Genomic DNA, 52,991 nt, shown 5'->3' on the forward strand with positions numbered 1-52,991 from the left:
CGCGAACTACCGTCCGCAGTTCTACTTCCGCACCACCGACGTGACCGGCACCGTGACCCTGCCGGAAGGCACCGAGATGGTGATGCCGGGCGACAACCTGAAGTTCGGTGTTGAGCTGATCGCTCCGATCGCGATGGAAGACGGTCTGCGTTTCGCCATCCGTGAAGGCGGCCGCACCGTCGGCGCCGGCGTCGTGTCCAAAATCATCGAGTAATCAGGTCTCCTGATACTGGATGGAAAGGGCCTCCCTCGGGAGGCCCTTTTTCTGTGCGTGGCAGAGGGCAGGGGCAGGTGACACCAGCGGCCCCAACATTTGCGCCTGGCTGCACGGCCCGGATGCCTCCGGCAAGGCGCGTGCGTGCGAATTCCTTTTGTTTCGCGGCGCACCCCCTTGCCAGACCGGGCCATAGCGCGTATAGGGCGCGAGTTCACCGAGTGTGATCAGGGGCGGGATGATTCCCGCCTTTTGGGTTCGATGAGGGATTGCGGTGAGCGCAGGCCCTCCTCTCAACCCCAACGCCTAGAATAAGGCTGTACGATGCAAAGCCAAAACATCCGTATCCGGCTGAAGGCATTTGACTACCGCGTGCTGGATGCCAGCACCCAGGAAATCGTCAACACTGCCAAGCGGACCGGCGCCCAAGTGCGCGGCCCGATCCCGCTGCCGAACAAGATTGAGAAGTTCACCGTTCTGCGTGGCCCTCACATCGACAAGAAATCCCGCGATCAGTTCGAGATCCGTACGCACAAGCGTCTTCTCGACATCGTCGACCCGACCCCGCAGACCGTGGACGCGCTGATGAAGCTCGACCTGGCCGCTGGCGTTGACGTCGAAATCAAGCTGCAATCGTAAGATCGGAGGGTATAGATTATGCGTTCCGGTATTATCGCAAAGAAAGTCGGCATGACCCGACTGTTCATGGAAGACGGCAAGCAGATCCCTGTGACCGTTCTGTCCCTGGACGGCCTGCAGGTTGTTGCTCAGCGCACCGAGGAAAAGGACGGCTACACCGCTGTTCAGCTGGGTGCCGGTACCGCCAAGGCAAAGCGCACCAGCAAAGCCATGCGCGGTCACTTCGCAGCAGCCAAGGTTGAGCCCAAGCGCAAGCTGGCCGAGTTCCGCGTTCCCGCGGAAGGCCTGATCGAAGTCGGTGCCGAAATCTCGGCCGAACATTTCCTGGCTGGCCAGAAAGTGGACGTGACCGGTACCTCGATCGGTAAAGGTTTCGCAGGTGCCATGAAGCGTCACAACTTCGGTGGTCTGCGCGCCTCGCACGGTGTGTCGATCTCGCACCGTTCGCACGGTTCGACCGGTCAGTGTCAGGACCCCGGCCGCGTCTTCAAAGGCAAGAAGATGGCGGGCCACATGGGTGCTGCCCGTGTGACCACCCAGAACCTGGAAGTGGTGAAAACCGATGCCGAGCGCGGCCTGGTCTTCATCAAGGGCGCCGTTCCGGGCCCGAAATCCGGCTGGGTTACCGTCAAGGATGCCGTGAAGAAGAAAGCCCCCGAGGGTCTGCCTTTCCCGGCCGCTCTGAAAACTGCGGAAGCTCCCGCGGAAGGTGGTGAAGCATGAAACTTGACGTGATCAAACTGGACGGCGGCAAAGCGGGCGACATTGAACTGTCCGAAGAGCTGTTCGGCCTGGAGCCGCGTGCGGACATCCTGCACCGTGTGGTTCGCTGGCAGCGCAACAACGCGCAGCAGGGCACCCACAAGGTGAAGACCCGCTCCGAGACCTCCTACTCGACCAAGAAGATCTATCGCCAGAAGGGCACCGGCGGCGCACGCCACGGTGACCGCAACGCGCCGATCTTCCGCAAGGGTGGTATCTACAAGGGTCCGACCCCGCGGTCGCACGGCCACGAGCTGACCAAGAAGTTCCGCAAGCTGGGCCTGCGCCACGCGCTGTCCGCCAAGGCGAAAGCGGGCGAGCTGGTCATCATCGAGGACGCGAGCGCCGAGGGCAAGACCTCCGCTCTGGCCAAGCAGGTGAAGAACCTGGGCTGGAAACGCGCTCTGGTCATCGACGGCGCTGCCGTGAACGAGGGTTTTGCCCGCGCCGCCAAGAACATCGAAGGTCTGGACGTACTGCCGACCATCGGTGCCAACGTCTATGACATCCTGAAGCGTGACACCCTGGTGATCACCAAAGCAGGTGTCGAAGCACTGGAGGCTCGCCTGAAATGAGCGCGAAGGCAGAACACTACGACGTGATCCGCAAGCCGATCATCACCGAGAAATCCACCCTGGCGTCCGAAAACGGCGCCGTGGTGTTCGAAGTGGCGATCGACAGCAACAAGCCGATGATCAAGGAAGCTGTTGAAGCTCTCTTTGGCGTCAAGGTCAAAGCGGTCAACACCACCGTCACCAAGGGTAAGGTCAAACGTTTCCGCGGCCAGCTGGGCCGTCGCAAGGACGTCAAGAAGGCCTATGTGACCCTGGAAGAAGGCAACACCATCGACGTGACCACCGGTCTCTGAGATCTGTCTTCTTGGAAAAATGAAAGGCCCTCGCGAAAGCGAGGGCCTTTTTACTTGCGCCTACGAGGCAGGCACGGGGAGGGAGCAGCCCCGCGTCGACCGGGTCACAGGCGTGCGATCCACTGATCGATTTCGCGTTCGGCTTCTTCTTTTTCGCGGCCGTAGCGCTCCTGGATCTTGCCGGCCAGTTCTTCACGGCGGCCGTTGATCCGGTCCCAATCGTCGTCGGTGATGTCACCCCAGGTTTGCTGGGCTGCGCCCTTCAGCTGCTTCCATTGGCCCTTCACTTGATTCCAGTCCATGGCTTCGTCCTTTCCTGTGGTTGGTGAGCCTGTCTCGACAACGTCTGGAGCGCGGATAGGTTCCGCCTTCCAGGGCCGCGCAGCGCACCGGAACCGGGCAGGGGGCCATGGCGTTTCACGTTCAGCAACCCACACAGGAGGACGCCATGAAAGCCAAGTCGAAGGCGCAGCAGAAGGCCGCAGGGGCCGCCTTGTCGGCCAAGCGCGGTGACACCAAGGTGTCCGAGCTCACCGGGGCGTCGAAGGACATGTACGAATCGATGAGCGAGGACGAGCTGGAGGAGCTGGCGTCGACCGACCATGATGGCCTGCCGCGCAAGAAGTCGTGAGCGCGGCGCCGTGGTGGCCGGTCGGTTCCGCCGCATATAACGCGTAATTCAGGGTGACTGGCCTGACAAAGCCAATGATCCGCTCCCCCGGTTTGCGGATCGGCGGGTGGTTCGGCAAACACCCCATTGCCAGCCCGCGCGGCATCTGTTAAGCCGCACCAATCCTGAAGACCCCGGATTCGTTCCGGGGTCGTTACGTTTGTCGGGATGTTCGAACTGGGGACCTTCGGGGCCCTATAACTCAGGCACCTACGGGGGCCTTAAACATAGCTGGGCCAAAGACAACAACCGAAGGCCCGGCACGCTAAACGGAAGACAGAAAGCATGGCACTTAAGTCGTATAAGCCGACGACGCCGGGCCAGCGTGGGCTGGTTCTGATCGACCGTTCGGAGCTTTGGAAAGGGCGTCCGGTCAAGTCTCTCACTGAGGGTCTGACCAAATCGGGCGGCCGGAACAACACCGGACGGATTACTTCCCGCCGCCGTGGCGGCGGCGCAAAGCGTCTCTACCGGATCGTTGACTTCAAACGGAATAAATTTGATGTCGCCGCAACCGTCGAGCGCATCGAATATGACCCCAACCGTACTGCCTTCATCGCCCTGGTGAAGTACGACGACGGCGAGCAGGCCTACATCCTGGCTCCGCAGCGTCTGGCAGTTGGTGACAAGGTCATCGCCTCCGCAAAGGCAGACATCAAACCGGGCAACGCAATGCCGTTCTCGGGCATGCCGATCGGTACCATCGTTCACAACATCGAAATGAAGCCCGGCAAAGGCGGCCAGATCGCCCGTGCAGCCGGTACCTACGCTCAGTTCGTTGGTCGTGATGGTGGCTACGCTCAGATCCGCCTGTCCTCGGGCGAACTGCGCCTGGTCCGTCAGGAATGCATGGCCACCGTTGGTGCCGTGTCGAACCCCGACAACTCCAACCAGAACTACGGTAAAGCCGGCCGTATGCGCCACAAGGGCAAGCGTCCTTCCGTGCGTGGTGTCGTGATGAACCCGATCGATCACCCCCACGGCGGTGGTGAAGGCCGGACCTCCGGTGGTCGTCACCCGGTGACACCCTGGGGTAAGCCGACCAAGGGTAAGCGTACCCGCAACACAAACAAGGCGTCGCAGAAGCTCATCATCCGCTCGCGCCACGCCAAGAAGAAAGGCCGCTAATCCATGGCACGTTCCGTATGGAAGGGCCCCTTCGTTGATGCTTACGTCCTGAAAAAGGCCGAAGCAGCGCGTGAATCGGGCCGCAATGAAGTGATCAAGATCTGGTCGCGTCGCTCCACCATCCTGCCGCAGTTCGTTGGTCTGACCTTTGGTGTCTACAACGGCAAGAAGCACATCCCCGTCAACGTCTCGGAAGACATGATCGGTCAGAAGTTCGGTGAATATTCGCCGACCCGTACCTATTATGGCCATGCCGCCGACAAAAAAGCGAAGCGGAAGTAAGTCATGGGTAAGGAAAAGAATCCCCGCCGCGTGGCAGACAACGAAGCAATGGCAAAACTGCGCATGCTCCGTACCTCGCCGCAGAAACTGAACCTGGTGGCTCAGATGATCCGTGGCAAGAAGGTTGAAAAGGCTCTGACCGATCTCACCTTCTCCAACAAGCGGGTCGCACAGGACGTGAAGAAATGCCTTCAGTCCGCCATCGCGAATGCTGAGAACAACCACAACCTGGACGTCGATGAGCTGATCGTCGCCGAGGCTTGGGTTGGCAAGAACCTGACCATGAAGCGCGGTCGCCCGCGTGCCCGTGGCCGGTTCGGCAAAATCCTGAAGCCGTTCGCGGAGATCACCATCAAGGTGCGTCAAGTTGAGGAGCAAGCCTAATGGGTCAGAAAGTCAATCCGATCGGCATGCGCCTTCAGGTCAACCGCACCTGGGACAGCCGCTGGTACGCCGACACCAAGGACTATGGTGATCTGCTGCTCGAGGATCTGAAGATCCGTGAGTTCATCAAGACCGAGTGCAAGCAAGCCGGCGTTGCGCGCGTCATCATCGAGCGTCCGCACAAGAAGTGCCGTGTGACCATTCACACCGCACGTCCGGGCGTCATCATCGGCAAGAAAGGTGCAGACATCGAAGTTCTGCGCAAGAAGCTGGCGAAGATGACCGACTCCGAGCTGCACCTCAACATCGTTGAAGTGCGCAAGCCGGAACTCGACGCGCAGCTGGTCGGTGAGTCCATCGCTCAGCAGCTGGAGCGCCGTGTCTCCTTCCGTCGCGCGATGAAGCGTGCCGTGCAGAACGCCATGCGCATGGGCGCCCTGGGTATCCGGGTGAACGTCGCTGGTCGTCTGGGCGGTGCCGAAATCGCACGTACCGAATGGTACCGCGAAGGTCGCGTGCCTCTGCACACCCTGCGTGCCGACATCGATTACGCACATTCCGAAGCGATGACCCCCTACGGGATCATCGGGATCAAGGTCTGGATCTTCAAAGGTGAGATCATGGAGCACGATCCGTCGGCGCGTGACCGTAAAGCACAAGAAATCCAGGACGGCCCTGCACCCCGTGGTGCTGGTGGCGGCCGTCGCTAAGGAGGATTTGAGATGCTTCAGCCAAAGCGCACTAAATTCCGCAAGATGCACAAGGGCCGGATTCACGGCCTGGCAAAAGGCGGTTCCGACCTGAACTTCGGCACCTATGGCCTGAAGGCAACCACCCCTGAGCGTGTGACTGCACGCCAGATCGAGGCTGCCCGTCGTGCCATGACCCGCCACATGAAACGTCAGGGTCGTGTCTGGATCCGTATCTTCCCGGACACTCCGGTGACCTCCAAGCCCGTCGAAGTTCGTATGGGTAAGGGTAAAGGTTCCGTGGATTATTGGGCATGCAAGGTCAAACCTGGCCGCGTGATGTTCGAAATCGACGGCGTCAGCGATGAAGTCGCTCGCGAGGCTCTGCGCCTTGCCGCGATGAAGCTGCCGGTCAAGACCCGCGTCGTGGTCCGCGAAGACTGGTAATACACGACCCCACCGGCAGGTTGCTGACAGCAGCGCCCGGGCCGGTGGACCGTGAACGAGACTAAAAAGCCCCCGCCGAGATTTCGGCGGGGGCTTTTTGCATGGTTTCCGTGTCTTTGATTGTGGGGAGCGTGGTCTCCGACGCCAGACACCGCAACGTGCGGCATCGCATCGCTTTGTTTGCGGGGGGATACATGGTGGGGGAGCGGATGGTGGCCGCGGAACCCGGCGGGTGACGTCCGCGGGCCGACCGATTGGCGGCCCGCGGGTCAGGCTCAGGCAGCGCGGTCGATGAAGTCGTCCGCTGCGGCGGTGACATCGTTGCCAGCGGTCCGGGGCACGCTGTCGTGATCCAGCCGGAAGCCCGAGATGGCTTGCGCCAGCCGCGCCGCCTCGTCACGCAGCATCTGGCCGGAGGCCGCGGTTTCTTCCAGCATGGCGGCACTGTGCTGCGAATCCCGGTCCAGCACCTCGAGCGCCACGTTCACTTCGGAGATCCCGTTCGCCTGCTCGTGGGTGTTCTCGGCGATCTCGTTCACCTTATCCGCAGCCTGGCTGACCATTTGGTGGATCGTGGCAAGGGCGGCCCCGGTTTCATCAGCCAGTTTCACGCCGCTGGTCACCTCGATCTGGCTGCTGCTGATCAGGGCGCTGATTTCCTGCGCCGCCGCAGAGGAGCGTTGCGCCAGTGCCCGCACCTCCGAGGCCACCACCGCGAAGCCGCGACCGGCTTCGCCCGCGCGGGCGGCCTCGACCCCGGCATTCAGGGCCAGAAGGTTGGTTTGGAAAGCGACGTCGTCGATCATGCCGGTGATCTTGGAAATCGCATCGGAGGATTCCTTGATGCGCTGCATGGCGGCGATGGTCTGCTCCCCCACTTTGCGGGTGGTTTCGGCTGTGGACTGGGCGTCGTTCACGAAGCTGCGGGCGCCCTGCGCGCTCTCGGCGGTGTCACGCACCGTATCACTGACGGTCTGCAGGGCAGCCGATGTTTCCTCCAGCGAGGCGGCCGAGGCTTCACCGCGGCGCGAGGCATCCGCCACCGCTCCGGCGATTTCGTTGGAGGTGTTGTTCAGCATCTCGCTGCTGCCCGCCAGCTGCCGCACGATGGTTTCCAGGTTTCCGGTCAGGTTGTCGATGGCGTCAGCGATGTCCTTGAACACGCCTTTCTGCCCCGAGGGCATCCGCTGGGTCAGGTCGCCATCCGCAATCGCGGCGAGCACTTTCAGCACGTCTCCCAAGCCTTTCTGGGCGACTTCGCCGATCGTGTTGACACCCCGGCTGAGGCCGCTGTCTTCGCCGTCGCCGCACTGGATGCGGCGGGAGAAGTCGCCGACGCCACAGGCGTTGATGACTTCTGAAATCTCGGCGTTCAATTGCTGCTTGGCAACCTCGGCCTGACGGAAGTCTCCGACCGCGCCGCCGATGGCGGCAATTTCGCGGATACGGGTGGTCGGAAGCTTGGCGGTAAAGTCGTTCCGGATCATCTGCTTCAGAACCTGGTCGATCTGCTTCAGCGGCCGCGCGATGCCGCGGGCCAGCAACAGTGCGACGGCGATGAACAGCAGGGAGCCGGCGATGCCCGCACGCAGGGCGTTTGTCTGCGCGGCGGAGCTGACGGCCTCGCCTTCGCGGCGCACGGAGTCCAGCTCACTGCGCACCTCGGCTTGCAGCGCGGCCAGCAGCGGCTCCGCGGTGGCGAAGTGCTGCGAGACCTCCTTGCGCAGCTCACTTTCGGCAAGCTTCTCGCTCACGTAGTCGGCAAAGCTTTTCTGGTAGGCGGTCATCAGCGCCAGAACCTCTTTTTGCTGGGCGCTGCTGCTGTAATAGCTGGCCGGGAAGGCGGCGAATTCCTCGACCCGGGCATTCAGCCGGTCCAGGTACTTGGGCGCCTGGCGCATGATGAAGTCCTTCTCATGCCGCCGCATCATCAGCATCTTCACTTCCATTTCCGGGCGGCCGAGGTCCTTCAGAGTGGCTTCGGCGCTTTTGACCGCGCTCCGCAGCTGGCCTTCCAGACCGCTGTTCTCATCAAGGCCAAGGCGCAGGTTGCTGGCGGTCAGCGCATGAAAGCTGGCTTCATAGGCGGCGATCACCTCTCCAAGGGTCGCCAGTTCGCGGCGTTTCTCCGCGAGTTCCGGAATGTTCGGAACCTTTTGCTCCAACGCGCCGTAGGCGTCCTTGATCCGCGCCATGGTGGCGGCGTGTCGTTCGACATGCGTGTCGTCCCGACGCAGCAGGAAATCCTTTTCGGCGCGGCGCGCCATCAGCATTTCCAGCTCGACCGTGTCGAGGTTGCGATAGGCGGATTCGATGACCGCCACCCGGTTCTGCATGTCGTCACGCACCCCGTGCGAGTACAGAAGAAGGCTGACCAGAACGGCCATCAGCCCCCCGGCAAGAACGATGATCGACAGGATTGCCGAACCAACAGTGACTTTGAGTTTCATGTGACTGGGACCATTTTCACGAGAGAGATTGTTGTCGTTTCTTGTTTTTCGTCAGCCTAGCCGCCAATGGTTAAATCCCTGTTGGAATCCGATAGAGATTTTATTTTGTCTTGATGATATCCGCCGGTTGCGCCGGTTGTTCAGCGGCGCTGCCAGCCTCTCGCGTTTGTTTGGCGTATGGAGTAGGAGGGGCGCATGGCTCAGATTGAATCGCTCTTCGTGACCCGACTTTACCGCGCGCCGCTGTCCGAACACGGACCGGCAATCGACGCGCAGGAACTGGAAAACTCATGCTTGGTCATCGCCGGTGATGATGACGCAGGCCAGGATTGGTGCGAGGAAAACGGGTATCCCGGGTATACCTCCTATGCATCCCTGACCGATCTGCCGTGGCGCTTCCCGATCTTTGCGGATCTGGTGAAATCGCTGGATCTGCATGTGGCGGCCTTTGCCGAGGATCTCGAGCTGGATCTTGATGGTCGCAAGCTGGTGCTGGAAGATCTGTGGATCAACATCCTGCCCGAGGGTGGCACCCACGCCAGCCACATTCACCCGCATTCGGTGATTTCCGGCACCACCTACGTGTCGATGCCCGAAGGGGCCAGTGCGCTCAAGCTGGAGGACCCGCGCCACGCGATGATGATGGCGCATCCGCCGCGCGTGAAAACCTGCCGCCAGGAGCTGAAGACCTTCGTCTACCAGTCGCCAAAGGTGGGCGACGTGCTGCTGTGGGAAAGCTTCATCCGCCACGAGGTGCCGATGAACATGGCCGAGGAAGAGCGGATTTCCGTCAGTTTCAACTACCGCTGGGAGTAGGGCATCGCATCGGCGCGATTGCCAAAGCCTCGAATCCTGCTAAGGCTTCTGCAGTTCGTCCTTGAGAGGCTCTTGCCATGTCGCGCCGTCCTGACTTCGAGATCGGTGGCTTCTGCATTCCTGCGGGCACCCGCCGCACGGTGGATCTGCCGGTCAGCGTACTGTCGGACCACACGCCGGTCACCATGTCCGCCCATGTGATCCACGGCGCGGAGGCGGGGCCGACCATGTTTGTCTCCGCCGCCATTCACGGCGACGAGGTGATTGGGGTCGAGATCGCGCGCCGACTGCTGCGCAGCCGCAAGTTCTCGCGGCTGAAGGGCACGCTGATCGTGGTGCCGATCGTCAACACCTTCGGCTTTCTGAACCATTCGCGCTACTTGCCGGACCGGCGCGATCTGAACCGCTGCTTTCCGGGCAGCGAAGGCGGCTCGCTGGCCAGCCGCCTCGCGCATTTGTTCATGACCGAGGTGGTGGCGCGCTGCGACCTGGGCATCGATCTGCACTCGGCGGCCATCCACCGCACCAACATGCCGCAGATCCGGGTGTCACCAAAGGCCAAGGATACTCTGGCCTATGCCGATGCCTTCGGAGCGCCGGTGGTGATCCGATCCGGCCTGCGCGAAGGATCGCTGCGCCAGGCCGCGCAGAACGTCGGCGTCGATATCCTGTTGTACGAGGCGGGCGAGGGGTTGCGCTTCGACGAATACTCGGCCCGGGTCGGGGTCGCCGGCATCCTGCGCGTGATGCACGCGCTTGGGATGATCCCGGAGGATGGCGTGCCGCTGGCCGAAACCGTCCCGGTCCGCGCGGGCAGCAGCAGCTGGGAGCGCGCCCCCGCGGGCGGCTTGTTGCGGGCCTTCAAGACGACCGGCGACATGGTCGAGCAGGGCGAGATCCTTGGCGTGGTTTCCGACCCCTTCGGCGAAACCGAGGCGGAGCTAGCGGCCGGCGCTGCCGGGCTGATCATCGGTCGCGCCAACATGCCGATCGTCAACGAAGGCGATGCGCTGTTTCACATCGCCCGGGTGGTGAATGCCGCCGAGGCGGAGCAGCGGATCGAGGATCTGAGCGCCCAACTCGACGGTGCGGCGATGTTCGATGAAGATGAAATCATCTGAACCGCGGCGCGGCAGGGACGGTGGCCAACCTTTCCCTTGCCCCTGCGCCCGGTCTCCTCTATAGGAACCCATCGCTTGGCCCCAATCCATGCCGGATCCGGGGTAAGTGATTCTTTTTTGCCGCGCTTTTGGCGCGGTTGACATAACCCACCAGGTTCAAGGTTACCCTCGGGGCCTTCTGGTGCTTTGGACAAGGAACAAAGGCGATGAACGCCAATGATCTGCGCGAGAAAACCGTGGATGAACTCCGCGATATCCTCGCATCCCTGAAAAAAGAGAGCTTCAACCTGCGCTTTCAGCAGGCAACCGGTCAGCTGGAATCGACTGCAGGCATCAAGGCGGCGCGCCGCAATGCCGCCCGCGTCAAGACCATCCTGAACGAAAAAGCTGCAGCAGCAGCCGAATAAGGAGCGACACAATGCCCAAACGTATCCTGCAAGGCGTTGTGACCAGCGACGCAAACGCCCAGACCGTAACTGTCTCGGTTGAACGCCGCTTCACGCACCCGGTTCTGAAGAAAACCATCCGTAAGTCCAAGAAATACCGGGCTCACGATGAAAAGAACGCTTTCAAGGTCGGCGACACCGTACGCATCATCGAATGCGCGCCGAAATCGAAAACGAAACGCTGGGAAGTTCTGGAAGCCTAAGAGTCTCGTCTCGAGACTCCTGGCGACTAGACTTTACAGTCAGTCGAAACCCTGGGGGATACCAGCACGCATCGCTGCCCCATAGGTCGGGAGAAACCACATGATCCAGATGCAAACAAATCTGGATGTTGCTGACAACTCCGGCGCTCGCCGAGTTCAGTGCATCAAGGTTCTGGGTGGCTCCAAGCGTAAATACGCATCCGTTGGCGACATCATCGTCGTCTCGGTAAAGGAAGCCATCCCGCGCGGCCGCGTGAAAAAAGGCGACGTCCGTAAGGCCGTTGTCGTGCGCACCGCCAAAGAAGTCCGTCGCGAAGACGGCACCGCGATCCGTTTTGACCGGAACGCAGCCGTTATCCTGAACAACAACAACGAGCCGGTCGGTACCCGTATCTTTGGCCCGGTTGTTCGTGAACTGCGCGCGAAGAACTTCATGAAGATCATCTCGCTGGCTCCGGAGGTGCTGTAATCATGGCTGCTAAACTCCGCAAAGGCGACAAGGTCGTCGTGCTGGCCGGCAAGGACAAGGGCAAGGAAGGCACCATCGCCTCCGTCGACCCCAAGGCCGGTAAAGCCGTTGTCGAAGGCGTGAACATGGCGATCCGCCACACCCGCCAGACCCAAAACAGCCAGGGCGGCCGTCTGCCCAAGGCACTGCCGATCGACCTGTCGAACCTGGCACTGCTGGACAGCAACGGCAAGGCAACCCGCGTCGGCTTCCGTGAGGAAGACGGCAAGAAGGTGCGCTTCGCCAAGACCACCGGGGAGACTGTCTGATGCTTGACGCTGCAACCTACACCCCGCGCCTGAAGGCCCTCTACAAGGAAACCATCCGTGGTGCCCTGAAAGAGGAATTCGCCTACAAGAACGATATGATGATCCCCAAGTTGGAGAAGATCGTTCTGAACATCGGCTGTGGCCGCGCTGCTGTCAAAGACAGCAAGAAAGCCAAATCCGCACAGGCAGACCTGACCGCGATCGCGGGCCAGAAGGCTCTGACCACCGTTGCCAAGAACTCCATCGCCGGCTTCCGCGTTCGCGAAGGCATGCCGATGGGCGCCAAGGTGACCCTGCGCGGCGACCGGATGTATGAATTCCTGGATCGTCTGATCACCATCGCAATGCCCCGTATCCGCGACTTCCGCGGTGTTTCGGGTACCTCCTTTGACGGCCGCGGCAACTACGCCATGGGTCTGAAAGAGCACATCGTGTTCCCGGAAATCGATTTCGACAAGATCGACGAAGCCTGGGGCATGGACATTGTGATTGCCACCACCGCGAAAACCGACGCGGAAGCAAAGGCGCTGTTGAAAGCTTTCAACATGCCCTTCAACAGCTAAGCGCGGGAGAGAAGAGACCATGGCTAAGAAAAGCATGATCGAACGCGAGAAGAAGCGCGAGCGCCTGGTGGCCAAATATGCCGCAAAGCGTGCCGAGCTGAAAGAAATCGCAAACGACGAAAGCCGTCCGATGGAAGAGCGCTTCAAAGCGCGCCTGAAGTTGGCCAAGCTGCCGCGCAACTCGTCGGCAACCCGTCTGCACAACCGCTGCCAGCTGACCGGCCGTCCTCACGCTTACTACCGTAAGCTGAAGATCAGCCGGATCGCGCTGCGGGAACTGGGCTCCAATGGCCAGATCCCCGGCATGGTGAAATCGAGCTGGTAAGGGAGAGACTGATATGAACGATCCTATCGGCGATATGCTCACCCGTATCCGTAACTCTCAGATGCGCGGCAAATCCACCGTCATGACCCCGGCTTCCAAGCTTCGGGCGTGGGTGCTGGACGTGCTGGCGGACGAGGGCTACATCCGCGGTTATGAGAAAGTGACTGGTGAAAATGGCCATCCCGCCATCGAAATCAGCCTGAAATACTTCGACGGCGAACCTGTCATTCGCGAGCTCAAGCGGGTCTCCAAGCCCGGCCGCCGCGTTTACATGGGCGTCAATGACATTCCGCAGGTCCGCCAGGGCCTGGGCGTGTCGATTGTCTCCACCCCCAAGGGTGTGATGTCGGACGCAAACGCACGCGCAGCCAACGTCGGCGGCGAAGTGCTTTGCACCGTCTTCTAAGGAGGCCTTAACGATGTCCCGTATTGGTAAGAAACCGGTCGAACTGCCCAGCGGTGTCACCGCCAGCGTGTCCGGCCAGACCATCGAAGTCAAAGGCCCGAAAGGCGCCCGTACCTTCACTGCCACCGACGACGTGACCCTCACCGTTGAGGACAACATCGTCAAGGTCGAGCCGCGCGGCAAGTCCAAGCGTGCTCGCCAGCAGTGGGGCATGTCCCGCACCCAGGTTGCAAACCTGGTGGCCGGCGTGACCCAAGGCTTCAAGAAAGAGCTGGAGATCCAGGGTGTGGGTTACCGCGCTCAGATGCAGGGCAATGTCCTGAAGCTGAACCTGGGCTACAGCCACGATGTCGACTTCGTTGCGCCTGATGGCATCACCATCACCGCGCCGAAGCAGACTGAAATCGTTGTGGAAGGTATCGACCAGCAGCAGGTGGGCGAAGTGGCGGCGAAAATCCGCGACTGGCGCCGTCCCGAGCCCTACAAAGGCAAAGGCATCCGCTACAAGGGCGAATTCATCTTCCGCAAGGAAGGCAAGAAGAAGTAAGGACCAGCAAAATGGCAAACAGCAAACGTACCCTGTTTCTGAAGCGCCGGCTGCGCGTCCGGAACAAGCTTCGCAAAGTGAACGCAGGCCGCCTGCGTCTCTCCGTGCACCGTTCGAACAAGAACATTTCTGTTCAGCTGATCGACGACCTGCGCGGTGTGACCCTGGCTTCGGCGTCCACCCTGGAAAAGGATCTGGGTGTTGTCGGCAAGAACAACATCGAGGCCTCCGCCAAGGTTGGTGCCGCGATCGCCGAGCGTGCCAAGGCCGCAGGCGTGACCGAAGCCTATTTCGATCGTGGCGGCTTCCTGTATCACGGCAAGGTGAAGGCTCTGGCCGACGCTGCGCGTGAAGGCGGTCTGAAGATCTAAGTCCCAAGCGGGCAGCCCTCCGGGGCTGCCCCGATGATCCGGGAGAGGGCGCAGGCTGCGCCCATCTCACCAAGGATTGGAGAAAACCGGCGCCCCGTGCTTTGTGCAGTGCGCCATTCTGAAAGGAATGCCTGATGGCAGAACGTGAAAACCGCCGCGGCAACCGCCGCGACCGTGAAGAGACACCGGAATTTGCAGATCGCCTGGTTGCGATCAACCGCGTGTCCAAAACCGTAAAAGGCGGTAAGCGCTTTGGCTTTGCTGCACTGGTTGTTGTTGGCGACCAGAAAGGCCGTGTCGGCTTTGGCAAGGGCAAGGCAAAAGAAGTGCCTGAGGCGATCCGCAAGGCGACCGAACAGGCCAAGCGCCAGATGGTCCGCGTGCCGCTGAAAGAGGGTCGTACCCTGCACCACGACATCAGCGGTCGCCACGGCGCCGGCAAGGTGGTCATGCGTACCGCTCCGGAAGGTACCGGGATCATCGCAGGTGGTCCGATGCGTGCCGTCTTCGAAATGCTGGGCGTCAAGGACGTTGTGTCCAAGTCGATCGGCTCGCAGAACCCCTACAACATGATCCGCGCCACTCTGAACGGCCTGACCAAAGAACAGAGCCCGCGCTCTGTGGCTCAGCGTCGTGGCAAGAAGGTTGCCGACATCCTGCCCAAGCGGGACGAAGCACCTGCGGAAGCAGAAGCGTAAGGAGACGGATCCATGGCAAAAACCATCGTCGTCAAGCAGATCGGCTCGCCGATCCGCCGCCCCGCCAAACAGCGCGCAACCCTGGTTGGCCTGGGCCTGAACAAGATGCACAAGACCCGCGAGCTGGAGGACACCCCCTCCGTACGCGGTATGGTCAACTCGATCCCGCATCTGGTTCAGATCATCGAAGAGCGCGGCTAAGACGCCCCTCTTTCGCGACTGATCTAGGAAAACGCCCCCGGTTCTGCCGGGGGCGTTTTTCGTTGCGCCGCCCTGAGCGGCGGACGAGGGGAGGGGAAGCGGGGACTTAACTGTCTGGCAAGGGCCCTTGCATCCGCCGCATAGCGGACAGACCGAACCGGCAATTGTTATCGCCAACGGTATTTCCTATCTCGGTGTCACAAGAAAAGACCAACACAAGCACCGCCGGGAATAGGCCCGGCTCAGACACAAGGATCTTAATGATGGCACATGTTCTTTCTTCCACCCCCGCCCTGTCCTTGACCGCCCGTATTCGTCACGCCTTTGAGGCCGTGAAGACCGGCTGGGAAAAGGCGCGCGAGTACCAGCGCACCTACAACGAGCTGGACGGCCTGAGCGACCGCGAACTGTCCGACATCGGCGTGCGCCGTGGCGACATCGCAGACATCGCCCGCCAGCACGTCTACGGCCACTGAATTCCCCTTCCCGGACCTTTCTTCTCCTCCCTCAGGTCCGGACCAAGACGCCTCTGCCCGACGCCGGGCAGGGGCGTTTTCTTTTGGCTGGTGACAGCGCCCGGATTTCAATGGCCCTAGCCATGCATTCCGGGCATGGCGGCCAGACCAAAGCGGCGGTTGAAGGCAGCCGGTCGCGTCCCTATTTCCGCTGCACGACAAGCGAACAGATCATCAGCTGCGACCGGAAACCGTTTCCGGCTCCGATGCAAAGGAAACAAGAACAATGGCTTATTCAACTGTTTCGGCACCTGCTTCCTCGGGCATTCTGGCTCGTGTGGGCGGTTTTGCCGCTGCCGCCCTGCGCGCATGGAAACTGCGCCGCGAATACCGCCTCACCGTCGACGCGCTGCGGTCCATGTCGGACCGTGAGCTGGATGACATCGGTCTGACCCGCTGCGCCATCCCCGGCGCTGCGCGGGAACATGTCTACGGCAAGTAATCCCTTTCGCCGCCCCTGGATCCTCCTCCCTCTCCGGGAACCGGCGCAAAAGCGCCCCTGCCAATCGGCAGGGGCGTTTTTGTTTTCTGCAGTGTCCGTCCAGGGGCTGTTGCGTGGGTCGCGTACGCCGCTCCCACGCGGTGTTAACCCAGGTCTGGCAGTCTCAAACCCGATCATGGTCACCCGCCGGGCCTGACACACCCGGCACCTGGAATTGGGCTCCGGCATGGCACCCGGAGCGCGGCTGACGCGTTATTCGCATGGGGTTACGCCCCTTCCCATCTCCACCCGGCGGCGCCGCCACCCTTTAACGGTCGACAATCAGCGACACAGAAGCGGAAGCACAGCAAAAAGGGATCTATCGCCAGCGCAGGGCGCTTTGGCGCAGCACGGGCGCATCAGCTGGCGGCCGCGGGGCTTGATCCCGTGGCGCAACAGGTCTATACGCCCCCGGTGGCATCATGCGCCACGGAATCACCAATCAAGAAACGCCGTGTTTGGCCCATCACGCTTCGGGGGTCACATCCGGCAAGGAGAAGCGACATGAAACTGCACGAACTGCGCGACAATCCCGGCGCATCCAAGAAACGCACCCGCGTTGGCCGTGGCCCCGGCTCCGGCAAAGGTAAAATGGGTGGCCGTGGTATCAAAGGTCAGAAATCCCGTTCGGGCGTTTCGATCAACGGCTACGAAGGCGGCCAGATGCCCCTCTACCAGCGTCTGCCCAAGCGCGGCTTCAACAAGCCGAACCGCAAGGAATACGCTGTCGTCAACCTGGGCCTGATCCAGAAGTTCATCGACGCAGGCAAGCTGGACGCCGGCTCGATCACCGAGGATTCGCTGGTTGCATCCGGCCTGGTGCGTCGCAAGCTGGACGGCGTCCGCGTGCTGGCCAAGGGTGAAATCACTGCCAAGGCAACCATCGCGGTCACCGGCGCCTCCAAGGCCGCCGTTGAGGCCGTGGCCAAGGCGGGCGGCACCCTCACCGCGGCAAACGCAGCCGCCGCCGAGTAAGCGCTTGTGAGCGGCGCCAATGCCGCTTACATAGGCCTACGAGTTTTCCCATTACGCCGCCCGAGCCGGAAAACGGTTCCGGGCGGCGTTTTCGCTAAAGAAGAGACCTTTTCATGGTATCAGCAGCAGAACAAATGGCGGCAAACACCAGCTGGGCTGCCCTGGGCAAGGCCACGGATCTGCGCAACCGCATCCTGTTCACCATCGGCCTTTTGATTGTCTATCGCCTGGGCACCTTCATTCCGGTTCCGGGAATCGACGCGGCGGCGCTGCGTCAGTTCATGGAGCAGGCGGGTCAGGGCATCGGCGGCATGGTGTCGATGTTCACCGGTGGCGCGCTTGGCCGGATGGGCATTTTTGCCCTTGGCATCATGCCCTATATTTCCGCCTCCATTATCGTTCAGCTTCTGACTTCGATGGTGCCTTCGCTTGAACAGCTCAAGAAAGAGGGCGAGCAGGGCCGCAAGAAGATCAACCAGTATACCCGCTACGGCACCGTACTGCTGGCGACCGCGCAGTCCTACGGTCTCGCGGTGTCGCTGGAATCCGGTGATCTGGCGACCGATCCGGGCATGTATTTCCGCATGGCCTGCATGATCACCCTGGTCGGCGGCACCATGTTCCTGATGTGGCTGGGCGAGCAGATCACCCAGCGCGGCATCGGCAACGGTATCTCGCTGATCATCTTCGTCGGCATCATCGCCGAGGTTCCGGCCGCGATTGCCCAGTTCTTTGCCTCCGGCCGCTCCGGCGCGATCAGCCCCGCGGTGATCATCGGCGTGATCCTGATGGTGATCGCGATCATCATGTTCGTGGTCTTCATGGAACGCGCCCTGCGCAAGATCCACATCCAGTACCCGCGTCGCCAGGTCGGCATGAAGGTCTATGACGGCGGTTCCTCGCATCTGCCGGTCAAGGTGAACCCGGCGGGCGTGATTCCGGCGATCTTTGCCTCCTCGCTGCTGTTGCTGCCGACCACGATCTCGACCTTTTCCTCCGGCACGACCTCCGGTCCGGTGATGTCCTGGCTGTTGGCCAACTTTGGCCCCGGTCAGCCGCTGTACCTGTTGTTCTTCGTGGCGATGATCGTCTTCTTTGCTTATTTCTATACTTTCAACGTCGCCTTCAAACCGGATGACGTTGCAAACAACCTCAAGAACCAGAACGGTTTTGTTCCCGGCATCCGTCCGGGCAAGAAGACCGCGGAATACATCGAATACGTTGTGAACCGCATTCTGGTCCTGGGGTCGGCCTATCTGGCGCTGGTCTGCCTGTTGCCGGAAGTGCTCCGCGGCCAATTCGCCATCCCGGTCTATTTTGGCGGTACCTCGGTCCTGATTGTGGTATCGGTCACCATGGACACCATTCAGCAGGCCCAAAGCCATCTTCTGGCCCATCAGTACGAAGGGCTGATCGAGAAGAGCCAGCTGCGCGGCCGCAATAAGAAACGTACGAAACGGGGACCGTCTCGCCGATGACCAATATTATTCTGCTGGGCCCGCCGGGCGCAGGCAAAGGAACGCAGGCCAGCCACCTGGTCGAAACCCGCAACATGACCCAGCTTTCCACCGGCGACATGCTGCGCGCAGCACAGTCTTCGGGCACCGAGATGGGCAAGAAGGTTGCCGCCATCATGGCCGAGGGCAAGCTGGTCACCGACCAGATCGTGATCGGCCTGATCCGCGAGCGCCTGCAGGAAGGCTCCGACGGCGGTTTCATCTTCGACGGTTTCCCGCGCACCCTGCCGCAGGCGGACGCGTTGGAGAAGCTGCTGGCAGAGATGGACCTCAAGCTGGACGCGGTGATCGAAATGCAGGTGGATGACGAGGTGCTGGTGCAGCGCATCGTCAACCGCGCCGCCGAAGCCCGCGCCGCCGGCAAGGAGGCGCGCGCCGACGACACCGAAGAGGCCGTGCGTATCCGGCTGATGGAATACTACAAAAAGACCTCGCCGCTGATCGGCTACTACTGGGCCAAGGGCAACCTGCAGCGCCTGGACGGCATGGCCTCGATCGACGAGGTGCAGAAATCCATCGCCTGGATCCTGGGCGAGTAAGCGCGGCCAGCGCCGGACATCGAACACCCTGTGCCATCGCGGTGCGGGGTGTTTTGCTTTTCAGCTTCGCCGCGTCGGCGGCTGAGGGCAGATCGCGGGTTGACCTTGCTGCAATTTCCAAATACCCAGCCCCATCCCTTCTGGGAATGATTCCCGGCGGGCAGATTCGTTTGCCTGCCATACTACCTCGAAATGCTGGACCCTCTGGCGCCCTGCTACGGTCAAGTGTTGTGAAAAAAGGTTCCGGCATTACGGAACCGCAACCAAAAGGAAAGTGACACGTGGCACGTATTGCCGGCGTTAACATCCCGACTGCAAAGCGGGTTCCCATCGCCCTCACCTACATCACCGGTATCGGTACAACCTCGGCCAAAGCGATCTGCGAAGCCGTGGGCATCGACGAAACCCGTCGTGTGAACGAACTGTCCGACGCTGAAGTTCTGGCCGTGCGCGAGCACATCGACGCCAACTACACCGTCGAAGGCGACCTGCGCCGTGAAGTGACCATGAACATCAAGCGCCTGATGGACCTGGGCTGCTACCGTGGCCTGCGCCACCGTCGCAACCTGCCGGTCCGCGGTCAGCGTACCCACACCAACGCCCGTACCCGCAAGGGCCCGGCCAAGCCGATCGCCGGCAAGAAGAAGTAAGGGGGGCATTGATCAATGGCACGTGATAAGACTCGCATTAAGCGTAAAGAGCGCAAGAACATCGCTTCCGGCGTTGCTCATGTGAACTCGTCGTTCAACAACACCAAAATCCTGATCTCCGACGTGCAGGGCAACGCGATCTCCTGGTCGTCCGCCGGCACCATGGGCTTCAAAGGCTCGCGGAAATCCACGCCTTACGCGGCCCAGATGGCTGCCGAGGACGCGGGCAAGAAAGCCCAGGATCACGGTGTGAAAACCCTGGAAGTCGAAGTTCAGGGCCCCGGTTCGGGCCGTGAATCGGCTCTGCGCGCGCTGGCCGCCATCGGTTTCAACATCACCTCGATCCGTGATGTGACCCCGATCGCACACAACGGCTGCCGCCCGCCGAAGCGCCGTCGCGTCTAAGAACAATATTTTTGCTGGGGCCCCGCTTGATTCGCAGGGCCCCAGTGCGTCATTTAAACCTCGGGCGTCCTTGGCCTTTTGGACATGGGGCAAGGACAGGAATGGAGGGTACGCATGATCCACAAGAACTGGGCAGAGCTGATCAAACCGGCACAGCTGGAAGTGAAGCCGGGCAACGATCCTGCACGTCAGGCCACCGTTGTAGCAGAGCCGCTGGAGCGCGGTTTCGGCCTGACCCTGGGCAACGCGCTGCGCCGCGTTCTGATGAGCTCGCTGCAAGGCGCCGCCATCACCAGCGTGCAGATCGACAATGTACTGCATGAATTTTCCAGCGTTGCCGGTGTCCGTGAAGACGTCACCGACATCATCCTGAACCTCAAGGGCGTGTCCCTGCGCATGGAAGTCGAAGGCCCCAAGCGCCTGTCGATCAATGCCAAGGGGCCGGCTGTCGTCACCGCCGGTGACATCGCCGAAACCGCCGGCATCGAGGTTCTGAACCGCGACCACGTGATTTGCCACCTGGACGACGGTGCCGACCTGTTCATGGAACTGACCGTGAACACCGGCAAGGGCTATGTCTCTGCCGACAAGAACAAGCCGGAAGACGCTCCGATCGGCCTGATCCCGATCGACGCGATCTACTCGCCGGTCAAGAAGGTCTCCTATGACGTGCAGCCCACCCGTGAGGGCCAGGTGCTGGACTATGACAAGCTGACCATGAAGGTGGAAACCGACGGTTCCATCACCCCGGATGATGCCGTGGCTTTCGCCGCCCGCATCCTGCAGGATCAGCTGTCGATCTTCGTCAACTTCGACGAGCCGGAATCGGCTGGCCGCCAGGACGAGGACGACGGTCTCGAGTTCAACCCGCTTCTGCTGAAGAAAGTGGACGAGCTGGAACTGTCCGTGCGTTCGGCAAACTGCCTGAAGAACGACAACATCGTCTACATCGGCGACCTGATCCAGAAGACCGAAGCCGAGATGCTGCGCACCCCGAACTTCGGCCGCAAGTCGCTGAACGAGATCAAAGAGGTTCTGTCGGGCATGGGCCTGCACCTCGGCATGGACGTCGAGGACTGGCCGCCGGACAACATCGAAGATCTGGCCAAGAAGTTCGAAGACAGCTTCTAAACCGTTTTGAGGGGGGCTTCGGCCCTCCTCTTCAATGCCCGGACCGGCCGGGGAAGACATGGGCACCCGCCCCAAGGTGAGTGGCTGACACGCATCAGCTGCCTGACAAAGCAAAACGCAAAGTGAAGGAACTGAAAAATGCGTCACGCACGTGGTTATCGCCGCCTGAATCGTACTCATGAGCACCGCAAGGCCCTGTTCGCCAACATGGCCGGCTCGCTGATCGAGCACGAGCAGATCAAGACCACCCTGCCCAAGGCAAAAGAACTGCGCCCGATCGTTGAAAAACTGATCACCCTGGCAAAACGCGGCGATTTGCACGCCCGTCGTCAGGCCGCAGCCCGCCTGAAAGAGGACAAGGACGTCGCGAAACTGTTCGAGGTTCTGGGCCCGCGTTACAAGGACCGTCAGGGCGGCTACGTTCGCATCCTGAAGGCCGGCTTCCGTTACGGTGACATGGCTCCGATGGCGATCATCGAGTTCGTTGACCGTGACACCTCCGCCAAAGGCGCCGCCGACAAGGCCCGCCTGGCAGCCGAGGAAGCGGCAGCCGACGCCGAAGAATAAGACGCGCCGGACCCCAGGGTCTGACTGTCTGCCCCCGCTCCGCCCGGAGCGGGGGTTTTTCTTTTGCGCGGCAAAAGTATGCATACCCACAAATTACCTATGCGGGAAAGGGATTGGTAAGTTTCTTCTGTTTTGACTGCCGCATCTGTGAATGCACCGGGACGGATGTGATGAAGAAGAATAAGCCTTCCGCGGCCAGGCGGTTCTCTCTGGCAAACCTCAGTACCAAGTCGAAAATCGTCTCAGTCGCGCTGTTCCCGCTGCTGCTGGTTCTTGGTGTCGGGGTAATGGCGGTCAACGATCTCGGCCGGATGGAAAAAGCGGCCGCCGATGTGGCGCATGCCCAGGAAATTCTCGGAGAGGCGCAGGAACTGGCTGTGGCCGCCGCCGGTATGGAGGCGGGCCTGCGCGGCTATCTTCTGGCGGGGCGCGAGGAATACCTGGAACCCTACGAGGCCGGCAAGGCCGAGGTCGCCGAGGCGCTGGCGACCCTGCGCAGCCTCGCGGCGGGCAATGACGCCCTGTTGGCGGATCTCGATGAAGCCGAGGAAATCCTCAACGGCTGGCAGGAAACCGTTGCGACCGCGGCGATTACCCTGCGGCAGGAAATCGGCGACGCGATGACCATGAATGACATGGCGGCCGAGGTAAAGAAGTCGCGTGGCCGGGTGTTCTTCGAGGAGTTCCGCGCCGAGGTTGCCCGCGTGATCGAAGAGGAAGAGGTGAACCTCGCCGATCGCCGCAATACGTTCTCGTCGCTGGTCACGGCGGGCATCGCCGACCCGGAGTACCTGAAAACCGCGCTGGAGGCGGTTGAACAGACCCACGAGGTGATCAGCAGCGCCAAGGATCTGATGGCGGCCGCCGTGGACATGGAAACCGGCATGCGGGGCTATCTGCTGGCCGGCGACCGGGCCTTCCTGACCCCCTTCATGGAGGGCAGCAGCCGGTTGCGCTCGGTGCTGAGCTCGCTGCGCCTCTCCCTGCTGGAGGACAAGACCCAGATGGACCGGCTGAACGCCGCCTCGGAGACCATCGACAACTGGCGCAAGGAAGTCGCGGTGCCGATGATCCAGCTGCGCCAGGAGATCGGCGATGCGGCGACGATGGATGACATGGCGGATTTCGTCGCGCAGGGGCAGGGCAAGGCTTATTTTGACAGCTTCCGCGCCACCATGCAGTCGCTGAAGGCGCAGGCGATGGAAACCAAGGCCGCGCGCCGCGCCGTTAGCGAGGAAATCGCGGCCCAGACCCGGATCATGATTCCGGCGGCCATCGCGGCGGCCATCCTGATCGGTGCGGTGATGGCGCTGGTAACCGGTTCCGGCATCGCCAAGGGCATCCGCCGGATCGTGGTATCGATGCGGGGGCTGGCAGAAGGCAACAACGCGGTCGAGATCCATGGCCAGTCCCGCGGCGACGAAGTCGGTGAGATGGCGCGGGCCCTGGAGAAGTTCCGCGACGAGCTGGTCAAGATGCAGGAGGCCGAGAAGCGCAAGGCCGAGAGCAAGGACGCCGAGCTGGCTGGCGTTGTCCAGCAGCTGAGCGAGCGCCTTTCCCGGCTGTCGCAGGGCGATCTGGCGATCCGCATCGCAGAGCCGTTCCCCGAGGACTACGAGCAGCTGCGCGCGGATTTCAACGGGTCGATCGACAATCTGAACGCCACCGTGCAGCAGGTGATCGAAGCCGCCGCCAGCATCCGCAATGGCGCCGCCGAGATCAGCCAGGCATCGGATGACCTGTCGCATCGCACCGAAAGCCAGGCCGCGACGCTCGAGCAGACCGCCGCCGCGCTGGATGAGCTGACCGCCAGCGTTCAGTCCGCCGCGGAAGGGGCGCGCAACGTCGAGGCCACGGTGCAGGAAGCCCGCAACGAGGCTGCCGACAGCGGCGAGGTGGTACAAAGCGCGGTGACCGCCATGAGCGGCATCGAGGAAAGCTCGAACCGGATCTCGCAGATCATCGGGGTGATCGACGATATCGCCTTCCAGACCAATCTGCTGGCGCTGAATGCCGGGGTCGAAGCTGCCAGGGCCGGGGAAGCCGGCCGGGGTTTCGCGGTGGTGGCCAGCGAGGTGCGCGCCCTGGCGCAACGCTCCTCGGATGCGGCGATGGAGATCAAGACCCTCATCAGCGACAGCTCGCGGCAGGTGGAACAGGGGGTCGATCTGGTTGGCCGCGCAGGCCAGGCGCTGCAATCCATCGCGGGCCGGGTCAGCCATATCTCGCAGCTCGTCTCCGAGATCGCCGAGGGCGCCGCGGAACAGTCCACCGGCCTCGCTGAGATCAACACCGGCATGACCCAGCTGGATCAGGTGACCCAGCAGAACGCCGCCATGGTCGAAGAGGCCACCGCCGCCGGCCACATGCTGAAGGGCGACGCCAACAAGCTGGCGAGCCTGGTGGCCCGCTTCCAGGTCGCCGAGGGTGCGGTGCCGCTTGCCGAGGAGGCTCCGGCGGAGGGGGTGATTTCCGCCCATGGCGAGGCCGACTGGCAGATCGAGGCCAGCCCGGCGCCGGTGGCCGTGGCCGCCGCCAGTGGCAACGCCGCCCGCGATCTGTGGCAGGACTTCTGAGGCCACCGCACGATGTTTCGGACAGGCCCTCCCGCAGCGGGGGGGCCTGTTCCTTTTCATGGGGGCCGCATCGGGGGCGTGGCTGCGCGATCTCCTGCTCGCAAGTGGGGGAGGAACGGTGCGGATTTTCGGGGGTGACAGCTGCGCGAATCTTCGCTAGCGTCCGACCCATGACCCGTAGCTATGCCGCATTCTGGTATTTCTTTTATCCGCGCCACATGGCGGACGGAGGGGTCAGCGCGTTCTGAGGACAGACAGGAAACGCACCAGGATACCACCAACCGCCCGCAGCCCGCTGGCGGTTTTTTCGTATCCGCCGCAGCGCCAAGGGCCTCCCGACAAGGAAGCTGAAACATGACACCCCAGACCGAAAACCTGCGCATCACCGGCATGCAGGAGCTGGTTTCCCCCGAGGACCTGGCGGCGCAGATGCCCGCCACCGCCACCGCGACTCAGACCGTCCTGGCCGGGCGGCGCGCCATTCAGGACGTCCTGCACGGCCGCGACGACCGGGTGGTCGCTGTGGTTGGTCCCTGCTCGATCCATGATCCCAAGGCAGCGATGGAATACGCCGAACGCCTCGCGCCGCTGCGCGCGCGGCTGGGCGCGCAGCTGGAAATCGTCATGCGGGTCTACTTCGAGAAACCCCGCACGATCTCGGGCTGGAAGGGGCTTATCAACGATCCCGGCCTTGATGGCTCGTTCCGCATCAACGAAGGCCTGGGGCTGGCGCGTCGCCTGTGTCTCGACATCAACGCGCTTGGCCTGCCGGTCGGGACCGAGTTCCTCGACACCGCGGTGCCGCAATACATCTCCGACCTGGTGGCCTGGGCCGCGATCGGTGCCCGCACCACCGAAAGCCAGATCCACCGCGAGATGGCCTCGGGGCTGAGCTGCCCGGTGGGTTTCAAGAACGGCACCCGCGGCAATGTGCAGATCGCGGTGGACGCGGTGCGCTCCGCGGCGCACCCGCATCATTTCATGGCGCTTGCCAAGTCCGGCCGCGCCGCGATCGCCGCCACCAGCGGCAACCCCGACGGCCATCTGATCCTGCGTGGCGGCGGCGGTACCAACTATGACGCGGCATCGGTCGATGCGGCCTGCAAGCTGGCCGAGAAGGACGGCATCCGCGGCCATGTGATGATCGACGCCAGCCACGCCAACAGCGGCAAGGATCCGGCAAAGCAGCCCGCGGTGCTGGCCGATGTCGCCGGGCAGATCGCCGGTGGCGAGCAGCGCATCACCGGGGTGATGGTGGAAAGCCACCTGGTCGCCGGGCGGCAGGATCTGGGGCAGGGCGCGCTGACCTACGGCCAGTCGATCACCGATGGCTGCCTCGGCTGGGACGACACCGTGACCGCGCTGGAGCATCTCGCCGCCGCCGTGGATGCCCGCCGCGCCGCCGCAGCCCGCCCCGCGCCAGCGCTGGCAGACGCCTGAACCACCTGAACAGGGAGGCGGCCACCGATGGCCGCCTCTTTCCGGCTCCTGCACCTGCGGGTGGGGGAAATCGGTTGTCGGCCCGGGAGGCGCAGCACGCGCCTCCTGCACGACCGGCCTGTCGACACAGCCGCCTTGCAATCCGGGCGCATGCTCCGCATATCCTTCGGGCAACAACTGTTGGAGTGCTCATGTTCCGCCCCGTCCTGACAGCCCTTGCCATCCTGCTGGCCCTGCCGGCTGCTGCCGAAACCCGCGTGCCGCAATCGCAGGCCGAGATCTCCCTCGGCTTTGCGCCCCTGGTCCGGGAGGCCTCGCCCGCGGTGGTCAACATCTATGCCAAGGTGGTGCGGCAGGTGCAGCAGCGCCGCCGCTCGCCCTTCATGAATGATCCGTTCTTCGATGACTTGTTCCGCAGCTTCACCACGCCGCAGCCGCGCGTCGAGAACTCGCTCGGGTCAGGTGTGATCCTGTCGGCCGATGGCATCGTGGTGTCGAACTATCACGTGGTCGGCAGCGCCACGGAAATCCGCGTGGTGACCGCGGACCGTCGCGAATACAACGCCGAGGTCATCCTGGGCGACAAGGCCAGCGACCTGGCAATCCTGCAGCTGGAAGACGCCGAAGACCTGCCCTACCTGTCCCTGCGCGACAGCGACCAGGTCGAGGTGGGCGAGCTGGCGCTGGCGATCGGCAACCCCTTTGGCGTGGGGCAGACCGTCAGCAGTGGCATCATCTCGGGGCTTGCGCGCACCGGCATGGGGGCCGGTGATGGATTTGGCTACTACATCCAGACCGATGCACCGATCAATCCGGGCAATTCGGGCGGTGCGCTGATCGACGTCAACGGCGATCTCATCGGCATCAACACCCGCATCCTGTCCCGTTCCGGCGGCTCCAACGGCATCGGCTTTGCAATCCCCGCCAACCTGGTGCGGGAATTCGTCAACCAGGCGCGTGAAGGCGCCGAGGAGTTCCAGCGCCCCTGGGCCGGTATGGCGGGGCAGCCGGTGGATGCGGATCTCGCCGCCTCGCTGGGAATGGAGCTGCCAGAGGGCATGGTGATTTCGGATCTGCACAGCGAAAGCCCCTTTGCCAAGGCGGGCTTCCGGGTCGGCGACGTGATCACCCATGTCGACGGTGAAGTGGTCAACTCGCCTTCGGAGATGGTGTTCCGCATGTCGGTGGCCGGGCTGGGGGATACCTCGGTCATCACCCGTCTGCGCGGGGGCGAGCGGGAAGAGGTTGAAGTGCCGATGATCACCGCCCCTGACACGCCGCCCGCCAATCCGGTCCAGCTGGACGAAAAGACCGCGTTGCCGGGGCTGACCGTGGCCCGGATCAATCCGCAGGTCATTACTCGCCTTGGCCTGCCGCTGTCGGCAGAAGGCGTGGTGGTCACCGATCCCGGTCCCTATGCCGCGCGCGGCGGGGTGCAGACCGGGGACGTCGTGCTGGCCGTGAACGGCAAGGCGGTGACCAGCACCGATGATGTCTATGCGCTGCTGGCCAACAGTGGCCGCTGGGTCCAGCTGGACCTGAACCGGCGCGGCCGTCAGGTGGCGCTGAGGTTCCGGCTCTGATGTCGGATCTGTTCGGCAGCCCCGAAGGCGGTGGTGACGACACCGCCCAGCAACCCGCCCGCAACCGGCCGCTGGCTGACCGGCTGCGGCCGCAGTCCCTGACGGATGTGATCGGTCAGCAGCAGGTGCTTGGCCCGGAGGCGCCGCTGGGCGTGATGCTGGCCTCCGGCTCGCTGTCGTCGCTGATCTTCTGGGGGCCGCCGGGCGTGGGCAAGACCACGATCGCGCGGCTGCTGGCCAAGGAAACGGACCTGCATTTCGTGCAGATTTCGGCGATCTTCACCGGCGTGCCCGAGCTCAGGAAGGTGTTCGAGGCGGCCAAGATCCGCCGCCAGAATGGCCAGGGGACGTTGCTGTTCGTCGACGAGATCCATCGTTTCAACAAGGCCCAGCAGGACGGCTTCCTGCCGCATATGGAGGATGGCACCATCCTGCTGGTGGGGGCGACGACGGAAAACCCCTCGTTCGAGCTCAATGCCGCCGTGTTGAGCCGGTCGCAGGTGCTGGTGCTGGAACGTCTGTCGCTGGCGGATCTCGAACGTCTGACCCAGCGCGCCGAAAAGGAGCTGGGCCGCGCCCTGCCGCTCTCGGGCGATGCCCGCGATGCGCTGCACGAGATGGCCGATGGCGACGGGCGCGCGCTGCTGAACCTGATCGAACAGGTGGCCGCCTGGACGGTGGAGGCCCCGCTGGGGCGCGAGGCGCTGTCGGCGCGGCTGATGCGCCGCGCGGCCAAGTTCGACAAGTCCGGCGACGAGCATTACAACCTGATCTCTGCCTTGCACAAATCGATCCGCGGCTCCGACCCGGATGCGGCGCTGTACTGGCTGGCGCGGATGCTGGAGGGCGGCGAGGACCCGCGCTTTCTGGCCCGCCGCCTGACAATGATGTCGACCGAGGACATCGGCATGGCCGATCCGCAGGCCAATACCGTGTGCCTCAATGCCTGGCAGACCTATGAACGCCTCGGCAGCCCCGAGGGGGAGCTGGCGCTGGCCAATGCCGCCGTCTACCTGGCGCTGGCGCCGAAATCCAACGCCGTCTACGTCGGCATCAAGGCGGCGCGGCGGCTGGCCAAGCAGACCGGCAGCGCGCCGCCGCCCAAGCACATCCTAAACGCGCCGACCAAGTTCATGGCCGAGCAGGGCTACGGCGAGGGCTATGCCTATGACCACGATGCCGAAGACGGGTTTTCCGGCCAGAACTACTTCCCCGACGGGGTAAAGCGGCCGGTGCTGTATCAACCGGTGGAGCGTGGCTTTGAGCGCGAGCTGAAGCGGCGCGCGGATTACTTTGCCAACCTCAGGCTGAAGCGGAACAAGTGAAGCGGCTTTGCGGGCAAAGCCGCTGCCTCCGGCGGGAGTATTTGGGGAAAGATGAAGCCGGGGTGGTTCTGCGGGCAGCCCTGCGCGTGGTGCAGGGCGGGCAAAACTTGACATCTTTGCCCGTGCGCGCGACAGGACGGGGATGATTTCTTCGGTTTCCATGGTGGCGCTTGGTGGCGCGGTCGGCGCGGTGTGCCGGTATCTGGCAGGCTTGGGCATCATCCGGCTGCTGGGGCACCATGATTTCCCGGTGGCGGTGCTGACGGTCAATATCCTCGGCTCCTTCCTGATGGGGGTGTTCGTGGTGGCGGCGGCGCTGCGGGACCTGACCTGGCTCAGCCCGTTGGTGATGACCGGGATCCTGGGCGGGTTCACCACCTTCTCGGCGTTCTCGCTGGAGACCGCCAACCTGATCGAGCGCGGCGCCTTCGGGCAGGCCGCGCTGTATGTAGCTTTGTCCGTGGGCCTGTCGGTCGGCGGGCTGTTTTTCGGCCTGTGGGCCGCAAGGGGAGTGTTCGCATGAGCGGCGTTCAGATGATTACCGTCAGCGAAGACGACAGCGGCCAGCGCATCGACCGCTGGCTGCGGCGGCTGTTTCCGCATGTGAACCAGGGCCGCATCGAGAAGATGTGCCGCAAGGGCGAGCTGCGGCTGGATGGCGGTCGGGTCAAGGCCAATACCCGCGTCGAGGCGGGGCAGGTGGTGCGGGTGCCGCCGCTGGCGGAGAGCGACCTGAAACCGGCCGCCCCGCGCGAGATGCGGATTTCCGATGCCGACGCGAAGATGATCCGCGACTGCGTGATCTACCGCGACGACGACGTGATCGTCTTGAACAAGCCCGCGGGGCTGGCGGTGCAGGGCGGCTCCGGCACCACCAAGCACGTGGATGGCCTGGCCGAGGCGCTGAAATTCGGGCTGGAGGACAAGCCCAAGCTGGTGCACCGGATCGACAAGGACACCTCGGGTGTTCTGGTGTTGGCGCGCAACCGCAAGGCCGCACAGGCGCTGACCGCCGCGTTCCGGCACAAGAACACCCGCAAGATCTACTGGGCACTGGTGGCCGGCGTGCCGACGCCGTACCTTGGCGAGATCAAGAACGGGCTGGTGAAGGCGCCGGGGCATGGCCGGTCCGGTGAGGGCGAGAAGATGATCAACGTGCATCCGCGCGACATCGACGACACGCCGGGTGCCAAGCGCGCACATACGCTGTATGCCACGCTTTACCGGGTTGCCTCCCGCGCTGCCTGGGTGGCGATGGAGCCGATTACCGGCCGCACCCACCAGCTGCGCGCGCATATGTCCGGCATGGGCCATCCCATTGCCGGCGATGGCAAATACGGCGGCTCGGGGCAGGAGAACCTGGGCGACGGCTGGGGCGCGCAGATCGGCGGGGTGATCTCGAAGAAGCTGCACCTGCACGCGCGCCGGATGGTGTTCGAGCACCCGGTCACCCGCAAGCCGGTGTCGGTGGTGGCGCCCTTGCCCGACCATATGAAGGAAAGCTGGGAGACCTTTGGCTGGACCGAGGACCTGGCGGCGGACGACCCGTTCGAGGATCTGAAGTGAGCAAACCGCTGCGGCTGATCCTGTTTGACGTCGATGGCACCCTGGCCGACAGCCAGGGCGCGATCACCGGTGCGATGGCGGAGGCGTTCGAAGGCGCGGGCCTGAACGTGCCCCCGCGCGAGGCGATCCTGTCCATCGTCGGGCTGTCGCTGCCGTTGGCGATGCGGGAGCTGGCGCCGAATCATGACGATGCCACGATCGAGGCGCTGGTGGAGGGCTACAAGTCCTCCTACATGCTGTCGCGTCAGGCGGCGGGCGCGGCGCATTCGCCGCTGTATCCCGGTGCGCGCGAGGCACTGGCGCAGCTGCACGAGGTGCCGGAATATCTGCTCGGCGTGGCCACCGGCAAGTCACAGCGCGGGCTGGATGCCCTGATCGACGCGCATGGGCTGAACTGTTTCGTGACCCGGCAGGTGGCGGACCATCATCCGTCGAAACCGCATCCGTCGATGATCCTGACGGCGATGGCAGAGACCGGGGCCGATCCGGACAGCACCGTGATGATCGGCGACACGAGGTTTGACATTGAAATGGGGCGCGCCGCGGGGGTCACCACCATCGCCGTGCCCTGGGGCTATCACGACGCAGCCACACTGGGCGCCGACTACCTGATCCGCGACTTCGCGGAGCTGCGCCCGCTGCTGGCAGAGATCTGGAAGGAATAGGCACATGAGCGGCTGGGCACAGAAACGGTTCTGGAAGGCAGTGGCAGTGGCGCAATGCGACGATGGCTTTGCGGTGGAGCTGGACGGCCGCCGGGTAAAGACCCCGGCGAAGGCTGCGCTGACGGTGCCGACCCGCGCCATGGCCGAGGCCATTGCCGCGGAGTGGGACGCCCAGAACGAATCAGTCGACCCGGGCAGCATGCCCTGCACCCGTTCGGCCAATGCGGCGATCGACAAGGTGACACATCAGCACAGCGAAGTCGCCGCGATGCTGGCGGAATACGGTGACACCGATTTGCTGTGCTACCGCGCGGACTCTCCGGCCGAGCTGGCCGCGCGCCAGGCCGAGGCATGGGATCCGGCCCTGGACTGGGCCGAAACCGCGCTGGGCGCCCGTCTGGCACCGCGCAGCGGCATCCTGCATCAGCCGCAGGAGGCGTCGGCGCTGGCATGTCTGGCGCGGAAGGTGGAGGCGTTGAGCCCGTTCCAGCTGGCCGCGTTTCATGACCTGGTGGGCATCTCCGGGTCCTTGATTCTAGGGTTCGCGGCGGCATTGGACTGGCGCGATGCCGAGGACATCTGGCAGCTGTCGCGGCTCGATGAACGCTGGCAGGAAGAGCAATGGGGCGTGGATGAGGAGGCGCAGGCCGTCGCCGCCGTCAAGCGGCAGGAATTCCTGCATGCCAAACGTTTCTTTGACCTCTCCACGGAGCGCTGAAAATTACCCGAACCCCGGTCACGGCGAAAGTATTTTGCTTGGCCGGGGTTTGTGCGCAATCCGCGCATCGAATTTCCTGATACGACCCTTGACGTTTGCTGATGAATGCGCCCACACTCGGGCATGAATTGGGGGTAAACCCTTCTTCAGTCTCATTTCCGGCGGGGGATCGCCGGATAATAAGAACCGCCGAATGGCGGGCCATCAGGAAGAGGTAAATATGAAAAAATCCGTTATTTTGGGCGCAATGACCTTCGCCGGTCTTGCGGCTGGCGCGGCATCTGCCGGCACGCTGGACGACGTGAAGGCGCGCGGCAAGCTGAACTGCGGCGTCACCACCGGTCTGGTCGGTTTTGCGGCTCCGAATGCGAACGGCGAATGGGAAGGTTTCGACGTGGCCGTGTGCCGTGCCGTTGCTGCGGCCGTGCTGGGCGACTCCACCGCGGTGGAATTCGTGCCGACCACCGGCAAGACCCGCTTCACCGCGCTGGCGTCGGGCGAGATCGACATGCTGGCCCGCAACACCACCTGGACCTTCAGCCGCGACGTCGACCTGAAGTTCGAATTCACCGGCATCAACTACTATGACGGCCAGGGCTTCATGGTTCCGAAAGAGCTGGGCGTGTCCTCGGCCAAGGAACTGGATGGCGCCACCGTGTGTATCCAGACCGGCACCACCACCGAGCTGAACCTGGCGGACTTCTTCCGCTCCAACAACATCTCCTACGAGCCGGTGCCGATCGAAACCAACGCCGAGGCGCAGCAGCAGTACCTGGCAGGTGCCTGTGACGTCTACACCACCGACGCCTCCGGCCTGGCGGCCACCCGCGCCACCTTCGACGATCCGTCGGCGCATGTGCTGCTGCCGGAAATCATCTCGAAAGAACCGCTGGGCCCGCTGGTCCGCCACGGTGACAACGAGTGGGGCGACGTGGTGCGCTGGTCCCTGAACGCGCTGATCGCAGCCGAAGAGCTGGGCATCACCTCGGCCAACCTGAACGACATGGCGGCCGGCACCGACAACCCGGAAATCAACCGTCTGCTGGGCACCGAAGGCACCCTGGGCGAAATGCTGGGCCTGTCGGCTGACTGGGCGAAAAACGCCATCGCGGCTGGCGGCAACTACGGTGAGATCTTCGCCAAGAACATCGGTGAGGACACCCCGATTGGTCTGGCGCGTGGTCTGAACGCACAGTGGACCGAAGGTGGCCTGCTGTACGCACCGCCGTTCCGCTAATCACACCATCGGGAGGGGCGCAGGTTAAGCCTGCGCCCTTTTCCTATCTTTGCATAAGCTCCGGCCAGCTGCGGAGCGGCGACCAACGCCGCCAGGACAGAAAACCGGAGCCCAGGGGATCACATATATGTCAACGCTCACTGACCCTCCAAAGGAGCAGTTCCGGCTGTCCATGCTCCTTTATGATACCCGGTATCGCTCGGCCACCATCCAGGTCATCGCGATGTTCGGGTTCATGCTTCTGGCCGCCTGGCTCATCAACAACACCATCATCAACCTCAATACGCTGGGCAAACCCGTCTCCTTCGGGTTCCTGGGCGAGACTGCAGGCTACGATATCAACCAGCGACTGCTGGATTATGACAACCAGGACACCCACTTGCGCGCGGCCTTCCTGGGCCTGCTGAACACGCTTGTGATCGCCTTCATGGGCTGTGTCGCCGCGACCATCGTCGGGGTGCTGGTCGGCGTGCTGCGGCTTTCGTCGAACTGGCTGGTGGCGCGGATCATGACCGTCTACGTCGAGATGTTCCGCAACGTCCCGGTGCTGCTGTGGATCGTGCTGATCTTTGCCATCGTCACCGAATCCACGCCTCACCCCAAGGTCTACCGGGGCGTCGAGACCGGCGCCGTGGTGGTGACCAACCGCGGCACCTACCTGCCGGAGCCGCTGTTCTCGCGCTCTCTGGGCGATGTGCACCTGTTCGGCAGCTCCAGCCTGCGCTTTGATATCTCGCTGGACCTGATTGCCATTCTGGTGGTGCTCGGCCTCAGCATCTTTGCCTCGATCAAGATCCGCCAGCGCGCGGACCGCATCCAGGAGGCCACCGGCGTGCGCCCGCGCACCTGGCATACCCGTGCCGCGGTGCTGATCCTGCCGCTGCTGAGCCTGCTGATCGCGCTGGGCTTCCACCTCGGCTACCCCGAGCTGAAGGGCTTCAACTTCCAGGGCGGTACCCATCTGCGCAACTCGCTGCTGGCCTTGTGGCTGGCGCTGTCGCTCTACACGGCTGCCTTCATCGCGGAAATCGTGCGGGCGGGGATCCTGGCGATCTCCAAGGGCCAGACCGAGGCCGCATCGGCCCTGGGCCTGCGTCCCAACAAGACCATGTCGCTGGTGATCCTGCCGCAGGCGCTGCGGGTGATCATCCCGCCGCTGATCTCCAACTATCTGAACTTGACCAAGAACTCCTCGCTGGCGATTGCCGTGGGCTACATGGACATCACCGGCACCCTTGGCGGTATCACCATGAACCAGACCGGTCGCGAGCTGGAGTGCGTGCTGATGCTGATGCTGGTCTACCTGGCCATCTCGCTGACCATTTCGGCGGTGATGAACTGGTACAACGAAGCCGTGAAGCTGAAGGAGCGCTGAGATGAGCGGTACACATGCCCATACCGTCGCCTATGTGCGCGACACCATGCTGCCCGAGCAGGCGCCTCCCGCATCCGAAGTGGGACCGATCGGCTGGATGCGTCACAACCTGTTCTCCACCTGGGTGAACACCGGCATGACCTTGCTGGCGGTGGCGGCGATCTACTACGTGCTGGCCGGGGTGCTGCCCTGGATCTTCCAGTCGGTGTGGAACGCGGATTCGCTGACCGAATGCCGCGAGATCATGATGGAAACCTGGGGCTCGACCCATGGCCACGCCTGCTGGGGTGTGATCAAGGAACGCTGGCTGCAGCTGCTGTTCGGCTTCTACCCGCCGCATCTGTACTGGCGGCCGATCCTGGCGCTGGTGCTGCTGCTGGCGGCGCTGAGCCCGGTGCTGTTCTCCGACCGGGTCTCGTCCAAGATGCTGATCCTGACCGCAGCCTACCCCTTCCTGATGCCCTTCCTGATGTGGGGCGGCACCATCTGGGGTCCGCTGAGCGCCGCGCTCGGCTTTGTCATCGGCTATCTCATCATCAAGCACGGTTCCGAAAAACTGGGTGAGCTGGGCGCGATGATCGCAGGTGTCGTGGCCGCGGTGATCTGGTGGTTCGTGCTGGCCGGTCCGGTGACGGATGCCCTGTCCTCGGCCCTGCCCATCGGCATCGAGGCGGTCCAGAGCCGTCAGTTCGGCGGCTTCATGCTGGCGATCATGCTGGGGGTCGTGGCCATCGGTGTCTCGCTGCCGATCGGGGTGGTGCTGGCGCTGGGGCGTCAGTCCGACCTGATCATCGTCAAGTACATCTGCGTCGGCTTCATCGAATTCGTGCGCGGCGTGCCGCTGATCACCCTGCTGTTCGTGGCCTCTTTGCTGCTGAACATCTTCCTGCCGCCGGGGACCAATTTTGACATCATCCTGCGGGTGATGATCATGATGACCCTGTTCTCCGCCGCCTATATGGCCGAGGTGATCCGCGGTGGTCTGGCAGCCCTGCCCAGGGGCCAGTACGAGGGGGCTGACAGCCTTGGCCTCAACTACTGGCAGGCGCAGCGGCTGATCATCATGCCGCAGGCGCTGAAGATCTCCATTCCGGGCATCGTCAGCACCTTCATCGGGATTTTCAAGGATACCACGCTGGTGTCGATCATCGGCCTGTTCGATGTCATCGGCCTGGCCAGTGCGATCCGCGCAGACACGGCCTGGAACGGCATCTACTGGGAACTCTTCGCGTTCATCGCGGCGCTGTTCTTCGTCGTCTGCTTCTCCATGTCCCGTTATTCCATGTATCTTGAGCGTCGCCTCAAGACGGACCACCGTTAAGGAGTTCAACATATGTCTGAACTTATGACCGACCGCGCAATCGACCGCTCCAAGATGCAGGTGAGCGACAAGGTTGCCATTGAAATCACCAACATGAACAAGTGGTACGGCTCCTTCCACGTGCTGCGCGACATCAATCTGACCGTCAACCAGGGCGAGCGGATCGTGATCGCGGGGCCGTCGGGGTCCGGCAAATCCACCCTGATCCGCTGCCTCAACGCGCTGGAGGAACACCAGCAGGGCAAGATCGTGGTGGACGGCACCGAACTGTCCAACGACCTCAAGAACATCGACAAGATCCGGTCCGAGGTCGGGATGGTGTTCCAGCACTTCAACCTGTTCCCGCATCTGACCATCCTGGAGAACTGCACGCTGGCGCCGATCTGGGTGCGCAAGACGCCCAAGAAAGAGGCCGAAGAGCGGGCGATGCACTTCCTCGAGAAGGTCAAGATCCCCGAGCAGGCGCACAAGTACCCCGGCATGCTGTCGGGCGGCCAGCAGCAGCGTGTGGCGATCGCGCGCAGCCTGTGCATGATGCCGCGCATCATGCTGTTCGATGAACCCACATCGGCGCTCGACCCGGAGATGATCAAGGAGGTGCTCGACACCATGATCGAACTGGCCGAGGAAGGCATGACCATGCTTTGCGTGACCCACGAGATGGGCTTTGCCCGCCAGGTGGCGAACCGGGTGATCTTCATGGATGCGGGCCAAATCGTGGAGCAGAACGAGCCCGAGGAGTTCTTCAACAACCCCAAGAGCGACCGCACCAAGCTGTTCCTCAGCCAGATCCTGGGTCACTGAACCGGGGCTGCAGAAACCAAACAAAAGGCCGGGCACAGCGCCCGGCCTTTTTTGTTTGCGCGTGCTGCGGCTCAGCCGTGGCTGGCAAAGACCTCGGTGCTGCCGTCAGCCAGGATCAGCAAGGTGTCGAAGGCTTCGCGCTCGTCGCCCATCTCCATCCCCGGCGAGCCGATCGGCATGCCGGGCACGGTCAGCCCCAGGGCATCGGGGCGTTCGGCCAGCAGCCGCTGGATATCGGCAGGCGGCACGTGGCCCTCGATCACATAGGCGTCGGCCATCGCGGTGTGGCAGGAGGCCAGCTCTTCGGTGATGCCCAGTTTTTCCTTCATCGCCCACAGTTGCGCGTCAGGCACATCGGTGACCTCGGTCTGGAACCCGGCATCGGCGAGACGCTCGGCCCAGGCGGTGCAGCAGCCGCAGGTGGGCGATTTCATGACGCGGATGGTTGGCTGTGATGCGGCGGCGACCGGCAGGCGGGCAAAGGGCAGGGCGGCTGCGGCCAGCAGCAGGGAACGGCGGTTCATGGCGGGCTCCTGTTTCAAAACGACAGTCTTTGACGCATACCTAGGAAGCGATATCGACCGCTGCCAGAACCTTCCTGCGCGGGATGCGGCGGGATGCCGCGGATCACTCGCCCAGCAACTCGCGCGGGACGCAGAAATCCACCACCTTGGCGCTGCTCCAGGAGATATCCTGCCAGCGATCCGTATCGAAGCGGGCAACCAGGGTCGCGCCGGTGGGGTAGTCGTCGAACCGCGAGTGATCCGGCGGGTGGCGGACGATGGAATGGGCAAAGGCGGCGATGCCGGGATTGTGGCCAATCATCATCACGCAGGGGTGTTCCGCCTGCTGCAGCAGCTGGAACATGATGTCGGAATTGCCGTGATACAGCCGCTCGGTGAAAGCGGCCTGTGCCTCGAGCCCCATCAGCTCCCAGGTTTCGCGGGTGCGTTGCGCGGAGGAAGAGATCACCTGCCCGGGCAGATAGCCATTGTCGCGCAGCCAGGCGCCGATTGCGGGGGCCGAGCGGCGGCCGCGTTTGTTCAGCGGGCGGGCGTGGTCGCTGGGGACATTGGTGTCCCAGGCGGATTTTGCGTGGCGGGTCAGGATCAGGGTGCGGGTCATGGGTGATGAAAATACCTCATGTGATGGGCGGTTTGGGCGGGATCGCGGCCTGCCCCACGGCTGAGCGGGCAGGCCAGCCGGGCAAGGCAGCCGCCGGTCATGCAAGCGGAGCCCGCGGCGGTGGCAAGGTGGTCGTGGCAGGCCACCAGATCATAGCGCTCGCTCTCGGACAGCGCCCCGGCGGGGCAGGCCGACAGACAGGGGCGCGTCGGGCAGCTGTGGCAGGGTGACTCTGCCAGCGGCGGGGGGGGTATGTCAAACTTCTGGTTGAAATGCAGGGCTCCGCGCAAGGAAATCAGCAGTCCGACCCGATCATGCACCAGCATCTGTGACGGCGATGTGAAACTGCGCCCGGAGGCCAGGGCCCAGTCGACGAAGGGCTGATAGGGCGGCCCGCCAAAGGGGTAATAGGCCCGTGCCCCCAGCGCGCACGCCATGCCGCCCACCACCCGCTCGGACCAGCGGTCGATCGGATCGGGGCGGCCGTCCTGATGTTCGGGGCCGGCTGTGAAGAGCGGCCAGAACGCCGCGCCCGTCCCCAGCAGCACCAAGGTGCCATCGCGCAGCCCCTTGACCGGTTGGTGGCCCGGGTGCAGCGCGCCATAGATCTCCAGCCCGGCGGCGGCGGCAGCACGGTCAACGCGCACATAAAGGTCGGTTTGGGGGGCGGACGTCACGGCTGGCTCCGGGTTGTTTTCGGCAGCCTAGCAGCGTCGGGTCCGAGGCCGGAACGCAAAAACGCCCTGCGGCAGAGCGTCAGCGGCCGTTTTGTTGCGAATAGTCCTGCGGGAAGAATGGGCCGCGCCAGCGGGGGCAGGCCCGCGTCTGCGCAAAGGCCAGCCCTGCGCCGGGGGCGCAGGGCAGAGGTGTCATCGGTCAGGGGCTCAGGCCCGGATCATCGAGCCCGCGCCGTGGTCGGTGAACAGTTCCAGCAGCACCGCGTTCTGCACCCGGCCATCAACGATGGTACAGGCGCGCACGCCGTTGCGCACCGCGTCCAGCGCGGTTTCGGTCTTGGGAATCATGCCCCCGGCGATGACGCCGCTGGCGGTCATTTCCTCGACGTCCGAGGCTTTCAGTTCGGTCAGCACGTCGCCGTTCGCGTTCTTGACGCCCGCCACATCGGTCAGCAGCAGCAGCCGGTCAGCCTTGAGCGCCTTGGCGATGGCGCCGGCGGCGGTGTCGCCGTTGATGTTGAAGGTTTCGCCCGCGCGGCCTGCGCCGATCGGGGCAATGACCGGGATCATGTCCTTTTCGAACAGTCCATAGAGCACCTTGGGATCCATCTCTGCCGGGGCGCCGACAAAGCCGAGATCGGGGTTGGCCTGATCGCAGGTGATCAGGTTGGCGTCCTTGCCCGACAGGCCCACGGCGCGGCCGCCCTGGGCGTTGATCGCCTGCACGATGCGCTTGTTGACGACGCCGGACAGCACCATCTCGACCACTTCCATGGTCGCGGCATCGGTCACGCGCTTGCCGTTCACGAACTCCGACTGGATGTCCAGCTTGTCCAGCATGGCGTTGATCATCGGCCCGCCGCCGTGCACGATCACCGGGTTCACCCCGACCTGCCGCATCAGCACGATGTCGCGGGCGAAGGTCTCCATCGCCTCGTCGCTGCCCATGGCGTGGCCGCCCAGCTTGATGACGACGATCGCCCCGTCATAGCGCTGCAGGTAGGGCAGCGCGCTTGAAAGGGTCTCGGCAGTGGCAATCCAGTCGCGGTTCATGTTCTGTGTCTTCATCGCTGTCATCATCCCTAGGTGTCACGGGTTTAGGCGGTTCCGTCGTCGCTGCCAAGCATTGCCTGCGTCGCAGGGCGCTATTCACGCGGGCCATTGCCACCGCCGGTGCCGGTGATAGGGTCGGGGCGCAATCGTCGATGAGGACCATCTGATGCGTCAGAAAACATTGCTGCTGACCGGAGCCAGCCGCGGCATTGGCCACGCCACGGTGCGCCGCTTCAACGCCGAAGGCTGGCGGGTCATCACCTGTTCACGCCAACCCTTCCCGCAGGAATGCCCCTGGGGCGGTGGCCGGGAGAATCACGTGCAACTGGATCTGTCGGACCCCTCGGACACCATCAACGCGGTCGGGCAGATCCAGGAGCTGCTGGATGGCAAGCTGGATGCGCTGGTCAACAATGCAGGCATCTCGCCCAAAGGCCCCAATGGCGAGCGGTTGAACACCCTGAACACCGACCTGATGGACTGGGGCAAGGTCTTTCACGTGAACTTCTTTGCCTCGGTGGTGCTGGCGCGGGGGCTGAAGGATGAGCTGGCGGCGGCCAAGGGATCGGTGGTGAATGTGACCTCGATCGCGGGCAGCCGGGTGCATCCTTTTGCAGGCGCCGCCTATGCCACCTCCAAGGCGGCGCTGGCGGCGCTGACGCGGGAGATGGCGCATGATTTCGGCCCGATGGGGGTGCGGGTGAACGCCATTGCCCCGGGCGAGGTCGAGACCGCGATCCTGTCACCCGGCACCGAGAAGATCGTCGAGAAACTGCCGATGCAGCGGCTGGGCCAGCCCGAGGAGGTGGCCTCGGCCATCTATTTCCTGTGCTCGGAAGGCAGCTCCTATATCTCCGGCGCCGAGATCGAGGTGAACGGCGCGCAGCACGTCTGAGTGCTGGGAAACCGCCCGGCCGATAGGCCGGGCAGCGCCTGATCAGGGTCAGCTGACCGCGCGTTTCAGCGCCGGGATATTGCCCAGCAGCAGTACATCGAACGCCAGCACCGCCAGCAGCACCAGCCCGGTCAGCGGGAAGGCCAGCGAGACCAGCGCCCCGATCAGCACCGCGCCTTTCCAGAACGGCAGCTCCGCGGGCAGCGGCGGTGCGGCAAGGCGGGCCGCACCCGCGGGGCGGCGCTTCAGCCACATCACCACGCCCGAGACGCAGGTGAAGATCACCGCAAGGCAGAAGACCGTGTTCAGAACCACGTTCCACAGCCCCAGATCGCCTTCGTGAAAGGCGATGCCGACGGCCATGGATTTGCCCGCCAGCGAATAGTCGGCGAATTTCACGTCGCCGAGGATCTTGCCGGTGAACTGGTCGACATGCACGGTGCGGTCGCAGGTCGGGCAGTGGCTGTCGTTGCTCATGCTGTCCTGATTGATGGTGAACACCCCGCTGTCATTGCGCGGGAAGACGATGCGGAAGCGCCCCTCGTATCCCAGCGCACGGGCCAGTGCCGCCACCGAATTGCCATTTACGGGCGTGCCCTGCGGCAGGCCGGTGAGGCCCGCGTCAGAGCCGGATTCGGGCATCAGGGTCTGCTCCAGCGCCCAGGGCACGTCCTTGGTCGCGCCGTGGTTCATATGCCCGGCGTGGGTGCTGTCGGACAGCGGCACCGCCTCCCACTTCTGGGCCGGGAAGCTGGACCAGGCCTGCACGAAGCGCTCGCCCCAGAAGCCCGACCAGGCGAGGCCCGAGACCAGGAACACCACCAGGAGCAGCGAGATATAGACGCCGGTGACCGCATGCAGGCTCTTCCACAGGGCGCGGCCGCGGGCGGCGAGGTTGGGAAGGAAGGCGGCGGCTGACCTGCCGCGCGGCCACCAGAGGTAAAGACCGGTCAGCACCAGCACGATGCCAAGCCCGGCGGCAATCTCGATCAGCCGGTCGCCGAGATCACCGAGCAGCAGGGTGCCGTGGATATCGGTCAGGACGTCATACCAGCCCGCACGGCGGTCCCAGACCTCCACCACCTCAGCCGTGTAGGGATCGACCGCGACCATGCGCTGGCCGTCTTCGACCGCGACGCGCACCACGGCGGCGCGGTCATCGGCCTTGGGGCCGATCCATTCCACCAGTGCGGCCCCGGGCAGATGGTCCAGCGCGGCCTGGGTCTGGGCGACGATGGGCAGGGCGGTCTCTCCCTGCGGAATGGTCACATATTCGCCGTCACGGCCGTCAAACAGGGCGATGTACATCATGATCAGGCCCGTGACGGCCAGCACGATGAGGAAGGGGATCACGTATAGCCCGGCATAGAAATGCCAGCGCCAGGCGGCGAAGTAGAATTTCTCGGACAGCGGGCGCGCGGAGGGCGCGGATTGCGTTTGGCTGGTCGCCATTGGGTCTCTCCATATCGGAACAGGGCCGGGCAGCGGGCTACCGGCTGGAAAATCAGGGAGTGTTCTGCGAAGTCAGGAGAGCGCGGGCGGGCCGCGGGCGTCGTAGCGCCAGTGGAACCCGGCGCTGTGATGGGTGAAGGCCTCACGCGCCCAACGGCTGCCGAGCGGCGCATCCAGTTCAAGTGAGATCTGGCTGTCCGGCAGCAGGGCCGTCGCGCCGATGGCGGCAAAGGGGCAGCTGCGGTCTTCCATCTGGTCGGCGGGCGCATGGGGCTCGCCGCTGTCCAGATCGACCCAGGTTTCCACCGGGCCGTGGCCGGTACAGATCACCAGCAGTACCTTGCCGTTGGTCGTGCTGCCCGGCATCCAGCCGGTCGGGATCAGCCCGGCCATGGCCAGGGCGATCACAACCAGCAGGGAAGGCAGGCGGCTGAGCATGTCGTTACAGCCCGGCGATGATCGACCGCAGCGTGGCGATGCCGTCGCCTTTCTCAGACGAGGTCAGCACGATCTCGGGGTAGGCGGCGGGGTGTCTGGCCAGCGCGCCCTTCACTTGCTCGAGCACCTTGGCGCGGTCCTTTTCCTTGACCTTGTCGGCCTTGGTCAGAACGCATTGGAAGGTCACGGCGGAGGTGTCCAGCAGCTTCATGATCTCGTCGTCCACCGGTTTCACCCCGTGGCGGCTGTCGATCAGCACAAAGGCGCGGCGCAGGTTCTGGCGACCCGACAGGTAGCGTTTCAGCAGCTTCTGCCACTGCTCCACCACCTTCAGCGGCGCGTTGGCATAGCCATAGCCGGGCAGGTCGACCAGATACAGATCCGGCCCCTGGGTGAAGAAGTTGATCTCCTGCGTGCGCCCCGGCGTGTTGGAGGCGCGCGCGATGCCCTTGGTGCCGGTCAGCGCGTTGATCAGGCTCGACTTGCCGACGTTGGAACGGCCGGCAAAGCAGACCTCCAGCCGGTCGGCATCGGGCAGGCCGTTCATCGCCACCACGCCCTTCAGGAATTCGGTCTCGCGGGCAAAGAGCTTGCGGCCCTTTTCGGCGGCTGCGTCGTCCGGCGCCTCGGCGAGGGAAAATTGCATCTGCATCACAGTACCTTTACCGCGTCGCCCAGGCGGATTTCGCCGCCGCGCACCACCTCGGCATAGACCGAGAAATCCTGGTGGCCCCAATTGTCCTTGAGGGTCTTGAGCGTGTCGGCGTCGCGTTCGCCGGTTTCAGGGTTGGCGGTGGTGGCCAGGCAGCGGGTGACCCGCTCGCGCACCGCAAAGACGGCCTCGCCGATCTGCACCTCGCGGCCGAGCCAGGTGTTCTCGACCCAGGCTTCGCCGAGGTCGAACCAGATGTTGCCGCGCCAGCGCAGCGGCGACAGATCATGGCCGATCGCCTGTTCCACCGCGCGGTGGGAGGCCTGGTTGCACAGGGTGACAGAGGGAAATGCGGTGTCGGTCATGCCGCGTCCCGGCACCCGCACGATGCGGGCCGACGCGGCGCGGTTGGCGGGCAGCAGCGGCTGGCTCCAGTCCAGGAAACGCGGCAGGTCCTCGGCCGCGTCGGGATCAAAGGTCAGCTCTGGGCGGTCCGGGTGGCGCAGGGTCAGCTGGCCGGAGGCATCATCCAGCCGGGCATCGATGGCCATCAGCTGGGGCGCCTTGGCACCCCGGGTAAAATTCTGGCAGGGCACCCAGGCGGTGTCGTCCGCCTTGGAGCTGTCATGGGCAACCGCCCAAACACGGTCGCCGGGCATGGTCTGCCCGGCGCTCATGGTGACGTTTTCCAGTGCCTCCCGCCCATGGGATTTGAGCGGGTGGCGCCAGAGACTTGTGACCTGATGGGTCATCACTTCTCCACCTTGGGCTTCTTCTTGAAGCTTTGCTTGATGTTGCCGAACACATCCGGCGTATAGCCGTGGCTCCGCATGATCAGATACTGCTGGGTGAAGGTGATCGTGTTGTTGGCAATCCAGTAGACCACCAGGCCAGAGGCAAAGCCGCCGAGCATGAACATGAACACCCAAGGCATCCAGGCAAAGATCATCTGCTGGGTCGGATCGGTGGGCGCCGGGTTCAGCTTTTGCTGCAGCCACATCGAGATGCCCAGCAGGATCGGCAGGATGCCGATGAAGACCAGGGCGAGGAGGCTGTCCGGGGCCGGGGCTGCCCAGGGCAGCAGGCCGAACAGGTTGAAGATCGAGGTCGGGTCCGGCGCGCTGAGGTCCTGGAAGGGGCCGAAGAAAGGCGCGTGGCGCAGTTCCAGCGTGACGAAGATCACCTTGTAGAGCGAGAAGAAGATCGGGATCTGGATCAGGATCGGCAGGCAGCCCGCGGCGGGGTTCACCTTCTCCTTCTTGTAGAGCTCCATCATCTCCTTTTGCATCTTCTGGCGGTCGTCGCCGGCGCGTTCCTTGAGCTTCTCCATCTCCGGCTGAAGCTCTTTCATCTTCGCCATCGAGGCGTAGGACTTGTAGGCCAGCGGGAACACCAGGATCTTGATCACAACGGTCAGGCCGATGATCGCCCAGCCCATGTTGCCGATCAGCACGTTCAGATTATGCAGCAGCCAGAACATCGGCTTGGTCAGGAAGAAGAACCAGCCCCAGTCGATGGCATCGAGGAAGCCCTTGATGCCCGCGGATTCATATTCGCGGATGGTGGCCCATTCCTTGGCACCGGCAAACAGCTGCGTGGTCACCTCGGAGCTCTGGCCCTCGGCCAAGGTCACCGCGGGCAGCACGATGTCGGACTGGTAGATGCCGCGACGTTCGTCGAATTTGGCGATCGAGCGGAACCCCTGACCCGGTGCGGGCACCAGGGTGGTCATCCAGTAATGGTCGGTAAAGCCGATCCAGCCGTTTTCGGCGACCTGGCGGACCTCGGCGCGGGCCCCGTCACGGGGGTCCAGCTCGAAATCTTCCATGTCGTCGTAATCGATCTCGGACAGCTCGCCATCGGCCATGCCGACGAGCCCCTCGTGCAGGATGAAGAAGTTCTTCAGATCCTGCGGCAGGCCATGGCGCGCCAGCGTGCCATAGGGCGCCAGCGACACGGTGCCGCCGGAGGCGTTGGTGACCGACTGGGTGACCGAGAACATGTAATCCTTGTCGACCGCGATGGTGCGGTTGAAGGTCAGACCCTTGCCGTTGTCCCAGGTCAGCGTCACCGGGCTGTCCGGTGTCAGGGTGGCGCCTTCGGGGGCGGACCACAGGGTGTTGGCCCCGGGCACGTCGCTCGCCGAAAGACCGGCACCGGGTGCCCAGCCATAGAGCGCGTAATAGGCCTGCGCTTCACCAACCGGTTTCAGCAGCGTGACGATCGGCGAATTCTCGTCCAGGGTCTCGCGGTAGTCCTTCAGCGCAAGATCGTCGATCCGCCCGCCCTGCAGCGAGATGCTGCCGGTGATGCGCGGGGTTTCGATCTCCAGGCGGGGGGCCTGGGAGGCTTCCGCCTCGGCGGTGGAGGCGTCCGCGACGCTGTCGGCACCGGCGCTTGGCGCGGCGGCGATGTCGCCCGCGGGGGCGGTTTCGCTGATCGCGGTCTCCGGCGCCTGTTCCGGCTCCGGCGGCGGGAAGAGAGTGTACCAGCCGAGGATCACCAGGAAGCTGAGAGCGGTTGCGAGAATTAGATTTTTGTTCTGATCGTCCATTGGGGACTGCCACCTCGTGTAGGGAAGGACAGGTGGGGTTCAACAGAGGTGGGCCGCAAAGGTCAAGCAGAATCACGTCGCGCCGGGGCGGCAGAGCCTCCGGCGCGGCATAAAATACGGTAGAATTGGACCGGTCAGGGGCGTTGGCGGCCGATCGCGGGCGTGTCCTGAAGCTTCGCCTGGTGGGCGGTGATCCAGTCCAGTGTCTGGTCGAAGGGCATCGGGCGGCCGATGCCGAAGCCCTGCACGTGACCGCAGCCGAGCTGTGCCAGAAGGGCATGTTCGCCGGTGGTTTCCACGCCCTCGGCGAGGGTTTCAAGGTCCAGCCGTTCCGCCATGCTGAGCACTGCGGAGATCAGCTTTTGCTGTTCCGGGTCCTGATCGGCCTTCATCACGAAGGAGCGGTCGATCTTGATCCGCGAGATGCTGAAGCGGCGCACCGCGGCGATCGAGGCATGGCCGGTGCCGAAGTCATCGAGGTCGATCCGGCATCCCATCTCGCTGAGTGCGGTGATGTTGCGGGTGATGGTGTCATCGGGCTGGTCGGTCATCACCGTTTCGAGGATTTCCACGCAGAGGCGTTCCGGGGCCAGGTCGAAACGCTCCAGCTCCCATTTCACGCGGGCAGCGAGGCCGGGGTTGCGCAGCTCCTGGGTGGCGAAATTGACGCCGACGCTGGGCACATGCACACCCGCCTCGTCCCAGGCCTTGATCGCGACCAGCGCGTTGTACAGCATCACCTGGCTCAGCCGGTCCATCAGCCCGGCCTCTTCGAGCGCGGGCAGGAAGGTGGAGGGCGGCACCAGCCCCTGCACCGGGTGCGACCAGCGGGCCAGCGCTTCGAACCCCGAGATGCGGCCCGTGTCCGTGCAGATCTGCGGCTGGAACCAGGCCTGGATGTGCCCGGCCTCCAGCGCGTCGGCAGCTTCCTCGCGCAGGTTAGAGCGGGTGTTGCCACGGCTCGGCAGATCGGTGGAAAAGGCGCGGATGCCGCCGGGGCCGTTGCTGCGGGCCTCGGCCAGGGCGGCGGTGGCGGCGCTGATCCAGTCGGTGGTCGTGTTGCCGGGCGCGCGGTGGCGCTGGCAGAAGCCGATCGACGAGCTCAGGTAGACGGTGGTGCCATCCAGCGGCACCGGTTCCTCGGCGGCGGCCTGCATGCGGCCCGCCAGCTGGATGCACAGCTCCAGATCCAGTTGCAGGGTCGGCGACAGGCAGACACCGAACCGGCTGTCGCCAATGCGCGCCACGGTGTCCCCTTCGCGCAGCACCGAGGTGATCTGGCTGCCGCAGTGCTGCATGATGCGGTCCCCGGCCTCTTGCCCATGGCGGTCGGTCAGGGCGCGGTAATCATCCAGTTCGATCACGAAGATGGCGGCGCGCAGGTTGGACGCGCCGCATTCCTCGAACACCTGTTCAGCGGCTTTTTCAAACCCGTCCCGCAGCACCATGCCGGTGACGCTGTCATGCGGCATGCCATTGCCGCCGAACCGGGCGAATCCGCCGGTGGCGACGATCAGCACCGGCAGGCCAAGCGCCACGGCCAGCAGCGCGACTTCGCCGCCCAGCCAGTAGGTTGCCAGCGACAGCGCCGGCAGAAAGGCCAGCATGGGAGGGCCAAACAGCGCCGGCGCCAGTATCTTTCGCAGTCGCGCCAGGAGTCCTGAACCGGTGTTCATCATCGTCAGACCTTTCGTCTGCATCCAGTCATTCCGGACATAGACTAGGGCGCGGTTCTGACTCGGGAGTTAACGCAGTTTCGGAATCCCGTCATTTTCCGGCGGGGAATCGGCATTCTTCAGTTGAAGCCCCGCAAAATCGAACAGTTTCGGGTCCAGAAGATGCGATGGCCGGGCGTTCATCAATGCGCGGAACATCACCTGGCGGCGTCCGGGGCTGTTTGATTCCCACTGGTCAAGGATCTGTTTCACCTGCTGGCGTTGCAGCCCGTCCTGGCTGCCGCACAGATCGCAGGGGATGATCGGGTAGTTCATCGCGCGGGCGAATTTCTCGCAGTCGGCCTCGGCCACATGGGCCAGCGGGCGGAACACAAACAGGTCGCCTTCCTCGTTCACCAGCTTGGGCGGCATGGTCGCGAGGCGGCCGCCGTGGAACAGGTTCATGAAGAAAGTTTCCAGGATGTCGTCGCGGTGATGGCCCAGCACCACCGCTGAGCAGCCCTCCTCGCGGGCGATGCGGTAAAGGTTGCCGCGGCGCAGGCGCGAACACAGTGCGCAGTAGGTGCGCCCCTGCGGCACCTTGTCGACGACGATGGAATAGGTGTCCTGATACTCGATCCGGTGCGGCACGCCCATCTTTTCCAGGAACTCCGGCAGCACGGTGGCGGGAAAGCCGGGCTGGCCCTGGTCGAGGTTGCAGGCCAGCAGGTCCACCGGCAGAAGGCCGCGCCACTTCAGCTCATACAGCACCGCCAGCAGGGTATAGCTGTCCTTGCCGCCGGACAGGCAGACCAGCCATTTCGGGGTGCTGCCGTCCTCGCGCCGTTCGACCATGCCATATTGCTCGATCGCCTCGCGCGCGTAGCGCACGATGCGTTTGCGGAGCTTCTTGAACTCGGTGGTCGAGGGCGCACCGGCGAACAGCGGATGGATTTCGTCCAGATCATCATCAAGCATGGTCGCGCCCTAGCCGAGGATCGGCGTTTTGCCAAGACAAAAAGCGGTGCCGATGTCAGTCGTGCTGGTCGGTGTCCGGCACCGGGTCGTAGCCGTCGCCGCCAAAGGGGTGGCAGCGCCCGATGCGGCGGGCCGTCAGCCATGCGCCGCGAATGGCCCCATGTTTCTCCAGGGCTTCAAGGGCATAGGCCGAGCAGGTGGGCTGGTAGCGGCAATTGAAACCGACCCAGGGGCTGAACAGCAGCCGGTAGGCGCGCACGGGGAGTGCCAGGATATGGGCCAGGGGTGTCATGGGCGATAGATACGCAGAGTTGCGCGCTATGGCAATCAGGACCACGCCCGGGCCCCGGCACGGTGGCGGGGGGAAAGCGACCTTCCAGAGAAGGCCACAGGCTCCGGCCGGACATTTGGCGGGTAGCGAGGTCTGAATGGAAGGGGGGGCGCCTAGGCGCCGTGGACCTTTTTCAGCGCGTAGATGAGGTCTCGCTTCAGATCCTCGAACGGGCGCTGGGCGGTCTCGTTGGCGCGCCCGATCAGCACGTAGTCCCAGCCCGCGCGGCCATGGGTGGGCAGCACCAGGCGGGCGGCTTCGCGCAGGCGGCGCTTGGCCCGGTTGCGGGCCACCGCGTTGCCGACTTTCTTGGAACAGGTGAAACCGACGCGGATCCCCGAGGCGTCCTTGCGGTCGCGGCCCTGCAGCATCATCGCCTTGGTGCCCTGCTTGCGCGCAGGCGGACGGGCGCAGGCGAGGAAGTCGCGGCGCTTGGCCATGACATCGATCTGCGGCGCGTCAGATGCGCAAACGGACACCGCCGGAGACTGATCCCCGCGGGCAGCTTGGCCATCCTTGGGGGTCTCCGGCGGTGTCATGTCCGTCAGAACTGGAACTGAGCTTATGCGCTCAGTGCCTTGCGACCGCGTGCGCGGCGTGCGTTCAGGATCTTGCGGCCTGCCTTGGTGGCCATGCGCGCACGGAAGCCGTGGCGGCGTTTGCGAACCAGGTTCGAAGGCTGATAGGTGCGTTTCATCGCTCCGGTCTCCACATATTGTCTACGGGTCGGGCATGGAATCGGCCTGCCCCGGTGTCTATCTCGAAGCCCGGTCTGTAGAAGGGAATGGCGGGTAAGTCAAACCCCGTGGGCAGGGTTTTCGCCAAGTTTCAGCCCGAACCGCAACATTTCTGTCAAAAAACCATGGTCGCCGCCCCCGCGTGGCGGCCAGTGTTACAGGATTCGGCCCCGGCGCGTCATAATTCTCACGTAACACGAGGGGCAGATCAACCGCCCGTGATCCGGGCGCACTTGCTCTCGTGCGCAGGCCATATAAGGCATAGCTACAAGGCCAGCGAACAAGACGGACCCAGACACACCATGAGCAAGCCACAGAATTCCGAACCGCAGCCCAGCCACCAGCCCGACACCCGGCCGGGTGTGTTGCGCCACCTGCCGCTGATCGCGGTTGTCGCCGTGGCGCTGATCGGTGCGGTGACGCTGCGCGATTACCTCACCTTTGAAACCTTGCGCGACAACCGCGAAGCGCTGATGGCATTCCGGGATCAGAACTATCCGGGACTGGTTGCGGCCTTTGTCGGGCTCTACATTGTGATCGTGGTCTTCTCGCTGCCCGGCGCCGCTGTGGCCTCGGTCACCGGCGGGTTCCTGTTTGGGCTGGTGGCGGGGACGCTGTTCAACGTGGTGGCGGCCACCATCGGCGCGGCGGGCATCTTTCTGGCGGCGCGCTGGGGGCTGGGGGCACTACTGACCGCCCGCATGGAGGCCGCCGAGGGCCGGGTGCAGATGCTGAAGCAGGCGCTGCGCGAGAATGAGGTCGAGGTGCTGCTGCTGCTGCGGCTGGTGCCTGCGGTGCCTTTCTTTGTCGCCAACCTGCTGCCCGCGCTGGTCGGGGTGAGGCTGCGCAACTTCCTGTGGACGACGGCGGTGGGAATCATCCCCGGGGCCATCGTCTTTACCTGGATCGGCGTGGGGCTGGGCGCCGTGTTCGACCGCGGCGGCAAGCCGGATCTGACCCTGTTGTGGGAGCCGCATGTGCTGGGGCCGATTCTGGGGCTCTGCGTGCTGGCGGCGATGCCGATCCTGGTGAAAGCCCTGCGCGGCAAGCGTGGCAAGACATAACGGGGGAATTGGGTATGGAGCGTATCAACTGCGACCTGTTGGTGATCGGCGCGGGGTCCGGCGGGCTGTCGGTGGCGGCGGGTGCCAGCCAGATGGGCGCCGATGTGGTGCTGCTGGAAGGCCACAAGATGGGCGGCGACTGCCTGAACTACGGCTGTGTCCCGTCCAAGGCGCTGCTGGCCAGTGCCAAGGCGGCGCATGGCCCGGCGCAGACCGCGGCCTTTGGAGTGCCGCCAAGCCGTCCGCAGCCGGATTACACCGCCGCGATGGGCCACGTGCGGCAGGTGATCGAAACCATCGCCCCGGTGGACAGCCAGGAACGGTTCGAGGGGCTGGGCGTGCGGGTGATCCGCGAGTTCGGTCATTTCGTCTCGGAAACCGAGGTCGAGGCGGGCGCCCACCGCATCACCGCGCGGCGGGTGGTGATCGCCACCGGATCGTCACCGCTGGTGCCGCCGGTGCCGGGGCTGGACACCGTGCCGTATCTCACCAACGAGACGCTGTTCGACCTGCGCGAACGCCCGGCGCATCTGCTGATCGTCGGCGGCGGCCCGATCGGCATGGAAATGGCGCAGGCGCATGTGCGGCTGGGCAGCAAGGTCACCGTGATCGAAGGCCAGCGGGCGCTGGGCCAGGATGACCCGGAGGCCGTGTCGCTGGTGCTGGACGCCCTGCGCGCCGAGGGCGTGGAGATCGCCGAGGGGGCGATGGTCTCGCGCGTGTCGGGGCAGGCGGGGGCCATCGAGGTGGAGACCCGCGACGGCAGCCGCTTTCACGGCAGCCATTTGCTGATGGCGGTCGGGCGGCGCGCCAATATCGACCGGCTGAACCTGTCTGCCGCCGGGATCGAAACCGCGGGCAATGGTATAAGGGTGGACGACAGCCTGCTGACCAGCAATCGGCGCGTCTATGCCATCGGCGATGCGGCGGGCGGGCTGCAGTTCACCCATGTGGCGGGCTATCACGCCAGCGTCATCATCCGCTCGGCGCTGTTTGGATTGCCGTCGGCGGCAAAGACCAGCCATCTCCCGCGTGTCACCTATACCGATCCGGAGCTGGCCCAGGTCGGGCTGCAGGAGCGGGCCGCGCGCGACATCTATGGCGCCAAGCTGGAGGTGGTGCGGTTCGACTTCCGCGAGAATGACCGGGCCGTGGCTGAGCGCAAGACCGACGGATTCATCAAGGTGATGGTGCATCGCGGTCGCCCGGTGGGGGTGACGATCGTTGGCCAGCAGGCCGGGGAGCTGATTTCGCTCTGGTCGATGGCACTGGCCAACCGCCTGAAAATGAGCCAGATTGCTGCAATGGTTGCGCCCTATCCCACGGTCGGCGAAATCAACAAGCGGGTGGCTGGAGCCTACTTCTCGCCCCGGTTGTTCGATAGTGATCTGGTCAAGCGGGCGGTGCAGCTGGTGCAGCGCTGGCGGCGCTAGGACGGGGTGAGGAACAGGGGCGGCGGAATGCTCAACACGCTTTCGGGCCGATTTCTGATTCTGACCACGGTCTTCGTGATGCTGGCCGAGGTGCTGATCTTCGTGCCTTCGATCGCACGGTTTCGCGAAGACTACCTGGCGGCGCGGCTGGAGCGCGCCCAGATCGCCTCTCTGGCGCTGCTGGCGGATGACATGCTGGAAAGCGAGCTGGAGGCGGAGCTTCTGGAGACGGCGGGGGTGTTCAACGTGGTGCTGCGCCGTGACGAGGTCCGCCAGCTGATGCTGGCCTCGCCGATTCCGCAGCCGATCGCGGCGACTTATGATCTGCGCATGGCCAGTGCGCTGGTGCTGGTGCGCGATGCGATGCTGCGCCTGGCCAACCCGGAAAACGAGATCATCCGGGTGATCGGCGCGCCGGTCCATGACGCCGGTCTGCTGATCGAGATCACCATGGAAACCGCGCCCCTGCGGATGGCGATGATCGACTATGGCGTGCGGATCCTGATCCTGTCGGCGGTGATCTCGATCTTCACGGCGTTGCTGTTGTTCGTGGCGGTGCGAATCGTGCTGGTAAAGCCGATCAAGGCGGTGGTGGGATACATGCAGCGCTATGCGGCGGCGCCGGAGGATGCCCGCGGCATCATCCATCCCAGCTCGCGCCTTGCCGAGCTGCGCGAGGCGGAGGAGGCGCTGATGCAGCTGCAGACCGAGCTGACCCAGGCGCTGAAACAGCGTGAACGGCTGGCGCAGCTTGGCGGCGCGGTGGCCAAGGTGAGCCACGATCTGCGCAATATCCTGACCTCGGCGCAGCTGTTCACCGACCGCATCGAGATGAGCGAAGATCCCCTCGTGCGGCGTCTCGCCCCCAAGCTGGTGAATTCGATCACCCGCGCGGTCTCGCTGTGCGAGGGCACGCTGGCCTTTGGCCGCGCCGAAGAGCCCGCGCCGACCTTTGCCGTCATTTGCCTGCATGAGATTGTCGAGGACATCGTCGAGAGCGAGCGGCTGGCCGCGGATGGCGGTCTTGCGGACATCGTCAACGCGGTGCCCAAGCCGATGATGCTGCGGGGGGACCCCGAGCAGCTGTTCCGCATCGTGATGAACCTGGTGCGCAATGCCCGTCAGGCGATTGCCGCCACCGGGCAGCCCGGCCGTATCACCGTGGCCTGCCACGAGGACGACAGCCGCTGGCTGATCACCGTCAGCGACACCGGTCCCGGCTTGCCGAAACGCGCCCAGGACAAATTGTTCACCCCCTTCCAGGGCGGCGCGCGCAAGGGCGGAACGGGGCTGGGGCTGGCCATCGCGGATGAGCTGGCGCGCGGTCACGGCGGCGCGGTGAAGCTGCGCGAAACCAGCCCGGCGGGCACGACCTTCGAGGTGTGTCTGCCCAAGGGGGACGGCGCGCTCTGAGCTGCGCCGGGCAGGCAGTCGGCGGCCGTCGCGCGGGGCATGTGACAGGCAAGTGAAAGTTTTTTGTTTTTGGGGTTGCGCTGCCTCGGTGCCAAGGATAAACCCCGCCGCAGTGGACCGATAGCTCAGCTGGATAG

The 52,991-nt window shown here is 63.9% G+C and carries 64 protein-coding genes, 1 tRNA gene and 1 pseudogene (1 of these 66 running past the window's edge); 50 read left to right on the top strand and 16 right to left on the bottom strand.

Features of this window, described 5'->3' with window-relative positions; translation table 11 throughout:
- The 5 genes and pseudogenes from tuf to AB9K35_RS05600 all read left to right on the top strand — a co-directional run.
- Positions 1-214 (top strand): annotated as a pseudogene (gene tuf / locus AB9K35_RS05580) (elongation factor Tu); the annotation flags it as partial.
- Between the two features lie 324 nt (positions 215-538).
- Complete coding sequence (gene rpsJ, locus AB9K35_RS05585) at positions 539-853, top strand: 30S ribosomal protein S10 (protein ID WP_024809816.1); 315 nt, start codon at positions 539-541, stop codon at positions 851-853.
- 18 nt (positions 854-871) lie between these two features.
- Entirely contained in the window at positions 872-1,576 is a 705-nt protein-coding gene (gene rplC, locus AB9K35_RS05590) for a 50S ribosomal protein L3 (protein ID WP_222456125.1), read from the top strand.
- The gene (gene rplD / locus AB9K35_RS05595) at positions 1,573-2,190 is read left to right on the top strand and encodes a 50S ribosomal protein L4 (RefSeq protein WP_222456124.1); all 618 of its coding nucleotides are present in this window, start codon (positions 1,573-1,575) and stop codon (positions 2,188-2,190) included. The genes rplC and rplD overlap by 4 nt, the downstream gene beginning before the upstream one ends.
- Positions 2,187-2,483 (top strand): 50S ribosomal protein L23, encoded by a 297-nt coding sequence (locus AB9K35_RS05600; protein WP_222456123.1) that lies wholly within the window; start codon positions 2,187-2,189, stop codon positions 2,481-2,483. Before rplD ends, AB9K35_RS05600 begins: the two co-directional genes overlap by 4 nt.
- 104 nt (positions 2,484-2,587) lie before the next feature.
- Here AB9K35_RS05600 and AB9K35_RS05605 read toward each other — a convergent pair whose 3' ends face one another.
- The gene (locus AB9K35_RS05605) at positions 2,588-2,785 is read right to left on the bottom strand and encodes a CsbD family protein (RefSeq protein WP_222456122.1); all 198 of its coding nucleotides are present in this window, start codon (positions 2,783-2,785) and stop codon (positions 2,588-2,590) included.
- Positions 2,786-2,931: 146 nt separating this feature from the next.
- Here AB9K35_RS05605 and AB9K35_RS05610 point away from each other — a divergent pair, with 146 nt between their 5' ends.
- The 6 genes from AB9K35_RS05610 (at position 2,932) to rplP (ending at position 6,083) form a co-directional block, all read left to right on the top strand.
- Positions 2,932-3,114 (top strand): DUF3008 family protein, encoded by a 183-nt coding sequence (locus tag AB9K35_RS05610; RefSeq protein WP_222456121.1) that lies wholly within the window; start codon positions 2,932-2,934, stop codon positions 3,112-3,114.
- Between the two features lie 324 nt (positions 3,115-3,438).
- Positions 3,439-4,281 (top strand): 50S ribosomal protein L2, encoded by an 843-nt coding sequence (gene rplB, locus AB9K35_RS05615; protein ID WP_005621914.1) that lies wholly within the window; start codon positions 3,439-3,441, stop codon positions 4,279-4,281.
- Between the two features lie 3 nt (positions 4,282-4,284).
- Complete coding sequence (gene rpsS / locus AB9K35_RS05620) at positions 4,285-4,563, top strand: 30S ribosomal protein S19 (RefSeq protein ID WP_024088539.1); 279 nt, start codon at positions 4,285-4,287, stop codon at positions 4,561-4,563.
- Positions 4,564-4,566: 3 nt separating this feature from the next.
- Complete coding sequence (gene rplV, locus AB9K35_RS05625; protein WP_222456120.1) at positions 4,567-4,947, top strand: 50S ribosomal protein L22; 381 nt, start codon at positions 4,567-4,569, stop codon at positions 4,945-4,947.
- On the top strand, positions 4,947-5,657 hold the full coding sequence (gene rpsC, locus AB9K35_RS05630) for a 30S ribosomal protein S3 (RefSeq protein WP_222456119.1): 711 nt from the start codon (positions 4,947-4,949) through the stop codon (positions 5,655-5,657). Before rplV ends, rpsC begins: the two co-directional genes overlap by 1 nt.
- A 12-nt stretch (positions 5,658-5,669) precedes the next feature.
- The gene (rplP, locus tag AB9K35_RS05635; protein ID WP_222456118.1) at positions 5,670-6,083 is read left to right on the top strand and encodes a 50S ribosomal protein L16; all 414 of its coding nucleotides are present in this window, start codon (positions 5,670-5,672) and stop codon (positions 6,081-6,083) included.
- Positions 6,084-6,358: 275 nt separating this feature from the next.
- Here rplP and AB9K35_RS05640 read toward each other — a convergent pair whose 3' ends face one another.
- Positions 6,359-8,533, bottom strand: coding sequence for a methyl-accepting chemotaxis protein (locus AB9K35_RS05640; RefSeq protein WP_369924844.1), 2,175 nt, complete (start codon positions 8,531-8,533; stop codon positions 6,359-6,361).
- A 195-nt stretch (positions 8,534-8,728) separates the two neighbouring features.
- On the opposite strand from AB9K35_RS05640, the gene AB9K35_RS05645 reads away from it, so the two are divergent.
- The 34 genes from AB9K35_RS05645 to AB9K35_RS05810 all read left to right on the top strand — a co-directional run bounded on the left by AB9K35_RS05645 (position 8,729) and on the right by AB9K35_RS05810 (position 36,397).
- Positions 8,729-9,349, top strand: coding sequence for a 2OG-Fe(II) oxygenase family protein (locus AB9K35_RS05645; RefSeq protein WP_222456116.1), 621 nt, complete (start codon positions 8,729-8,731; stop codon positions 9,347-9,349).
- A gap of 77 nt (positions 9,350-9,426) precedes the next feature.
- Entirely contained in the window at positions 9,427-10,470 is a 1,044-nt protein-coding gene (locus tag AB9K35_RS05650) for a succinylglutamate desuccinylase/aspartoacylase family protein (RefSeq protein ID WP_369924845.1), read from the top strand.
- Between the two features lie 206 nt (positions 10,471-10,676).
- Positions 10,677-10,877 (top strand): 50S ribosomal protein L29, encoded by a 201-nt coding sequence (rpmC, locus tag AB9K35_RS05655; protein ID WP_222456114.1) that lies wholly within the window; start codon positions 10,677-10,679, stop codon positions 10,875-10,877.
- 11 nt (positions 10,878-10,888) lie between these two features.
- Complete coding sequence (rpsQ, locus tag AB9K35_RS05660; RefSeq protein ID WP_008555996.1) at positions 10,889-11,119, top strand: 30S ribosomal protein S17; 231 nt, start codon at positions 10,889-10,891, stop codon at positions 11,117-11,119.
- A gap of 100 nt (positions 11,120-11,219) precedes the next feature.
- The gene (gene rplN / locus AB9K35_RS05665) at positions 11,220-11,588 is read left to right on the top strand and encodes a 50S ribosomal protein L14 (RefSeq protein ID WP_005621870.1); all 369 of its coding nucleotides are present in this window, start codon (positions 11,220-11,222) and stop codon (positions 11,586-11,588) included.
- 2 nt (positions 11,589-11,590) lie between these two features.
- On the top strand, positions 11,591-11,896 hold the full coding sequence (rplX, locus tag AB9K35_RS05670; RefSeq protein ID WP_027235538.1) for a 50S ribosomal protein L24: 306 nt from the start codon (positions 11,591-11,593) through the stop codon (positions 11,894-11,896).
- On the top strand, positions 11,896-12,459 hold the full coding sequence (rplE, locus tag AB9K35_RS05675; protein ID WP_222456113.1) for a 50S ribosomal protein L5: 564 nt from the start codon (positions 11,896-11,898) through the stop codon (positions 12,457-12,459). Before rplX ends, rplE begins: the two co-directional genes overlap by 1 nt.
- Positions 12,460-12,478: 19 nt before the next feature.
- A complete protein-coding gene (rpsN, locus tag AB9K35_RS05680) occupies positions 12,479-12,784 on the top strand; it encodes a 30S ribosomal protein S14 (RefSeq protein WP_058289476.1) in 306 nt (101 codons plus the stop codon).
- Between the two features lie 13 nt (positions 12,785-12,797).
- Positions 12,798-13,190 (top strand): 30S ribosomal protein S8, encoded by a 393-nt coding sequence (gene rpsH, locus AB9K35_RS05685; protein WP_222456112.1) that lies wholly within the window; start codon positions 12,798-12,800, stop codon positions 13,188-13,190.
- Positions 13,191-13,203: 13 nt separating this feature from the next.
- Positions 13,204-13,737: a 50S ribosomal protein L6 gene (gene rplF, locus AB9K35_RS05690; protein WP_222456111.1), complete on the top strand. Its 534-nt coding sequence runs from the start codon at positions 13,204-13,206 to the stop codon at positions 13,735-13,737.
- A gap of 11 nt (positions 13,738-13,748) precedes the next feature.
- The gene (gene rplR, locus AB9K35_RS05695; RefSeq protein ID WP_222456110.1) at positions 13,749-14,108 is read left to right on the top strand and encodes a 50S ribosomal protein L18; all 360 of its coding nucleotides are present in this window, start codon (positions 13,749-13,751) and stop codon (positions 14,106-14,108) included.
- A 134-nt stretch (positions 14,109-14,242) separates the two neighbouring features.
- Entirely contained in the window at positions 14,243-14,806 is a 564-nt protein-coding gene (rpsE, locus tag AB9K35_RS05700; RefSeq protein WP_222456109.1) for a 30S ribosomal protein S5, read from the top strand.
- 12 nt (positions 14,807-14,818) lie between these two features.
- Entirely contained in the window at positions 14,819-15,007 is a 189-nt protein-coding gene (rpmD, locus tag AB9K35_RS05705; protein WP_019298002.1) for a 50S ribosomal protein L30, read from the top strand.
- Positions 15,008-15,270: 263 nt separating this feature from the next.
- Entirely contained in the window at positions 15,271-15,483 is a 213-nt protein-coding gene (locus AB9K35_RS05710) for a DUF1127 domain-containing protein (protein ID WP_222456108.1), read from the top strand.
- 265 nt (positions 15,484-15,748) lie between these two features.
- Positions 15,749-15,964: a DUF1127 domain-containing protein gene (locus AB9K35_RS05715; RefSeq protein ID WP_222456107.1), complete on the top strand. Its 216-nt coding sequence runs from the start codon at positions 15,749-15,751 to the stop codon at positions 15,962-15,964.
- 543 nt (positions 15,965-16,507) lie between these two features.
- On the top strand, positions 16,508-16,978 hold the full coding sequence (gene rplO, locus AB9K35_RS05720; RefSeq protein WP_369924846.1) for a 50S ribosomal protein L15: 471 nt from the start codon (positions 16,508-16,510) through the stop codon (positions 16,976-16,978).
- 113 nt (positions 16,979-17,091) lie between these two features.
- Complete coding sequence (gene secY / locus AB9K35_RS05725) at positions 17,092-18,456, top strand: preprotein translocase subunit SecY (RefSeq protein ID WP_369924847.1); 1,365 nt, start codon at positions 17,092-17,094, stop codon at positions 18,454-18,456.
- Positions 18,453-19,034, top strand: a complete 582-nt coding sequence (locus AB9K35_RS05730) for an adenylate kinase (RefSeq protein ID WP_222456104.1) — start codon at positions 18,453-18,455, stop codon at positions 19,032-19,034. Before secY ends, AB9K35_RS05730 begins: the two co-directional genes overlap by 4 nt.
- Before the next feature lie 281 nt (positions 19,035-19,315).
- Positions 19,316-19,684: a 30S ribosomal protein S13 gene (gene rpsM, locus AB9K35_RS05735; protein WP_222456103.1), complete on the top strand. Its 369-nt coding sequence runs from the start codon at positions 19,316-19,318 to the stop codon at positions 19,682-19,684.
- Positions 19,685-19,699: 15 nt separating this feature from the next.
- Entirely contained in the window at positions 19,700-20,089 is a 390-nt protein-coding gene (gene rpsK / locus AB9K35_RS05740; protein WP_008560534.1) for a 30S ribosomal protein S11, read from the top strand.
- A gap of 114 nt (positions 20,090-20,203) precedes the next feature.
- Positions 20,204-21,220, top strand: coding sequence for a DNA-directed RNA polymerase subunit alpha (locus AB9K35_RS05745; RefSeq protein ID WP_222456102.1), 1,017 nt, complete (start codon positions 20,204-20,206; stop codon positions 21,218-21,220).
- 138 nt (positions 21,221-21,358) lie between these two features.
- A complete protein-coding gene (rplQ, locus tag AB9K35_RS05750) occupies positions 21,359-21,787 on the top strand; it encodes a 50S ribosomal protein L17 (RefSeq protein WP_222456101.1) in 429 nt (142 codons plus the stop codon).
- 170 nt (positions 21,788-21,957) lie between these two features.
- Entirely contained in the window at positions 21,958-24,363 is a 2,406-nt protein-coding gene (locus tag AB9K35_RS05755) for a CHASE3 domain-containing protein (RefSeq protein ID WP_369924848.1), read from the top strand.
- A gap of 354 nt (positions 24,364-24,717) precedes the next feature.
- The gene (locus AB9K35_RS05760) at positions 24,718-25,803 is read left to right on the top strand and encodes a 3-deoxy-7-phosphoheptulonate synthase (protein WP_369924849.1); all 1,086 of its coding nucleotides are present in this window, start codon (positions 24,718-24,720) and stop codon (positions 25,801-25,803) included.
- A gap of 191 nt (positions 25,804-25,994) precedes the next feature.
- Positions 25,995-27,386 (top strand): trypsin-like peptidase domain-containing protein, encoded by a 1,392-nt coding sequence (locus tag AB9K35_RS05765; RefSeq protein WP_222456098.1) that lies wholly within the window; start codon positions 25,995-25,997, stop codon positions 27,384-27,386.
- Entirely contained in the window at positions 27,386-28,711 is a 1,326-nt protein-coding gene (locus AB9K35_RS05770) for a replication-associated recombination protein A (protein ID WP_222456097.1), read from the top strand. The genes AB9K35_RS05765 and AB9K35_RS05770 overlap by 1 nt, the downstream gene beginning before the upstream one ends.
- A gap of 142 nt (positions 28,712-28,853) precedes the next feature.
- Positions 28,854-29,234, top strand: coding sequence for a fluoride efflux transporter CrcB (crcB, locus tag AB9K35_RS05775; RefSeq protein WP_222456096.1), 381 nt, complete (start codon positions 28,854-28,856; stop codon positions 29,232-29,234).
- Positions 29,231-30,277, top strand: a complete 1,047-nt coding sequence (locus tag AB9K35_RS05780; protein WP_222456095.1) for an RluA family pseudouridine synthase — start codon at positions 29,231-29,233, stop codon at positions 30,275-30,277. Before crcB ends, AB9K35_RS05780 begins: the two co-directional genes overlap by 4 nt.
- Entirely contained in the window at positions 30,274-30,942 is a 669-nt protein-coding gene (locus AB9K35_RS05785) for an HAD family hydrolase (RefSeq protein WP_369924850.1), read from the top strand. Before AB9K35_RS05780 ends, AB9K35_RS05785 begins: the two co-directional genes overlap by 4 nt.
- A 4-nt stretch (positions 30,943-30,946) precedes the next feature.
- Positions 30,947-31,660 (top strand): ATP12 family chaperone protein, encoded by a 714-nt coding sequence (locus tag AB9K35_RS05790; protein ID WP_369924851.1) that lies wholly within the window; start codon positions 30,947-30,949, stop codon positions 31,658-31,660.
- Between the two features lie 220 nt (positions 31,661-31,880).
- Positions 31,881-32,897 (top strand): amino acid ABC transporter substrate-binding protein, encoded by a 1,017-nt coding sequence (locus AB9K35_RS05795; RefSeq protein WP_222456092.1) that lies wholly within the window; start codon positions 31,881-31,883, stop codon positions 32,895-32,897.
- Between the two features lie 127 nt (positions 32,898-33,024).
- Positions 33,025-34,272, top strand: a complete 1,248-nt coding sequence (locus AB9K35_RS05800) for an amino acid ABC transporter permease (RefSeq protein ID WP_369924852.1) — start codon at positions 33,025-33,027, stop codon at positions 34,270-34,272.
- Between the two features lies 1 nt (position 34,273).
- Positions 34,274-35,593 carry an amino acid ABC transporter permease gene (locus tag AB9K35_RS05805; RefSeq protein WP_222456090.1) on the top strand — a complete coding sequence of 440 codons (1,320 nt, stop codon included), beginning with the start codon at positions 34,274-34,276 and terminating at the stop codon, positions 35,591-35,593.
- A 12-nt stretch (positions 35,594-35,605) separates the two neighbouring features.
- Entirely contained in the window at positions 35,606-36,397 is a 792-nt protein-coding gene (locus AB9K35_RS05810; protein WP_369924853.1) for an amino acid ABC transporter ATP-binding protein, read from the top strand.
- Positions 36,398-36,468: 71 nt separating this feature from the next.
- Here AB9K35_RS05810 and AB9K35_RS05815 read toward each other — a convergent pair whose 3' ends face one another.
- The 4 genes from AB9K35_RS05815 to argB all read right to left on the bottom strand — a co-directional run bounded on the left by AB9K35_RS05815 (position 36,469) and on the right by argB (position 39,267).
- Positions 36,469-36,921, bottom strand: coding sequence for a DUF411 domain-containing protein (locus AB9K35_RS05815; protein ID WP_369924854.1), 453 nt, complete (start codon positions 36,919-36,921; stop codon positions 36,469-36,471).
- A gap of 103 nt (positions 36,922-37,024) precedes the next feature.
- Complete coding sequence (locus AB9K35_RS05820) at positions 37,025-37,522, bottom strand: histidine phosphatase family protein (RefSeq protein ID WP_222456088.1); 498 nt, start codon at positions 37,520-37,522, stop codon at positions 37,025-37,027.
- On the bottom strand, positions 37,519-38,199 hold the full coding sequence (locus AB9K35_RS05825) for a ferredoxin (protein ID WP_369924855.1): 681 nt from the start codon (positions 38,197-38,199) through the stop codon (positions 37,519-37,521). Before AB9K35_RS05825 ends, AB9K35_RS05820 begins: the two co-directional genes overlap by 4 nt.
- 207 nt (positions 38,200-38,406) lie before the next feature.
- The gene (argB, locus tag AB9K35_RS05830) at positions 38,407-39,267 is read right to left on the bottom strand and encodes an acetylglutamate kinase (protein ID WP_222456086.1); all 861 of its coding nucleotides are present in this window, start codon (positions 39,265-39,267) and stop codon (positions 38,407-38,409) included.
- A 151-nt stretch (positions 39,268-39,418) separates the two neighbouring features.
- Here argB and AB9K35_RS05835 point away from each other — a divergent pair, with 151 nt between their 5' ends.
- Entirely contained in the window at positions 39,419-40,147 is a 729-nt protein-coding gene (locus AB9K35_RS05835; protein ID WP_222456085.1) for an SDR family oxidoreductase, read from the top strand.
- A 48-nt stretch (positions 40,148-40,195) separates the two neighbouring features.
- Here the strand turns inward: AB9K35_RS05835 and AB9K35_RS05840 are convergent, their stop codons facing one another.
- From AB9K35_RS05840 to rpmH, 10 genes are all read right to left on the bottom strand, one after another.
- Positions 40,196-41,599, bottom strand: coding sequence for a PepSY-associated TM helix domain-containing protein (locus AB9K35_RS05840; protein WP_369924856.1), 1,404 nt, complete (start codon positions 41,597-41,599; stop codon positions 40,196-40,198).
- Positions 41,600-41,671: 72 nt separating this feature from the next.
- Positions 41,672-42,037 (bottom strand): DUF2946 family protein, encoded by a 366-nt coding sequence (locus AB9K35_RS05845; protein WP_369924857.1) that lies wholly within the window; start codon positions 42,035-42,037, stop codon positions 41,672-41,674.
- Between the two features lie 4 nt (positions 42,038-42,041).
- The gene (yihA, locus tag AB9K35_RS05850; RefSeq protein ID WP_369924858.1) at positions 42,042-42,689 is read right to left on the bottom strand and encodes a ribosome biogenesis GTP-binding protein YihA/YsxC; all 648 of its coding nucleotides are present in this window, start codon (positions 42,687-42,689) and stop codon (positions 42,042-42,044) included.
- Positions 42,689-43,441: an MOSC domain-containing protein gene (locus AB9K35_RS05855; RefSeq protein WP_369924859.1), complete on the bottom strand. Its 753-nt coding sequence runs from the start codon at positions 43,439-43,441 to the stop codon at positions 42,689-42,691. The genes yihA and AB9K35_RS05855 overlap by 1 nt, the downstream gene beginning before the upstream one ends.
- On the bottom strand, positions 43,441-45,243 hold the full coding sequence (yidC, locus tag AB9K35_RS05860) for a membrane protein insertase YidC (protein WP_369924860.1): 1,803 nt from the start codon (positions 45,241-45,243) through the stop codon (positions 43,441-43,443). The genes AB9K35_RS05855 and yidC overlap by 1 nt, the downstream gene beginning before the upstream one ends.
- Positions 45,244-45,377: 134 nt before the next feature.
- Positions 45,378-46,922, bottom strand: a complete 1,545-nt coding sequence (locus AB9K35_RS05865) for a putative bifunctional diguanylate cyclase/phosphodiesterase (protein WP_369924869.1) — start codon at positions 46,920-46,922, stop codon at positions 45,378-45,380.
- 66 nt (positions 46,923-46,988) lie between these two features.
- Entirely contained in the window at positions 46,989-47,876 is an 888-nt protein-coding gene (gene ttcA, locus AB9K35_RS05870; protein WP_222456078.1) for a tRNA 2-thiocytidine(32) synthetase TtcA, read from the bottom strand.
- 55 nt (positions 47,877-47,931) lie between these two features.
- Positions 47,932-48,168 (bottom strand): membrane protein insertion efficiency factor YidD, encoded by a 237-nt coding sequence (yidD, locus tag AB9K35_RS05875; RefSeq protein ID WP_369924861.1) that lies wholly within the window; start codon positions 48,166-48,168, stop codon positions 47,932-47,934.
- A 152-nt stretch (positions 48,169-48,320) separates the two neighbouring features.
- Positions 48,321-48,746 (bottom strand): ribonuclease P protein component, encoded by a 426-nt coding sequence (rnpA, locus tag AB9K35_RS05880; protein WP_369924862.1) that lies wholly within the window; start codon positions 48,744-48,746, stop codon positions 48,321-48,323.
- Positions 48,747-48,769: 23 nt separating this feature from the next.
- Entirely contained in the window at positions 48,770-48,904 is a 135-nt protein-coding gene (gene rpmH / locus AB9K35_RS05885; protein WP_072791770.1) for a 50S ribosomal protein L34, read from the bottom strand.
- A 342-nt stretch (positions 48,905-49,246) separates the two neighbouring features.
- Between rpmH and AB9K35_RS05890 the strand changes: the two genes are divergently transcribed.
- The 4 genes from AB9K35_RS05890 to AB9K35_RS05905 form a co-directional block, all read left to right on the top strand.
- Positions 49,247-50,008 carry a TVP38/TMEM64 family protein gene (locus AB9K35_RS05890; protein ID WP_369924863.1) on the top strand — a complete coding sequence of 254 codons (762 nt, stop codon included), beginning with the start codon at positions 49,247-49,249 and terminating at the stop codon, positions 50,006-50,008.
- 14 nt (positions 50,009-50,022) lie between these two features.
- Positions 50,023-51,441 (top strand): NAD(P)/FAD-dependent oxidoreductase, encoded by a 1,419-nt coding sequence (locus AB9K35_RS05895; RefSeq protein ID WP_369924864.1) that lies wholly within the window; start codon positions 50,023-50,025, stop codon positions 51,439-51,441.
- Positions 51,442-51,468: 27 nt separating this feature from the next.
- Positions 51,469-52,854, top strand: a complete 1,386-nt coding sequence (locus AB9K35_RS05900; RefSeq protein WP_222456074.1) for a HAMP domain-containing sensor histidine kinase — start codon at positions 51,469-51,471, stop codon at positions 52,852-52,854.
- 114 nt (positions 52,855-52,968) lie between these two features.
- Positions 52,969-52,991, top strand: a tRNA-Arg gene (locus tag AB9K35_RS05905); it runs 54 nt beyond the window's last position.

The organism is Leisingera sp. XS_AS12 (assembly GCF_041224635.1).
In the GTDB taxonomy this organism is placed as follows: domain Bacteria; phylum Pseudomonadota; class Alphaproteobacteria; order Rhodobacterales; family Rhodobacteraceae; genus Leisingera.

What these genes read in the sequence shown, in the direction of transcription:
- rpsJ (WP_024809816.1), top strand. Translation starts at nt 539, where the DNA reads ATGCAAAGCCAAAACATCCGTATCCGGCTGAAGGCATTTGACTACCGC.
- rplC (WP_222456125.1), top strand. Translation starts at nt 872, where the DNA reads ATGCGTTCCGGTATTATCGCAAAGAAAGTCGGCATGACCCGACTGTTC.
- rplD (WP_222456124.1), top strand. Translation starts at nt 1,573, where the DNA reads ATGAAACTTGACGTGATCAAACTGGACGGCGGCAAAGCGGGCGACATT.
- AB9K35_RS05600 (WP_222456123.1), top strand. Translation starts at nt 2,187, where the DNA reads ATGAGCGCGAAGGCAGAACACTACGACGTGATCCGCAAGCCGATCATC.
- AB9K35_RS05605 (WP_222456122.1), bottom strand. Translation starts at nt 2,785, where the DNA reads ATGGACTGGAATCAAGTGAAGGGCCAATGGAAGCAGCTGAAGGGCGCA.
- AB9K35_RS05610 (WP_222456121.1), top strand. Translation starts at nt 2,932, where the DNA reads ATGAAAGCCAAGTCGAAGGCGCAGCAGAAGGCCGCAGGGGCCGCCTTG.
- rplB (WP_005621914.1), top strand. Translation starts at nt 3,439, where the DNA reads ATGGCACTTAAGTCGTATAAGCCGACGACGCCGGGCCAGCGTGGGCTG.
- rpsS (WP_024088539.1), top strand. Translation starts at nt 4,285, where the DNA reads ATGGCACGTTCCGTATGGAAGGGCCCCTTCGTTGATGCTTACGTCCTG.
- rplV (WP_222456120.1), top strand. Translation starts at nt 4,567, where the DNA reads ATGGGTAAGGAAAAGAATCCCCGCCGCGTGGCAGACAACGAAGCAATG.
- rpsC (WP_222456119.1), top strand. Translation starts at nt 4,947, where the DNA reads ATGGGTCAGAAAGTCAATCCGATCGGCATGCGCCTTCAGGTCAACCGC.
- rplP (WP_222456118.1), top strand. Translation starts at nt 5,670, where the DNA reads ATGCTTCAGCCAAAGCGCACTAAATTCCGCAAGATGCACAAGGGCCGG.
- AB9K35_RS05640 (WP_369924844.1), bottom strand. Translation starts at nt 8,533, where the DNA reads ATGAAACTCAAAGTCACTGTTGGTTCGGCAATCCTGTCGATCATCGTT.
- AB9K35_RS05645 (WP_222456116.1), top strand. Translation starts at nt 8,729, where the DNA reads ATGGCTCAGATTGAATCGCTCTTCGTGACCCGACTTTACCGCGCGCCG.
- AB9K35_RS05650 (WP_369924845.1), top strand. Translation starts at nt 9,427, where the DNA reads ATGTCGCGCCGTCCTGACTTCGAGATCGGTGGCTTCTGCATTCCTGCG.
- rpmC (WP_222456114.1), top strand. Translation starts at nt 10,677, where the DNA reads ATGAACGCCAATGATCTGCGCGAGAAAACCGTGGATGAACTCCGCGAT.
- rpsQ (WP_008555996.1), top strand. Translation starts at nt 10,889, where the DNA reads ATGCCCAAACGTATCCTGCAAGGCGTTGTGACCAGCGACGCAAACGCC.
- rplN (WP_005621870.1), top strand. Translation starts at nt 11,220, where the DNA reads ATGATCCAGATGCAAACAAATCTGGATGTTGCTGACAACTCCGGCGCT.
- rplX (WP_027235538.1), top strand. Translation starts at nt 11,591, where the DNA reads ATGGCTGCTAAACTCCGCAAAGGCGACAAGGTCGTCGTGCTGGCCGGC.
- rplE (WP_222456113.1), top strand. Translation starts at nt 11,896, where the DNA reads ATGCTTGACGCTGCAACCTACACCCCGCGCCTGAAGGCCCTCTACAAG.
- rpsN (WP_058289476.1), top strand. Translation starts at nt 12,479, where the DNA reads ATGGCTAAGAAAAGCATGATCGAACGCGAGAAGAAGCGCGAGCGCCTG.
- rpsH (WP_222456112.1), top strand. Translation starts at nt 12,798, where the DNA reads ATGAACGATCCTATCGGCGATATGCTCACCCGTATCCGTAACTCTCAG.
- rplF (WP_222456111.1), top strand. Translation starts at nt 13,204, where the DNA reads ATGTCCCGTATTGGTAAGAAACCGGTCGAACTGCCCAGCGGTGTCACC.
- rplR (WP_222456110.1), top strand. Translation starts at nt 13,749, where the DNA reads ATGGCAAACAGCAAACGTACCCTGTTTCTGAAGCGCCGGCTGCGCGTC.
- rpsE (WP_222456109.1), top strand. Translation starts at nt 14,243, where the DNA reads ATGGCAGAACGTGAAAACCGCCGCGGCAACCGCCGCGACCGTGAAGAG.
- rpmD (WP_019298002.1), top strand. Translation starts at nt 14,819, where the DNA reads ATGGCAAAAACCATCGTCGTCAAGCAGATCGGCTCGCCGATCCGCCGC.
- AB9K35_RS05710 (WP_222456108.1), top strand. Translation starts at nt 15,271, where the DNA reads ATGGCACATGTTCTTTCTTCCACCCCCGCCCTGTCCTTGACCGCCCGT.
- AB9K35_RS05715 (WP_222456107.1), top strand. Translation starts at nt 15,749, where the DNA reads ATGGCTTATTCAACTGTTTCGGCACCTGCTTCCTCGGGCATTCTGGCT.
- rplO (WP_369924846.1), top strand. Translation starts at nt 16,508, where the DNA reads ATGAAACTGCACGAACTGCGCGACAATCCCGGCGCATCCAAGAAACGC.
- secY (WP_369924847.1), top strand. Translation starts at nt 17,092, where the DNA reads ATGGTATCAGCAGCAGAACAAATGGCGGCAAACACCAGCTGGGCTGCC.
- AB9K35_RS05730 (WP_222456104.1), top strand. Translation starts at nt 18,453, where the DNA reads ATGACCAATATTATTCTGCTGGGCCCGCCGGGCGCAGGCAAAGGAACG.
- rpsK (WP_008560534.1), top strand. Translation starts at nt 19,700, where the DNA reads ATGGCACGTGATAAGACTCGCATTAAGCGTAAAGAGCGCAAGAACATC.
- AB9K35_RS05745 (WP_222456102.1), top strand. Translation starts at nt 20,204, where the DNA reads ATGATCCACAAGAACTGGGCAGAGCTGATCAAACCGGCACAGCTGGAA.
- rplQ (WP_222456101.1), top strand. Translation starts at nt 21,359, where the DNA reads ATGCGTCACGCACGTGGTTATCGCCGCCTGAATCGTACTCATGAGCAC.
- AB9K35_RS05755 (WP_369924848.1), top strand. Translation starts at nt 21,958, where the DNA reads ATGAAGAAGAATAAGCCTTCCGCGGCCAGGCGGTTCTCTCTGGCAAAC.
- AB9K35_RS05760 (WP_369924849.1), top strand. Translation starts at nt 24,718, where the DNA reads ATGACACCCCAGACCGAAAACCTGCGCATCACCGGCATGCAGGAGCTG.
- AB9K35_RS05765 (WP_222456098.1), top strand. Translation starts at nt 25,995, where the DNA reads ATGTTCCGCCCCGTCCTGACAGCCCTTGCCATCCTGCTGGCCCTGCCG.
- AB9K35_RS05770 (WP_222456097.1), top strand. Translation starts at nt 27,386, where the DNA reads ATGTCGGATCTGTTCGGCAGCCCCGAAGGCGGTGGTGACGACACCGCC.
- crcB (WP_222456096.1), top strand. Translation starts at nt 28,854, where the DNA reads ATGATTTCTTCGGTTTCCATGGTGGCGCTTGGTGGCGCGGTCGGCGCG.
- AB9K35_RS05780 (WP_222456095.1), top strand. Translation starts at nt 29,231, where the DNA reads ATGAGCGGCGTTCAGATGATTACCGTCAGCGAAGACGACAGCGGCCAG.
- AB9K35_RS05790 (WP_369924851.1), top strand. Translation starts at nt 30,947, where the DNA reads ATGAGCGGCTGGGCACAGAAACGGTTCTGGAAGGCAGTGGCAGTGGCG.
- AB9K35_RS05795 (WP_222456092.1), top strand. Translation starts at nt 31,881, where the DNA reads ATGAAAAAATCCGTTATTTTGGGCGCAATGACCTTCGCCGGTCTTGCG.
- AB9K35_RS05800 (WP_369924852.1), top strand. Translation starts at nt 33,025, where the DNA reads ATGTCAACGCTCACTGACCCTCCAAAGGAGCAGTTCCGGCTGTCCATG.
- AB9K35_RS05805 (WP_222456090.1), top strand. Translation starts at nt 34,274, where the DNA reads ATGAGCGGTACACATGCCCATACCGTCGCCTATGTGCGCGACACCATG.
- AB9K35_RS05810 (WP_369924853.1), top strand. Translation starts at nt 35,606, where the DNA reads ATGTCTGAACTTATGACCGACCGCGCAATCGACCGCTCCAAGATGCAG.
- AB9K35_RS05815 (WP_369924854.1), bottom strand. Translation starts at nt 36,921, where the DNA reads ATGAACCGCCGTTCCCTGCTGCTGGCCGCAGCCGCCCTGCCCTTTGCC.
- AB9K35_RS05820 (WP_222456088.1), bottom strand. Translation starts at nt 37,522, where the DNA reads ATGACCCGCACCCTGATCCTGACCCGCCACGCAAAATCCGCCTGGGAC.
- argB (WP_222456086.1), bottom strand. Translation starts at nt 39,267, where the DNA reads ATGAAGACACAGAACATGAACCGCGACTGGATTGCCACTGCCGAGACC.
- AB9K35_RS05835 (WP_222456085.1), top strand. Translation starts at nt 39,419, where the DNA reads ATGCGTCAGAAAACATTGCTGCTGACCGGAGCCAGCCGCGGCATTGGC.
- AB9K35_RS05840 (WP_369924856.1), bottom strand. Translation starts at nt 41,599, where the DNA reads ATGGCGACCAGCCAAACGCAATCCGCGCCCTCCGCGCGCCCGCTGTCC.
- AB9K35_RS05845 (WP_369924857.1), bottom strand. Translation starts at nt 42,037, where the DNA reads ATGCTCAGCCGCCTGCCTTCCCTGCTGGTTGTGATCGCCCTGGCCATG.
- yihA (WP_369924858.1), bottom strand. Translation starts at nt 42,689, where the DNA reads ATGCAGATGCAATTTTCCCTCGCCGAGGCGCCGGACGACGCAGCCGCC.
- AB9K35_RS05855 (WP_369924859.1), bottom strand. Translation starts at nt 43,441, where the DNA reads ATGACCCATCAGGTCACAAGTCTCTGGCGCCACCCGCTCAAATCCCAT.
- yidC (WP_369924860.1), bottom strand. Translation starts at nt 45,243, where the DNA reads ATGGACGATCAGAACAAAAATCTAATTCTCGCAACCGCTCTCAGCTTC.
- AB9K35_RS05865 (WP_369924869.1), bottom strand. Translation starts at nt 46,922, where the DNA reads ATGATGAACACCGGTTCAGGACTCCTGGCGCGACTGCGAAAGATACTG.
- ttcA (WP_222456078.1), bottom strand. Translation starts at nt 47,876, where the DNA reads ATGCTTGATGATGATCTGGACGAAATCCATCCGCTGTTCGCCGGTGCG.
- yidD (WP_369924861.1), bottom strand. Translation starts at nt 48,168, where the DNA reads ATGACACCCCTGGCCCATATCCTGGCACTCCCCGTGCGCGCCTACCGG.
- rnpA (WP_369924862.1), bottom strand. Translation starts at nt 48,746, where the DNA reads ATGACACCGCCGGAGACCCCCAAGGATGGCCAAGCTGCCCGCGGGGAT.
- rpmH (WP_072791770.1), bottom strand. Translation starts at nt 48,904, where the DNA reads ATGAAACGCACCTATCAGCCTTCGAACCTGGTTCGCAAACGCCGCCAC.
- AB9K35_RS05890 (WP_369924863.1), top strand. Translation starts at nt 49,247, where the DNA reads ATGAGCAAGCCACAGAATTCCGAACCGCAGCCCAGCCACCAGCCCGAC.
- AB9K35_RS05895 (WP_369924864.1), top strand. Translation starts at nt 50,023, where the DNA reads ATGGAGCGTATCAACTGCGACCTGTTGGTGATCGGCGCGGGGTCCGGC.
- AB9K35_RS05900 (WP_222456074.1), top strand. Translation starts at nt 51,469, where the DNA reads ATGCTCAACACGCTTTCGGGCCGATTTCTGATTCTGACCACGGTCTTC.